This is a genomic window from Stenotrophomonas sp. 05N37, from assembly GCF_056397365.1.
Window position 1 is genome coordinate 279,979 of sequence record NZ_JBFTNG010000003.1, and the last position, 57,164, is coordinate 337,142.

The following is a 57,164-nucleotide window of genomic DNA, read 5'->3' on the forward strand; positions in this document are numbered from 1 at the left end:
GGCGGCGACGCCGATCGGGACCGGTATCGTCGACGCCAAGGCCGCGCTGGCCAAGGCGCTGGAAGAAGAATGCACCGAGAACTGCGGCCCGACCGCGATTCCGCTGACCAACAAGGTGGCGGTGGGCGGACTGAGCGGGGCCGGCGGCAGCGAAGTGCTGTACAGCTTCGAGGCGCAGGCGGGCAAGGTGTTGAGCCTGCTGACCTACGGCGGCAGCGGCAATGTGTCGGTGTACGTGAGCCAGGGCAAGGAACCGACGGCGACGGTGTTCGACGCCAAGTCGGCCCGTCCGGGCAACAGTGAAACCGTGCGCTTCACCGCGCCGGTGGCGGGCACGTACTACATCAAGCTGGTCGGCGAGTCCGCATTCAGCGGTGTGAGCCTGATCGCGAACCAGTAACAGCGTGTGTGGTTTGCGGGCGTCCGTCTTTGTGACGGGCGCCCGCTTTTTGTTTGGGGGTTTCGTTTCAGCGAGACCCGGACCTGACTCGGGCGCTGCATCCCGGATGCCGGCGCTGCCCATCCGGCGCCCGCGCGTCGAACACGGCGTGCAGCGGCCAGGCAAAGGGCTGCGCCTGTTGTGGGTCGCGGTGTAGCCGCCCACGCCCGTGGCAGGTCGAATATTCGCGGCCGTTGATTGCTCCTTGTCCCCGCATACGGGATCAATCGTTGTCGCCAGGTGAGCATTCCATCCTTTTCATCCAGGCGCCTCCAAAGCGGTGCAGGGCGGCGATGAACTGCTAAAGTCGCGGGGTCGCCAGGAGAGCTTCTGTGAACGCGGTTGCCCACGATCCCATTGCAGATTCCAGCGCGGAAAGCCGCATCGTCGAGGCGTTGCTGCGCAGCGGGCGCCTGAAGGACGGCGACCTGGCGCGGGCGCGGCCGCTGCACCGCGAAGCCGGTGGCAGCCTGTTGCAGTTGCTGGTGCGATTGGGGCTGGTGTCCGAGCGTGACCACGCGCAGACCAGTGCCGACGTGCTGGGGCTGCCCTTGCTGGAGGCGCGTGCGGTGCCCGAGGTGGCGCCGGAGTCGCTGCTCGACGCGCTGCCGCTGTCGCTGCGCTTCCTCAAGCAGTTCCATGTCTGCCCGCTGGCCTTGCGCGACGGCGTCATGGAGCTGTGGTTGAGCGATCCGCAGGATCCCTATGCGGCCGATGCGGTGCAGTTGGCGATGGGCGTGCCAGTGCGGCTGCAGGTGGGCCTGCGCTCGGAGATCGATGACCTCATCGAGCGTTGGTACGGGCAGGGCCGCAGCGCGATGGGCGCGATCGTGGAGACCGCCGACGGCGAGGGCGCGGTGGTCGATGATATCGAGCACCTGCGCGACCTGGCGTCCGAAGCACCGGTGATCCGGCTGGTCAATCTGGTCATCCAGCGCGCCTTCGAACTGCGGGCATCGGATATCCATATCGAGCCCTTCGAGAATCGCCTGAAGGTGCGCTATCGGGTGGACGGCGTGTTGATCGAAGGCGAGAGCCCGCCGGCCAACCTGACCGCCGCGGTGATCAGCCGCATCAAGATCATGGCCCGGCTCAACATCGCCGAGCGTCGCCTGCCGCAGGACGGGCGCATCATGCTGCGCGTGCAGGGCAAGGAGCTGGACCTGCGCGTGAGCACGGTGCCGACCGCGCACGGTGAGAGCGTGGTGATGCGCCTGCTCGATCGCGACACGGTGGTGTTCGATTTCCATCGGCTCGGGTTCACCGATGCGTTCCTGCCGCAGTTCCGCAAGGTGTTGGAACAGCCGCACGGGATCCTGCTGGTGACCGGACCCACCGGGTCGGGCAAGACCACCACGCTGTATACCGCGCTGAGCCAGCTCAACACCGCCGACGTGAAGATCATCACCGTCGAGGACCCCATCGAGTACCAGATCGAGGGCATCAACCAGATCCAGGCCAAGCCGCAGATCGGGCTGGACTTCGCGCATGCGTTGCGCAGCATCGTGCGCCAGGACCCGGACATCATCATGATCGGCGAAATGCGCGACCTGGAAACCGCGCGCATCGCGATCCAGTCCGCGCTCACCGGCCATCTGGTGCTGTCCACGCTGCATACCAACAACGCGGCCGGCGGCATCACCCGCCTGCTCGACATGGGCGTGGAGGACTACCTGCTTACCTCCACCATCAACGGCATCCTCGCCCAGCGCCTGGTGCGCCGGCTGGAGCCGCAGCACGCGCAGCGCTACGCCGCCTCGCCCGAGCAGATCGAGAAGTTCGACCTGCGCCGGCTGCAGCCGGAGGGCGATATCTTCCTGTATCGGGCGCAGCCCTCGGCGATCGCGCCCACCGGCTACCTGGGCCGCACCACCATCATGGAATTCCTGGTGATGAACGACGCGCTGCGCGGGGCGGTGATGCGCCGCGCCGGGATGGGCGAGATCGAGCGGATCGCGCGCGAGGCCGGCATGCGCACCATGTACGAGGACGGCCTGTCCAAGGCGTTGCTTGGCCACACCACCATCGAGGAAGTGCTGCGCGTGACGGAGGAATCCTGATGCACGCACGCGTCCGCCGGCCGGCAGGCCACTGAGCATGGCGCAGTACCGCTACAAGGCGCTCAATGCCCATGGCGAGCTGTTCGACGGCCAGATGGAGGCCGCCAGCGAAGCCGAGGTGGCCGCGCGCCTGCAGGACCAGGGCCACCTGCCGATGGAAGCGCGGCTGGCCAGCGAGGGCGTGGCCACCACCACCTCCTGGGCCTCGCTGCTGCGGCGCAAGCCGTTCGACGGCGCCGCGCTGGTCCAGTTCACCCAGCAGCTGGCGACCCTGCTCGGTGCCGGGCAGCCGCTGGACCGCGCGCTGACCATCCTGCTGGAACTGCCGGAAGACGAGCGCAGCCGCCGGGTGATCACCGAGATCCGCGACGTGGTGCGGGGTGGCGCGTCGCTGTCGACCGCGCTGGAACGCCAGCACGGCCTGTTCTCGCGGCTGTACATCAACATGGTGCGTGCCGGTGAAGCCGGTGGCAGCCTGCACGACACGCTGCAGCGCCTGTCTGATTACCTGGAACGCAGCGCCGAGCTGAAGGGCCGGGTGATCAATGCGCTGATCTACCCGGCGATCCTGCTGGCGGTGGTCGGCGGGGCGCTGTTGTTCCTGCTGGGCTACGTGGTGCCGCAGTTCGCGCTGATGTACGAAAGCCTGGACGTGGCGCTGCCGTGGTTCACCCAATGGGTGCTGGCGGCCGGCCTGGTGGTGCGCGAAGGCTGGCTGGCGATGATCGTGGTGCCCGCGCTGGCGCTGCTGGTGATCGAGCGCAAGCTGCGGCAACCCGCGTTCCGGCTGGCGATGGATGGCTGGCTGCTGCAGCGCAAGGGCATCGGCCCGCTGCTGGCCAAGCTGGAAACCGCGCGCCTGGCGCGCACGCTGGGCACGTTGCTGCGCAATGGCGTGCCGCTGCTGGCCGGGCTGGGCATCGCGCGCAACGTGCTGGGCAACCGCGCGCTGGCCGACGACGTGGACGCCGCCAGCGACGAGGTCAAGAACGGCAGTGGCCTGTCGCTGGCGCTGGCCCGCGGCAAGCGCTTCCCGCGGCTGGCGCTGCAGATGATCCAGGTCGGCGAGGAATCCGGCGCGCTGGATACGATGCTGCTCAAGACCGCCGACACGTTTGAACAGGAAAGCGCACGCGCGATCGACCGGCTGCTGTCGGCGATGGTGCCGGTGATCACCCTGGTGCTGGCCTCGGTGGTCGGCCTGGTGATCGTGGCCGTGCTGGTGCCGCTGTACGACCTCACCAACGCCATCGGCTGACGATGGCGCTGCCCCTGACATCCCGCAAGGAGCCTGCCGCATGCAACGCCGCCTGACCCGTTTTTCCTCGCCTCGCCACCAGTCGGGCATGAGCCTGCTGGAAATCATCATCGTCATCGTGCTGATCGGTGCGGTGCTCACCCTGGTCGGCAGCCGCGTGCTCGGCGGTGCCGATCGCGGCAAGGCCAACATCGCCAAGGCCCAGGTGCAGACCGTGGCCGGCAAGGTCGAAAACTTCCAGCTGGATACCGGCAAGCTGCCCACCAAGCTGGATGACCTGGTCACCCAGCCCGGGGGCAGCACTGGCTGGCTGGGGCCGTACGCCAAGCCGGCCGACCTCAACGATCCGTGGGGCCACCCGCTGGAGTACCGCGCGCCGGGCGAGGGCCAGCCGTTCGACCTGATCAGCCTGGGCAAGGATGGCAAGGTGGGTGGCAGCAGCTACGACGCCGACATCCGTTACGAGTAAGCCTGCTTGCCGGTCGCCGCCCTGCATCGCTGCGCGTTGCCCCGTTGCCTGCCGCGCCCCGCGCGTGGCGCAGCCGGGCTGTCGTTGCTGGAGATGCTGCTGGTGGTGGCGCTGATCGCCATCGTCGGGGTGGTCACCGCCACGGCGATGAACGGCGGCATCGACGGCATGCGCCTGCGCAACGCGGGCAAGGAGCTGGCCACGCAGTTGCGTTACACGCGCACCCAGGCCATCGCCAGCGGCGAACGGCAGCGCTTCGTGATCAATCCGCAGGCGCGCACCTGGCAGGGGGCCAGCGGTCGCCACGGCACGCTGCCCGAGTCGCTGGAGGTGCGCTTCCGCGGTGCGCGTGAAGTGGCTGCCGCCGCCGGCCAGGGCGCCATCGCGTTCTATCCCGATGGGGCCTCCAGTGGCGGCAGCATCGAGTTGCAGGTGCGCGAGGCGGTGTGGCGGATCGACGTGGGCTGGATCACCGGTGAAGTGCGCTCGGGCCAGCCACGGGAGCGCCGATGAAGCGTCAACGCGGTTACTCGCTGCTGGAGGTGATCGTTGCCTTCGCGCTGCTGGCGCTGGCGCTGACCCTGCTGCTGGGCGGTCTGTCCGGTGCCTCGCGGCAGGTCAGGCAAGCCGACCTGCGCAGCCGCGCGGTGCTGCACGCACAGTCGCTGCTGGCCGTGACCGGTGTCGAGGCGCCGCTGCAGACCGGCGAGCGCAGCGGGCAATGGGACGCGGGCCGCTACCGCTGGCACCTGCAGGTGGCGCCCTACGTGGATCCGCGTGGCGGCGCGTTGAACGCCGCCGAGCCGGTCTCCGGCCCGGTGCTGGCGCAGCTCAGCCTGGACGTGCGTTGGGGCGACGGCGCGGGTGAACAGCTGCAGTGGCGCAGCCTGCGCCTGCTGCCGGCCACGCCCGGGGCCCCGCGATGACGCGCATCGGCCTGCGCGGCGCGCGTGGTTTCACCCTGATCGAGGTGCTGCTGGCCACCGCGTTGCTGGTTGGCGGCCTGGCCCTGGCGTTCGCCACGGTGCGCTCGGCGATGGCGATCAGCCAGCGCGGCGAACGCATGGTGGCGCAGAACGAGCGCATGCGCGCGGTCGAAGGCTTCCTGCGCCGGCGCCTGTCGATGGCCATGCTCACCGCCACCACGCCGCCCGATCCCACCCGTGAGCCGGTGTACTTCCAGGGGCAGGCGCAGAGCATGCTGTTCGTGTCCGACCTGCCCGGTTATCTGGGCCGTGGCGGCCCGTACGTGCACGACCTGCAGGTGCGCGGCAGCGACGGGGCGCAGCGCCTGGAGCTGGCATTGACCCTGGTACAGAACGGCGAACGCATCGAGGAAAACCCGGTGCGTCCGCCGGAAGTGCTGGCCGATGGACTGCGCGAGGTCCGCTTCCGCTATCGCGGTATCGACCCACGCAACGGCGAACTTGGCGATTGGCAGGACACCTGGGAGGACACCCGTCGCCTGCCCAGCCTGGTCTCGATCACCGTCACCCCGCAGCAGGGGCAGGCATGGCCGCCGATGGTGGCCGCGTTGCCGCAACAACGCGGGGCGCGCCCATGACCCGGGCCCGTGGTGCGGCGCTGGTGCTGGTGCTGTGGCTGATCGCGCTGCTGACCGCCGTGGTGGGCGCGTTCGCGCTCAGTGCGCGCGTGGAGCACCTGCAGGAACGGGTGGTCGGCGACGATGCGATCGGCCAGGAGCATGCGCGCGCCGGGTTGGAATACGCGCTCTACCGCCTGCAGCCCACCGCCACCCGGCCGGCGTGGGTGGCCGACGGGCGCCGTTATCGCTGGCAGTTCGACCAGCGCCGGATCGACCTGCGCATCGTCGACGAGAACGGCAAGATCAACCTCAACCTGGCCGATGCCGCCCTGCTGGAGGCCTTCCTGCGGGCGATGGGCGTGGAAACCGGGCGTGCGCGGCAACTGGCCGGTGCGATCGTGGACTGGCGCGACGCCGACAGCCTCAAGCAGCCGGTCGGGGGCGCGGAATTGCCGGAGTATGTCGCGGCCGGCCTGCCCTACGGGCCCCGCAACAACCGTTTCGAGACCCTGGGCGAGCTGCAGCGCGTGCTGGGCATGGATGCCGCGTTGTATGAACAACTCGCGCCGATGCTGACCCTGTACAGTCGGCAGTCGCGTCCGGATCCGCGCTTCGCCGCCGGCCCGGTGCTCACCGCGCTGGGCCTGGATGCGAACCAGCTGCTGGCCCAGCGTGAGCAGTCCCAAGGCGACGAAGAGCAGAAAGTGGGCGGTGCGACGCTTGCCAGTGGCAGCGGCACCTATAGTATCGAGAGCCGCGCAATGGATGACCGCGGCCGGGTGTCGGTCCTGCAGGGCGTGGTGCGCATGGGGGCGTCGGGCACGCCGGGAACGACTTACACAGTACTTCGTTGGGAACAGGGAATGGCAGCACGATGACGGCATGGCGGGACAGTCTGGTGCGGGCGCAGGGGCAGGTGGCGCCGGGCGTGGGCAAAGGCCTGCGCTGGTGGCGGCGTTCGCTGCTGGCGTGGCTGCCCGAGCGCTGGCAATGGGCGCTGGGCTGGTCGCGCGCGCGGTTGCTGCTGCAACGGCAGGGCGAGCAGTTGGTCGTGCAGCGCGATATCGGGCTGCACCGCGACACCCTGCTGGAACTGCCCTGGCCGCAGACGCCGGCCACGCTGGAACAACGCCTGGACGCCCGCCTGCGCACGCTGCCGCGGCATTGGCTGTTGCCGGCCACCGCGGCGTTGCGCCGGCCGATGCGCCTGCCTGCCGCCGCCGCCGCGCGCCTGCGTGACGTGGTCGGCTTCGAGATCGATCGACAGACCCCGTTCGAACCGGCGCAGGTGAGTTTCGATGTGCGTGAGCTCGGAACACGCGATGATGGCCAGCTGCAGGTCGAGCTGGTGGTCATCCCGCGCCTGGCGCTGGAGCAGTGGGCCGGGCAGGTGGGGCCGTGGGCGCAGGCACTGGCCGGGATCGACGTCGCCGATGCGGAGGGCCAGCCGCTGGGCGTGAACCTGCTGCCGCTCGAGCAGCGCCAGACCCTGCGCGATCCGATGCGGCGCTGGAACCTTCTCATGGCCGCAGCCACCCTGGTGGTGCTGGCGCTGGCCGGGCAGCAGATCCTCGACAACCGCCAGGCCGCGGCCGATGTGCTGCGCGAGCAGGTCAATGCGGCCGCGCGCGATGCGCGCCAGGTCGCGGCCGAACGCCAGCAGTTGCAGACCCTGGTCGAAGGCGCGGCATTCCTGGAACAGAAGCGCACGGCGCATGCCAGCACCGTGGAACTGTGGAATGAACTGACCCGGCTGCTGCCCGATGGCACCTACCTGGAGAAGTTGTCGGTGGAGGGGGACTCGCTGCAGCTGATCGGGCTCAGCCGCGAAGCCTCGCAACTGGTGCCGCTGCTGCAGGATTCGCCGCTGTGGCGCAAGGTCAACCTGACCGGCGTACTGCAGGCCGATGGCGGCGCCGCCGGACGCGATCGCTTCACTCTCACCGCCGAACTGCAGCCCTTGCCCGGCGCGGTTGCCGCCAGCGCGCCTGCCGCCACTACCACTGCGGAGGGTGCCGATGGCCATGCCAACGACACGCCGTGACCGCTGGCTGGCGCTGGCACTGCTGGTGGCGGTGATCGCGCTGGCGTACCTGCTGCTGGTGCACCCGTGGTTCACCCGTCCGCTGCTGGCGATCAATGCCGAGATCAGCGAACTGCAGGAGCGCGGCCAGCGCGTGCAGGCGCAGTTGCAGCAGCGGGTGCCGGTGGCACGCGGCCTGCAGCAGGCCCAGGCCGCCCTGGCCGGGCGCCCGGGCTTCCTGCGCGAGGCCACGGCCGAGTCGGCCGCCGCCGCGTTGTCGTCGCGCCTGCAGGATGCGGTCGCCTCGGCCAGCCCCGGCAACCGCAGCTGCACGATCAGCAACCGCTCGCCGTTGCAGGACACCGGCGGCGGCGACAACGCCTTCCCCAGGATCGCCCTGCAGGTGCGCCTGCGTTGTGGGATTCCGGAGATGGCCGCGGTGCTGCACACGCTGGAGACCGGCAGCCCGCGCTTGTTCATCAACAACCTCAACCTGCTCGCGCAGCGCTTCCAGCAGTCGCCCAATGAAACCGGGACCGGGCTGGATGTGTCCTTCGAGCTGGTGGGCTACCTGAAACCCGATGCGTTGGCCGACGCGCCAGCAGGCGCGTCAGCCGCCGGCGCGCCGCTCGCCCCGCCGCCCGTGGGCCTGTCCGGCGGTGCCGGGTTGAGTCCCGCGCCGGCGATGGCGGTGCCGACCGGCCCGCAGGCCGCCGCCGACGTGCCCTCGGACGGGGCCGACGCGGCGGCCGCAGCCGCTGCCGACGCCACCGACCGCGCATCCGACGGCCCGGAGGAGGACGCCCATGAAGATTGAGCTGGCCTCCCTGCGCAGCTGGTGGCTGGCCACGGCACTGCTGTGGGCCGCGGCGATCTGGGTGGCCGGCCTGTTCGGCCTGGGCGGCCGCATCCCCGCCGCCGCCGAGGGCGATCGCACGGCGTCGCCGCTGCCGGTCCTGCCGGCGGCCGCGCCCGAGCGCCTTGCCTCGGCCGAGGCTTACGCGCAGATCGGCGCGCGCCCGTTGTTCGCCGAAGACCGCAAGCCGCGCCCCTACCTGCTCGGTGGCAGCGAACCGGGCGCCTCCAGCGCGGTCAGCCTGACCGGCGTGCTGCTCACCAGCGAGTTCAGCATGGCCATCCTCACCACCGACCAGAAGCAGTCGCTGCGCCTGCGCCTCAATGGCGAGCCGGTCAACGGCTGGCAGCTGCTCGCACTGGAGCCACGCAGCGCCACGGTCAGTGGCCCCGGCGGGACCCAGACGCTGGAACTGAGCGTGTTCAACGGGCAGGGCGGGGAGCCCCCGACGGTGCTCGGCAATCCGGTCAATGGTGCGGTGCCGCCGGCCGGCGCCGGGGTCACGGCGCCGCCGCCCATGGCACCCTCTGCGCGCCCGGTCCAGGCCGCCAATCCCTCCGTGCCGGCGCCAGCGCCGGCCACTCCACCGGCCACGCAGACGCAGACGCCGTCGGCACAAGGCCCCAGCGATGCGCAGATGCAAGCCATCCGTGCGCGTATCCAGGCGCGCCGCCAGCAGCTGCAGCAACAACAACAACAGTCGCAGCGGCCGCCCACGGGCGGCTCCGGCCAGAACAACTAGAGTGCAAAGCATGACACTGCGTCTTTTCTCCCCGCGTCATTTCTGCCTGTCTCTCGCCCTGGTCCTGCTCGCCGGGTGTGCCTCGGTGCCCGCACCGGACGTCCGTCGCAACGCCGTGCTCGACGGCAGCCACCAGGTGGTGGCCGGCGACGGCTCGCGCGACGGCATCGACGCCCAGCCGCTGGACACCGACGGCGCGCCGCAGGCGGTCATCCGTCGCGGTACCGGCACCATGATCAACCGCAGCGCCGCGGCCGCCGCCGCACCTGCGCTGTCCCAGGCCGGCAACGGCACCGCCACCTTCAATTTCGAAGGCGAATCGGTGCACGCGGTGGTCAAGGCGATCCTCGGCGACATGCTGGGCCAGAACTACGTCATCGCCCCGGGCGTGCAGGGCACGGTGACCCTGGCCACGCCCAAGCCGGTCTCCTCGGCGCAGGCCCTGAACCTGCTGGAGATGGTGCTGGGCTGGAACAACGCCCGCATGGTCTACAGCGGCGGCCGCTACAACATCGTGGCCGCCGACCAGGCGCTGGCCGGTACCGTTGCACCGAGCACCGCGCCGGCCGCCAGTGCGCGCGGCTTCGAAGTGCGGGTCGTGCCGCTGCAGTACATCTCGGCCACCGAGATGAAGAAGGTGCTGGAGCCGTATGCGCGCCCCAACGCGATCGTCAATGTCGACAGCGGCCGCAACGTGATCACCCTGGGCGGCACCCGCAGCGAGCTGGAAAACTACCTGCGCACGGTCGAGATCTTCGATGTGGACTGGTTGTCGGGCATGTCGGTGGGGGTGTTCCCGATCCAGTCCGGCAAGGCCGAGCAGGTCGCCGCCGACCTGGAGAAAGTGTTCGGCGAGGAGAGCAAGACCCCCAGTGCCGGGATGTTCCGCTTCCTGCCGCTGGAAAACGCCAACGCCGTGCTGGTGATCACGCCGCAGGCGCGCTACCTGGACCAGATCCAGCAGTGGCTGGAACGCATCGACAGCGCCGGCGGCAGTGCGCGCCTGTTCTCCTATGAGCTGCGCTACGTCAAGGCCAAGGACCTGGCCGAGCGCCTGGCCGAGGCCTTCGCCAACGAAAACGGCCGCAGCGGGCGGGGCAGCAGCAGTTCGCTGGCCCCGGGCGCGACCCAGATGGAGCTGGGCAGCAACCGCGACAACGGCACCACCACCAACCTCAACAACAGCACCTCTGGCGCCGGCAGCAGTCGTGGTGGGCTGGGCGATGGCAGCTTGAGCCTGCCGCAGCGGCAGAATGGCAATGCCAGCTTCAACCTGGAAGTGCAGGGCGACAGCGTCGGCGTGTCGGCCGTGGAAGAAACCAACACCCTGCTGGTGCGCTCCACGCCGCAGGCATGGCGCTCGATCCGCGAGGTCATCGAAAAGCTCGATGTGATGCCGATGCAGGTGCACATCGAAGCGCAGGTGGCGGAAGTGGCGCTTACCGGCGACCTCAGCTACGGCGTCAACTGGTTCTTCGAGCAGGCGGTGACCACCGGCAAGACCGAGAGCGGCCTCGACCTGCCCAGCGCGCTGGGCCGTTCCATCTGGGGCAGCATCTCCGGTACCGTCGGCGACGGCGGGGTGGGCTGGACCTTCCTGGGCAAGAATGCCGCCGCGGTCGTCAGTGCGCTGGACAAGGTGACCAACCTGCGCTTGCTGCAGACCCCATCGATCTTCGTGCGCAACAACGCCGAGGCCACGCTCAACGTGGGAACCCAGATTCCGATCAACTCGGTCTCGGTCAACACCGGCATCAGCGACAGTACCTACAGCCAGGTGCAGTACCTGGACACCGGCGTGATCCTCAAGGTGCGCCCGCGCATCACCCGCGATGGCGTGGTGTTCCTGGACATCGTGCAGGAAGTCAGCTCGGCCGGCGCGGTCCCGGCCGGGTGCGATCCGACCAAGAGCACCTGCAATCCGCCGATCAACACCCGCAAGATCTCCACCGAGGCCGCCGTGCAGAGCGGTGACACCATCATGCTGGCCGGGCTGATCACCAACTCCGACGAAGACGGTTCAAACGGGGTGCCGGGCCTGAGCAAGATCCCGGTGATCGGCGCGCTGTTCGGCAAGAAGAGCCAGAAGAACGAACGCTCGGAAGTGATCGTGCTGCTCACCCCGACGATCGTGCGCAACGCGCAGGAATCGCGCAACCTGACCGACGAGTACAGCAGCCGCTTCCGCGCGATGGAGCCGTTCCCCAACCCCCCGAAGAAGAACTGAGCCGGCGCGGCGCTGTCATCGCAGCCGCCGCGCCTGCTACGCTGCGGCCAAGCGGCGGCCGGCATCCCCGGTCGCCAACCGCACGCCGCGCACAGGGGGACCGATGGGGACGATCGTGTTGCTGCCGATCGGGGTCGATGACACCGCCCTCGACCGTTGCCTGGCGGCGCTGGACGCCGGCACCCCGGCCGGCACCGCCGCGTGGCTGGCCGATGATGGCCAGGCCGGCCCCCGCGCACAGGCGGTGATCGCGCACTGGTTGCTGCACACCCCGTTGCAGGCCGAGTACACCCGGCGTGCCAGCAGCATCGGCGAGGTGGCCCACCTGGATGAAATGCTGCGCGCCTGCGCCGGCGCCGACGTGGTGGTGCTGGCGCCCGACGCCATCCCCGCGCCGGGCTGGTTGCAGCAGATGGATGCGTGCTTCGCGCGCGATCCCTCAATCGGGTCGGCTACCCCATGGTGCAACGCCGGCGAAACCGCCGCCTGGCCGCGGCTGGGCGAGATCGATCCGGTGCCGGCCGATCTGCCCGCGATGGCGCAGGCCTGCGCGGCGCTGCCGCCGATGCATCCGGAACTGCCCTCGGCGGTGACCCACGCGGTACTGCTGCGCGCCAACGCGCGGCGCAAGGCCGGCGGCCTGGACATGCACAGCTACGGTTCGTGGAATGCCGCGCTGATCGACCTGAGCCTGCGCATGGCCGGGCTGGGCTGGCGCAACGCATTGTGCGAAACCGCCTTCGTCGCCCGTGCCAGCGAAGCGCAGGCGTTCGACGGCGACATGGACGCACTGGGCACACGCTGGCCGGGCTGGCAGCCGCGGCTGGCGGCGTTCCTGATGGGCGACCCGCTGCTCGGCACGCGCCAGGCGCTGCAGCAACTGCATCGGCAGGCGATAATGCCGCGGTCCCAGGGCGATCTCTTCGCCGCGCCCGCCGCCCCACCGGAGTCACCTGTTTGAGCCTTGCCATCGCCGCGATCATCGTCAGCTACCAGAGTGCCAGCACCCTGGATGGCTGCCTGGCCCGGCTGCGCGCCGCCCGTGGCGTGGTCGAGATCCGGGTGGTCGACAACGGCTCCAGCGACGGCACGCTGGAGATCATGCAGCGCCACGCCAGCGCCGATCCGCGCGTGCGCTTCATCGCCAACCCGGACAACCCCGGCTTCGCCGCCGCCAACAACCAAGGCGCAGCCGACAGCCAGGCGCCGTGGCTGGCCTTCATCAACCCCGACCTGATGGTGGATACCGAGACCCTGGCGTTGCTCTGCGAGCGCGCGATAGGCATCGGCGACTGCCTGCTGGGGGTCGAACAGGTGGACGAGCACGGCCAGCCCGATGCGGCGGTGCGCCGGCGCGACCCGGATTTCGGCGCCATGCTGCGCTCGCCGGGGCAGGGCGCGAAGCTGGCCATCCCGCCCGACCCCGCGCAGGCGCTGCAGCCGGTGCCGGCCCTGTCCGGCGCGCTGCTGCTGATGCCGCGGGCGCTGTTCGAGCGGATCGGCGGCTGGGATGCCGGCTACCGCCTGCACGCCGAAGACCTGGACCTGTGCCGCCGCGTGCGCCAGGCTGGCGCGCTGGTGGCCATCGCCAACGACCTGCAGGTGGTGCATGTGCGCGGCGTATCCAGCCGCTCGCGGCCGTTCTTCGTCGAATGGCACAAGCACCGCGGGCTGTGGCGGTACTTCCGCAAGTTCGAGGCGCGCCAGCGCAGCCTGCCGGTGCAGGGCGCGGTGTTCGCCGCGATCTGGGCGCACGCCCTCATCCAGGTCCCGCGCCTGCTCCGCCGGCGCTGAGTGCCGGGCGTTGGTCGGTGCATCCGGGCAGGCGCATAATCGCGGCCATGATCATCCAGTCCCTGCTCGACACCGACCTGTATAAATTCACCATGATGCAGGCGGTGCTGCACCAGCACCCCGGCGCCCAGGTCCAGTACCGGTTCAAGTGCCGCACCCCCGGCATCGACCTGGCCAGCTACATCGATCAGATCAACGACGAGATCGACCACCTGTGCCGGCTGCGCTTCAGCGCCGACGAGCTCGAGTACATGCGCGGCCTGCGCTTCGTCAAACCCGACTTCGCCGATTTCCTCGGGTTGTTCCACCTGGACCGCAAGTACATCGACCTGCGCCCGTCGGCCACCGTGCCCGGCGAGATCGACCTGGACATCACCGGCCCCTGGCTGCACACGATCCTGTTCGAAGTGCCGCTGCTGGCGATCATCAACGAGGTCTGGTTCCGCAACACCACCACGCCGGACTTCACCGAGGGCGAGCGCCGCCTCCAGGCCAAGACCGCGCTGCTGCGCGATACCCCCGGTTTCGAGCTGTGCCGCATCGCCGACTACGGCAGCCGCCGCCGCTACTCGCGGGAGTGGCACGCCCGCATGCTGCCGATGATGCGCGACGCGCTCGGCGCGCAGTTCGTCGGCACAAGCAACGTGCACTTTGCCCGGCTGTACGGCATGACCCCGCACGGCACCATGGCCCATGAGTACCTGCAGGCGTTCCAGGCGCTGGGCCCGCGCCTGCGCGATTCGCAGGTTGCAGCGCTGGAATCGTGGGCGCGCGAATACCGTGGCGACCTGGGCATCGCGCTGTCGGACGTGGTCGGGCTGGATGCGTTCCTGCGCGATTTCGACATGTATTTCTGCAAGCTGTTCGACGGCGTGCGGCATGACTCCGGTGATCCGTTCGCCTGGGGCGACCGCATGCTGGCGCACTTCAAGGACCGCCGCGTCGATCCGCGCAGCAAGGTGCTGGTGTTCAGCGATGGCTTGAACATCGAGAAGGTGATGCAGCTGTTCGACTACTTCCGCGGGCGCTGCCAGGTCGCGTTCGGGGTGGGCACGCACCTCACCAACGACCTTGGCCCCACGCCGCTCAACATCGTCATCAAGATGGTCCGCTGCAACGGCCAGCCCGTGGCCAAGCTGAGCGATTCGCCCGGCAAGAGCATGTGCGACGACCCCGGTTACCTGGCCTACCTGCGGCAGGTATTCGAACTTTCACCCGGGTGACACGCGCATAAACGCCACAATGGGGTGTAACCCGGGGCACTAAGTGACGCTGAGCGTCACTTGTACGGGGAAATGTGATCCACATCACGTTGCACTGGCTAGCTCTCGCCACTTGGCCTACGATTTGCGTGATGGAAGTCACACTCGTTGGTCGTCACAGGGAGCTGTCCGGTGAAGGTTCTATCTGTTTTTGGTACCCGTCCTGAAGCGATCAAGATGGGACCACTGGTCCGCGCGCTGCACGCGGCGCCCGATATCGACTCCATCGTCTGCATCACCGGGCAACACCGGGCGATGCTCGACCAGGTGATGTCGCTGTTCGACATCCACCCCGACCACGACCTTGACGTGATGGTGGCCGACCAGACCCTCAACGGGCTGTGTTCGCGCCTGTTCGCCAAGCTCGATGCGCTCTACGAGCAGGTGCAGCCCGATCGCGTGCTGGTGCACGGCGATACCAGCACGGCGATGACCGCCGCACTGGCCGCCTTCCACCGCCGCATTCCGGTGGCGCACGTGGAAGCCGGGCTGCGTACCGGTGACCTCCAACAGCCCTGGCCGGAAGAAATGAACCGACGCGTCATCGACGTGGTCGCCGACCATCTGTTCGCGCCCACCGACAGCTCGCGCTACAACCTGGAACAGGAAAACCTGGCCGGGCGCATCAGCGTCACCGGCAACACCGTCATCGACGCGCTCAAGCAGACCGTCGAGCGCATCGACCGCGACGCGCATCTGCGCGCGGAGATCGATGCCCACTTCCCGTTCCTGGAGCCCGAACGCAAGCTGCTGCTGGTCACCGGCCACCGCCGCGAGAACTTCGGTGGCGGCTTCGAGAACATCTGCCGCGCGCTGGCCGAGCTGGCCCAGCGCGAGGACCTGCAGATCGTCTACCCGGTGCACCTGAACCCGAACGTGCAGGGCCCGGTGCATGCGCATCTGGGCGGGCTGGACAACGTGCACCTGATCGCGCCGCAGGACTACCTCAACTTCGTCCGCCTGATGCAGCGTGCGCACGTGGTGCTGACCGACTCCGGCGGCGTGCAGGAAGAAGCGCCGGCGCTGGGCCGGCCGGTGCTGGTGATGCGCGACGTCACCGAACGCCCCGAGGCCGTGCAGGCCGGCGTGGTACGCCTGGTCGGCACCGATCCGGCACGGATCGTCGCCGCGGTGCATGCCGCCTGCGACGGGCCGCGGGTGGCGGCGCACTTCATCGCCGACGCCAGCCCCTATGGCGATGGCCGTGCCTCGGCACGGATCGTGGCCGCGCTGCGCGGCGAGCCGTTCGACGAGTTCGTGGCGGCCCACCCGGCGCCGATGTCCCATACCTCCCTTTCCGAACTGACGCCATGACCCAGACCAACCGGATTACCGCTCGTTTCCCCAAGGTAGTACCGCTGGCCTTGGTCCTGGCCCTCCCACTCAGTCCTGCCCACGCCGCCGACACCGCGGCCGGGCAGTTCAGCGAGTGGGCCGCCGATGCCACCGTGACCCGCAGCATGACCCTGCGCGAGCTTGGCTTCCGCCAGGCGCTGACCCTCAGCGGGCAGGAGAGCCAGCGCGAAATCTACCTGCCGGTCCCGGCGGGCGTGCCCACCCGCGATGCGCAGCTGCAGCTCGATGGCCGCTACGTGCGCGGCCATACCGGGCGCAGCTCGGGCCTGTGGTCGGTGGATGGCGACCCGGTCGCCGCGCGCTCGATCACCGATCCGCAGGGCGATGCCAGCCAGTTGCTGGCCATCGACGGGCTGCCGCGCGACAACGGCTTCGTGCGGGTCAACGTCGGCTGGTGGTCGGTGGTATCCGACTATCGCTGCGCCGACCAGAGCGCCCCGGCCAACGTGCTGCGGCTGTCGCCGGACTCGCGCTTCAGCTATCGCTTCGACGGCCGCGCGGTGAACACCGTGGCCAAGGCCTGGGGCGCCCTGCCGGCGCGGGTGCGCCTGCTGGTGGATGGCAAGGCGCTGCAGGCACCGGCCTACGACGCGGCGTGGCGAGTGGGTGCGGCGCTGCGCAACGGTGGCAAGCAGGTGGACGTGGTGGCGCTGCCGGTGGTGGGCGGTACCGTCGACCTGACCGGCATCAGCATTCCGGCCAGCCTGCAGGGCGTGCCGGCCTACGCGGCATTGGCCGCTGGCGGCAGCCAGCACCGGATCGCCTCGCTGGCCGAGGTGGGCGCGCTGCTGTCACTGCGCGACAGCGGCCCGCTGGCGGTGGACGTGGCGATCAGTACCGATCCGCTGCGCGCCGCCGTGCGCGCTGCGCTGGACGCCCTGGCAACGGAAGTCGGTGCGAGCGGTGGCGACGCCGCGGCTGCATTCACCGCGTGGCGCGGCAGCGACATGGCCGCATTGGAGAAGGGCACCGGCACCGCGTCGGTGAGCGTGGCCGCGGTCGCCGGGCGTCCCACGCTGGTGGTCGCCGCCGACGCCGGGGCCAAGGTGGCCGGGCTGCTCAGCGAGCAGTGGCGTGCCTATGCACTGGGCCGCACCCTGCAGGTTGCGCAGGCCAGCGCAGCGCCGGTCGGCGAAGACGCCGTGCTGCTCAGCCGCCTGGGCAACATCGCCGGCACCCTGGACATCGTCACCCGCGGCGACCGGACCGCCAGCTTCGAGCTCGGCGCCCTCTCGGCCGACGGCCGTCTGCCCGACCAGGTGGTGGTCGATGTCTCGGCCGCGCCCAACGCGGCCGGGCAGGGCGCGGTAGCCAGCATCTACTTCAACGACTATCTGCTGGGCGCCAAGGTGCTGGCCAGCGACGGCAAGCCGCAGCGACTGGTCGCCAAGGTGCCGGCCTATGCGCTGGCGGCACGCAACGAAGTGCGGATCAGCTTCCTGCGCCAGCCGGCACGCCCGTACTGCCACGACCCGGCCACCGCCTTCCCGGTGTCCGTGCTGCCCAGCAGCCACCTGACCCTGGCCAAGCGGACCCTCGATGCCGACTTCATCGGCGCGGCCAGCCAGCTGGCGCACGCCAATGAAGTGTTCGTGCCGACCACCTGGCTGCAGGATGCCCCGGCATCGCTGGCCAAGGTGATCGCCATCGCCAGTGCGGTGGGCGTGTCGCCGCAGGCGGCCGAGCTGAAGGTGGTGGCCGCCGGTACCGCGATCAGCCCCGGCCATCCATACCTGGCCTTCGCGCTGGCCCCGTCCGGGATCAGCCCGGCCGGGCTCAAGGACGGTCGCCTGGTGGTCAACGGCGGCAACCAGCCGCTCCTCGACGTGACCGGGTTGGACCGCGCCGCCGCCGTGCAGGTGGTGGACGGCGGTGGCCACACCGGCGTGCTCTATACCGACCTCGGTGCGCAGGGCCCGCTGCTGGAGCAGCCGTTCCGGCTGCTGCGCGGCGACCTCGCCGTGCTCGATGGCAGTGGCGTGGTGAGCGACTTCAACAGCCAGGATCCGTATGGCGCACGGCTGGCCGATGTCGGCAACCCGCAGCCGTGGTGGCAGCAGCACATGGTGTGGCTGCTGGTGCTGGTCGGCCTGGTGGTGTTTGCCCTGCTGGCCGCACGCGTCGCCCAGATCCGTCGTCGCCGCGCGTCCGGCAGCAGCGGGCACTGATCGACCGTGAACGGTCTCCCCTGGGATATCCACCTGGCCAACTACTACGCCGCCCTGGAAACAGTGGCGGCGGCGGTGGCCGTGTTGATCCTGATTTCCAGCCTCGATGACCTGTTCATCGACATCTGGTACTGGGTCCGCGAAAGCTGGCGCACGCTGACCGTCAAGAAGCGGCGCGAGTATCGCCCGCTGACCCAGCAGGACCTGCTGCAGCGCCCGGAGCAACCGTTGGCGATCATGGTGCCGGCCTGGGCCGAGTACGACGTGATCGCGCAGATGGTGGAGAACATGATCGATGTACTCGACTACCGCGAGTACATCGTCTTCGTCGGCACCTATCCCAACGATGCCGAGACCATCGCCGAGGTGGAGCGCATGCGCCGGCGCTACAAGCGCCTGCGCCGGGTGGAGGTGCCGCATGCCGGCCCGACCAGCAAGGCCGACTGCCTGAACTGGCTGATCCTGTCGATCTTCGATTACGAGAAGCGCCACGACATCGAGTTTGCCGGGGTGATCCTGCACGACAGCGAGGACGTGCTGCACCCGATGGAGCTGCGCTTCTTCAACTACCTGCTGCCGCGCAAGGACATGATCCAGTTGCCGGTGACCTCGCTGGATCGCGAGTGGTACGAGTTGATCGCCGGCGTCTACATGGACGAGTTCGCCGAATGGCACGCCAAGGACCTGGTGGTGCGCGAAAGCGTGTCCGGCATGGTGCCCTCGGCGGGCGTCGGCACCTGCTTCTCGCGCAAGGCGCTGCTGGCATTGAGCGCGGCCACCAACAACCAGCCGTTCAACACCGACAGCCTCACCGAGGACTACGACGTGGGCGCGCGCCTGGCGGCGATGGGCATGCATTCGATCTTCGCCCGGTTCCCGGTGCAGTTCCGCGTGCGCCGCCCCTCGTGGTTCGGCTGGGGACCGGTGCGCGAAAGCACCCAGTCGATGGCGCTGTGCGTGCGCGAGTATTTCCCCGACAACTTCCGCGCCTCCTACCGGCAGAAGGCGCGCTGGGTCCTCGGCATCGGCCTGCAGAGCTGGGAAACGCTGGGCTGGCGCGGCTCGCTGGCCACCAAGTACCTGCTGGCGCGCGACCGCAAGGGCATCGTCACCTCGTTCGTCAGCATCATCGCCTACATCATCTTCCTGCAGCTGCTGCTGTTCTGGGTATTGAAGATGACCGGGCTGTGGCAGACCCAGTTCCCGACCATCTTCCAGGCCGGCACCTGGCAGATGAACATCGCCCTGATCACCACCGCTGCCCTGGCCAGTCGCGTGGTGCAGCGCTTCTACTTCGTCAACAAGCTGTACGGATGGGAACACGCGTTGATGTCGATCCCGCGCATGGTGGTCGGCAACATGATCAACTTCATGGCCACCGCGCGCGCGTGGCGCATGTTCCTGCTGTACCTGCTGTTCGGCAAGCGCATGGTGTGGGACAAGACCATGCACGATTTCCCCAGTGCCTCGCAGCTGGTGCAGACCCGCAAGCGCCTCGGCGAGCTGCTCACCACCTGGCAGGCGGTCGAGCCCGAACGCCTGGAAGAAGCGCTGCAGCAACAGCAGGGCGGGCGCCAGCAGCCGCTGGGCCGGATCCTGGTCTCGCAGGGCTGGCTGGATGATGAAACCCTGGCCGAGGCCATCGCGTTCCAAGGCGACCTGGCGCGTGCCGTCATCGACGTGGACTACCTGCAGGCCGGGGTGTTCCCGCTGTCGGTGGAAGCGTGCGTGCAGTGGCGCCTGTTGCCGCTGCCGCGCAGCACGGCCGATACCTTGTCGGTCGCGGTGGCCAACCCGCTCAGCGAGGCCGAGCAGGCCCAGCTGCTGCACGACGTGCACGCCAGTGCCGTGGAGCAGTCGATCGCGCGCGAAAGCGAAATCAATGCCGGCCTGCGTCTGATCAGCGGTGAAACCTACCGCATCGACGCGGTGCCGTTGCTCGGCGACCTGCTGGTGGAGATGCGCCTGATCGCCCGCGACCAGTTCGAGCGCGTGCTGGACGAATACAAGCCGCAGCGCGACGGGCGCATCGGCGACTACCTGGTCAAGCACGGCGTGGCCACCGAAGCGGCGATCGCCGAAGCGGTGCGCGAGCAGCATCGCCGGTCCGGGCAACCCCAATACAGCGCCGACGGAGAGCTGAAGGCATGAGGACCACCCTGCTTTCCAGCGTGATCGCGCTGAGTCTGATCGGCCTGGGCAGTGCCTGTGCGCACGCGCAGGAATCATTGCCGCTCTCGGGCAACGCCTACCGCATCGCCGAGCAGGCATTCGGCGCCTATGAGCGCGGCGATTTCCCCCAGGCCTACCGCAGCGCCAGCGAGGCGGTGCGGTTGCGCCCGGACGTGGCGCGGCTGCGGCTGCTGCAGATCTACGCGGCGCAGAAGCTGGGCCGCAACGACGAGGCGCGCGCCCTGGCACAGCGTGCCATCGCCGCGGGCATCACCGATCCGGCGTTGCCGGCGCTGGCGGCCGCCCCGGCACGCGGCAATGCCGCCGCCGGCCCCCGGGCTGCCGCCGCCGCGAAACCCACGGCGGCCGAGCTGGCCTACCAGCGCGCGTTCGCGCTGGCCACCCAGGCCTACGAGGCCTACAACAACGACCGCATGGCAGAGGCTGCCAGCAAGGCCGAGCAGGCGTTCCGCCAGCAACCGCAGCAGGGCGCGTGGGCGACCCTGTGGGTGGCCTCGCTGGAGGCCCAGCAGCAGTTGGAACAGGCTGACGCCGCGGCGGCCACGGCGATCCAGCTCGGCGCGCCCAACGTCGGCGACCTGCAGGCAAAGCGGGTCGCGCTGGGCCGGCAGCGGGCGGTCAAGCCGGCGCAGGAAGGCTATCAGGCACTGATCGCGCAGGACTTCGGCGCGGCCACCCGATCCGCGCAGCAGGCCGTCGAGCACGCGCCCGATGTCGCCTCGCACCGCCTGCTGCTGATGACCGCGCAGATGCTCGATGAACAACTGCCGGCGGCCGAGACCACCGCCGACCAGGCCCTGGCCAATGACAGCGACGACACCGTCGCCCTGGTGATGCGCGCCTACCTGCGCCAGCGCCAGATGAAGACCGCGCAAGCCAACGCGGACTTCGACGCTGCGCTCAAGCAGGATTGGCTGGATGGCCAGCAATTGCGCAACGTGCGCCTGCTCGCCACCGATGCGGCGATCGCCGCCGGCGACCGCGCCCGCGCGACCCAGCTGCTGCAGCCGCTGCAGCAGGAGACCTATGCAGACCTGGACGCCGACGCACGCAAGGCCGTGCAGGATGCGGTGGCCGAACGCAGCAAGGCGCTGGCACAGGCCCGGCCCGGCCAGGCGCTCACCCTGGCCGACTACCCGGCACCGTTCCAGCAGTGTCGCGATACACCTTACGGCACGCAGTGCGAAGTGATGCCGGCCGACCTGCAGGGCGAGGGCGGGGCGTCGCAGCGCGCCTACGCGGCATTCGGCCGGCAGGACTACCAGGAAGCCATCCGCCAGGCCCAGCAGGCCGTCAGCGATGACCCCGACAACCGCACCCTGCAGGCGCTGCTGACCACCACCCTGTCGGCCGGCGACCGTGCCCAGGCGGCGCAGGCGCGGCAGCGCCTGGACACCGCGTTGGCGGCCACGCCCGATGACGCCGCCCTGCTCATGCAGCGCGGCTACCTCCACCAGCGCGTCGGCGAGCCGGAGCAGGCGCTGGCCGACTTCCGCGCGGCCCAGGCCACCGGCAAGGCGCCGCCCACCGTGATCCTGGACCAGGCCTATGCCAGCGCGGCCAGCGGCGCCAACCGCGACGCGGTGACCCTGCTGCGCGGCGCGATCGACAGTGCCGACGCAGGCACGCTGAAACTGGACACGGCGCAGCGCTACAACACCCGCAGCTCCATCGCCAACCTCTCGCGCGAGTGGGGCGTGATCGCCTCGGCCGGCTACCGCGGCGCGCGCCAGGCAGCCACCAACCTCGGCGGCGCGGCGATCAGCACGCCGGGCGATTCGGTGTTCGGCACGCTCGAAGCATTCTGGCGGCCGCCCGCGTTGAACACCCGCCACGGCACGCTCGAAGCCTACGCACGCATCGCCAACACGCTGTACGACGAGGGCGGCACGTTCGAGTCGATCCTGGCCGTGGACCCCTGCACCGGTGAAGCCACCGAGGACGCCCGCGCCCGGGCCGAACGCCTGAGCCGCTCGCGCTCGATCGCCGGCTGGCCGTCCACCATCGCCTCCTTCGGCGTGCGCTATGCGTTTGGCCAGACCGGTCTGAGCGCGGGCATCGAGCGCCGCCAGTTCGCCGGTACCGCCACCCGCAACGGCGGCATCTATCCCGATTCCACCGCGATCCAGTGCCGCATCCAGCTCGACTCCAATCGTCCGCTGCAGATCAACACGCTGGCCCGGTATCGCCTGGACAGCAACGCCGGCGGTTGGATGTCCTACCTGACCTACGGCTTCTACAAGGGCACCGGTGTGCGTACCGACGTCAACCAGTGGTGGACGCTCAGCGGTTACGCGCAGGCCGGCCTGAGCTGGGACGACAACCGCGCCCACTTCACCATCGATGGGCTGGACGCCAATGGCGATCCGTCGCAGCGCATCCTGCAGTCCGATGGCCGCCTGCGTCGCCAGCAATGGTTTGGTGCGGCCGAAGTCCGCGCCGGGCGCAGCTACCGCTTCGGCGCCGCGCAGACCCGCTGGGTGGTCAACCCGTACCTGGTGGTCGGCGCGGACTGGATCGACCAGACCTCGAAGGTGCGTGGCATCGAGTACCCGCTGATCGGCGCGCAGTCCTTCACCCTGTCCGACACCGCCAGCAGCTGGTCGCTGGGGGCCGGTCCCGGCGTTGGCGTGCGTTACTGGTTCCGCGAAGACCATTACAACGCCGCACGCTCGTATCTCGACGTGGCGGTGCAGTACCGCTTCGCCATCGGCGGCGGCGATACGCAGCGGGCCAAGGGCCTGTTCGCCACTGCCACGCTCTATTACTGATCCAGGAAAAGGACCCGACGATGACCCACGCCCGATCCTCCGCCCGCCCCTCCCGCCTGCGGCCGCTGTTGCTGGCCGCGCTGTGCGGCGCGCTGTGCGCCACGGCACCGGCGATCGCACAGACGCCGCCGGCGGCGGCCGGCGCGGCCAACCAGGACTCCTCGATCGTGCTGATCGGCAAGGATGGCTGGCTGTTCCCGGCGTGGGGCAGCCTCACCGACGTCGATGCGCCGGCGATTGCCCGCAACACCCAGCTGATCGCCCAGGCGCGCACCGCGCTGGCCGCGGCCGGGGTCAAGCTGGAGGTGCTGGTGCTGCCGGACAAGGCCCTGTTCTACGAAGACAAGCTGCCCGACGGCAAGCGCCTGGGCGAGGCCGTACGCGGCCGCTATGCGCTGGTCCATGACGGGCTGGAAACCTCCGGCGTGTCCTCGGTCGATGCGTTGCAGGTGTTGCGCCAGGTCAAACAGGGCGGGCAGGAGGTGTTCTACCGCAGCGACCAGCACTGGACCCAGCCGGCGGCCGACGCCGTGGCCTCGGCCGTGGCGGCACAGATCCGCCAGCAGGTGCCCAGCCTGGCGGGCGAGGCCGGCACCGGGATGGCGCTGGGCAGCGAGATCAAGGAACGCCGCTTCGGCGACCTGGCCGAACTCTTCCTCACCGAAGAGCAGCGCAGGTCCATTGGCCGTGACACCTTCACCGTGCGCCGCCAGGCCGAGCAGCAGTCGCTGCTGGACGATGCGCCGGCGCCGGTCCATGTCACCGGCCACAGCATGGTGCAGCCGTACTTCGGCTTCCCGCAGAAGCTCTCCAACGTGCTCGACCGCCCGGTCTCGGTGAACTGGAAGCCGGGCAACGTCGGCCACTGGGTGATGCTGCTGGAGTACCTGGAGTCGCCCGAGTTCCGCGCGCACAAGCCGCAGGTGCTGGTCTGGCAGATGTTCGAGCCGTCCTACGTGCAGGGCCCGGATGCACGTGGCCAGTGGGACAACGCCTCGATCATGACCCCGCAGCAATGGACCGCACGCTTGAACAAGGCACTGGGGCAGTAACCCGATGAGTGCTCGTCCCGGCGCGCCCGCGCCCCTGCCCCCCGCCGCGCCGGCGCGTGCCCACCTGCCCACGACGGTGGTGGTGATCGCGCTGCTGGTGGTCGGCCTGCTCGCTGGCGGCTGGATGCTGGGCAGGGCGAAGATTCCGGCGGCGTCGCTGGCACCGGCGCGCTGGGCCGATGGCGAGGCGGGCCGCGCGATCAACGAAGCGCTCAAGCTGCCGGTGCAGGCCCAGGCCGACCTGGCCACGGCGGCGGTGCGCTATCGCCTGCTGGGCGACCTCGGCCCGCAGGTCGCACTGGGGTGCCCGGACTGGCTGTTCTATCGCGACGGCCTGCGCCCGCAGCCGGGTGCCGGCGACCAGGTCGTCCAGCAGCGGGTACGCCTGATGCGGCACTGGTCGGCCCAGCTCAAGGCGCAGGGCGTGCAGTTGCTGGTGGTGGTGGTGCCGGACAAGTCGCGGATCGAACAGGCGCACACCTGCGGGCTGCGGCATTCGGCGAACATGCGCGCGCGGCTCGGCCATTGGCAGCAGGCACTGCAGGCCGCCCAGGTGCCGTCGGCCGACCTGCTCCCGGTGCTGCAGGGCGCCGACGCGCCCATGTTCTTCCGTACCGACGTGCACATGAACCGGCTCGGCGCGCAGCGCGCCGCCGACGCGGTGGCCGCCGCTGCGCTGCCCTTGCTGGGGGGCCCGGGCGGGCAGGCCTTCGAGGTCGGCGCGCCGGGCGCAGCCAAACCGCGCATGGGCGACCTGATCGTGCTGGCCGGATTGGAGAAGGCACCGCCGGCCTGGCGCCCGGCGCTCGACCGCGAGCCGGAGCAGGTGATCACCCCGCTGCGCAGCGGCGGCCTGCTCGATGACACCCCGCCGGTGGAGGTACTGCTGCTGGGCAGCTCCAATGGCCGCCGCAGCCTGTTTGCCGAGCGCCTGGGCCATGCGCTGGGGCGCGAAGTGTGGAACCAGAGCCTGGATGGTGGGCAGTTCTCGGGCGCGTTGCTGGCCGCCTGGCCGCAGCGTGCGCAGTGGCCATCGACAGTGAAGCTGGTGGTCTGGGAATTCTCTGAAATGGCCCTGTCCTTGCCGTTGACCGACGGTGAGCAGGCAACGCTGGCCGAGATCCACTGAGCGCTACGGACGATGCTTTTCAACTCTTTCCTGTTCCTGCTGGTGTTCCTGCCGATCGCACTGGGCGTGCATTACGCGCTGGGTGCGGTGCGACCGCGGCTGGCCGCGTTGTGGCTGTGCGTGGCCTCGATCGTGTTCTACGGCTGGTGGAACCCGCAGTTCGTGATCCTGCTGTCCGGCTCGATCGTGTTCAATTACCTGGTCAGCCTGGTGATCCTGTCGCTGACCAGGCGGCCCAGGCTGCAGCTGCTGGCCACCGCGCTGGGCGTGGCCGCCGACCTGCTGCTGCTGGTGCACTACAAGTACTTCGCGGCGATGGTGAATTTCGTCGGCGAGATGGGTTTCAACGTCGGCCCGATGGACGCGCTGATCCTGCCGCTGGGCATTTCCTTCTTCACCTTCACCCAGATCGGCTACCTGCTCGACTGCCGTGCCGGCGTGGTCAACGACCGCAGCCCGCTCAGCTACGTGCTGTTCGTGACCTTCTTCCCGCACCTGATCGCCGGCCCCATCCTCCACCACAAGGAGATGATGCCGCAGTTCAGCAAGCGCGAAACCTACCGTTTCCAGGCCGACAACCTCTCGGTGGGCGGCATGCTGTTCGTGATCGGTCTGGCCAAGAAAGTGCTGCTGGCCGACACCATCGCCCCGTATGCCGATGCCGGCTTCGCGTCCACGGGCGAGGTCCAGTTCTGGGGGGCCTGGGCCACCGCGCTCAGCTATGCGTTGCAGCTCTACTTCGATTTTTCCGGTTACTCGGACATGGCGCTGGGCCTGGCGCGGATGTTCGGCATCCGCTTCCCGCTCAACTTCAACTCGCCGTACAAGGCGACCAGCGTGATCGACTTCTGGGCGCGCTGGCACATGACCCTCACCCGCTACATCACCGCCTACCTGTACTACCCGGTGGCGATGGCGGTGACCCGCTGGCGCACCCGCCACGGCCGCGCCACCGGCCCGGCCGCGGTGGCCTCGGCCGGCGGCTTCCTGTCGATGATCGTGCTGCCCACGGTGTGGGCGATGGGCCTGGCCGGCATCTGGCATGGCGCCGGCCTGCAGTTCCTGATCTTCGGCCTGCTGCATGCCGGCTACCTCTCCATCAACCATGCCTGGCGCGTGTTCGTCGGTGGCCGCAAGCCGGCCGCGCTGCGCCAGCTGCGCTGGTACCAGCATGCCGGCTACGTGCTGCTCACCTTTGCCGCGGTGCTGGTGGCACAGGCGTTCTTCCGCGCCGACGGCGTGCACGATGCCTGGGAGCTGGTCCAGGCCATGTTCGGCGTGCGTGGTTGGGAAAGCCTGGAGAACCTGGGCTACCTTGGCGGCATGGGGCTGGGCGACAGCTGGCGCCTGCTGGCCGGGCACCACGTGCAGCTGCTCTACATCCTGGTGCTGCTGGCCATCGTCTGGCTGGCACCCAATGCGCAGCAGATCATGGGCGTGTACGGCCCGTCGCTGGCCAAGCCGAGCCCGGCCCCGCGCGCGTGGATGCGCTGGCAGCCCAACTGGCAATGGCTGCTGGTGATGCTGCTGATGCTGGGCCTGTCGCTGCTGAGCCTGCACAAAGAATCCCGTTTCCTCTACTTCCAGTTCTGACAAGGTGAACCCGATGGATATCCAGACCCTCCAGGCCCAGTTGATCGACATCGTCGAAGCGGTGATCGGCACCCGCGTGCAGCCGGACGAATACATGGAGTCGCTGTTCGACTCGATGTCCAAGGTGCAGCTGATGGTCGAGGTCAAGGACCGCCTCGGCGTGACCCTGCCGGTCGACGAGATCGATGCGCTGGTCGATTCGGTGCAGGTGCTGGCCGACTACGTGGCCGCGCACCAGCGCTGAGCCTTCCCCCCCCTGCAGGAGCCGCCCGCATGCGCTTCGATTTCGACCACTGCCGCTTCGTCGAGCTGGACCGCGCGCCGCACGCGCCGGCGCTGCACGATGCCGATGGCACCCTGGACTGGGCCGCGCTGCACGCGGCGACCCAGGCCTGGATCGTGCGCGCGCAGGCGGCCGGCGTGCAGCCGGGGCATGCGCTGGTGATCTCCGGGCACAAGCAGTCCGCGTTCGTGGTGGCCATGCTGGGCTGCCTGCAACTGGGCGTCACCTACGTACCGGTGGACACCATCAACCCGGCGGCGCGGCTGCAGCGCATCACCCAGCTCACCCATGCCGGGGCGATCTACGATGCGGCCACCGACACCTTCGGCCCTGGCGCCGATGCGCCGCGCGCGCTGCGCGTGCCGGAGCTGGCCTACATCATGTTCACCTCGGGCAGCACCGGCGACCCCAAGGGCGTGCAGATCGGCCGCGACAGCGTGGCGCTGTTCACCGGCTGGATCCGCGACTGCCTGCAGCTGGGTGAAGCACCGGCGTTCCTCAACCAGATGCTCTTCAGCTTCGACTTCTCGCTGTTCGACCTGTGCGGTGCGCTCGGCCTGGGCGGCAGCTGCGTGCTGTGCCCGCGCGAGGTGATCGCCGACAGCGAGCGTTTCGTCGAGCACCTGCGGCATTCGGCGGTGGCGGTGTGGGCCTCCACGCCCTCGTTCGTGCGCCAGCAGATGCTCAACCCACGCTTCAACGCCGAGCACCTGCCGTCGTTGAAGGTCTTCGTGTTCGGCGCCGAATCGCTCACCCCGCGCGTGGCCGAGGAACTGTGGGCGCGTTTCCCGCAGGCGCGCATCATCAACTCCTACGGCCCCACCGAAGCCACCTGCTCGACCACCTGGGTGGAGATCGACCCGGCGCTGCGTGCGGCCGCCCCGAACCCGTTCCCGATCGGCGTGGCCAAGCCGTATGCCGAGGTCTTCATCGACGATGGCGAAATCTGCATGGCCGGCGACCACGTCATGCGCGGCTATCTGGACCGCCCGGACCTGGACGAAGGCGTGTTGTTCGACCACCACGGCAAGCGCGCCTACCGCAGTGGCGACCTCGGCGATCTCGACGACCAGGGCCGCGTGTACTTCCGCGGCCGCAAGGACGACCAGATCAAGCTCAACGGCTACCGCATCGAGCTGGCCGAAGTGGATGCCTCGCTGTCCACGCTGGACGGCGTGGTGGCGGGTGCAGCGGTGGTGCTGCGCCGGCCCGACGGCAGCCTGGTGCGGATGATCGGCTTCGTCGAACTGGCCCAGCCCGGCGAAGGCCTGGTGCAGCCGCTGCCCGCCGCGTTGCACGACTGGAAGGAACAGCTCGGCCGCCGCGTCCCGCCCTACATGATTCCCTCCGAACTGATCGCCGTGGATGCGTTGCCCACCGGCAACAGCAACAAGGTCGACCGCAGACAACTGGAGCAGCGCTATGCATTGGCGCGCACGCTCCGCAGCCAGGAACCCAGACCATGAAGCGCACCCTGATCCCGCTCACCGCCGCCCTGTTGGTGCTTTCCCCGCTGGCCGCTTACGCGCAGCAGGGGGGCCAGGAAGGCCGCCTCGCGCAGCTGTACGCGCCGCGGCCGCCGGCCGGCTCGGCCTTCGTACGCGTGTTGAATCCCGGTAGCGCCGCGCTCAAGGTCGCCGTCGGCAACGGTGCCGAGCAGAGCATCGGCCCGGCCACCCGCGCCACCCGCTACGCCATCGTCGAAGGCGGCAAGCCGTTCAACCTGCGCGTGGCCGGCAAGCCGCGCAGCCAGGCGCAGGTCGCCGCTGGCAGCTTCACGACGCTGGTGCTGGATGCCGCCACCCCGACCAGGCCGCTGGCGGTGTTGGCCGATGGCGGCGGCACCAGCGACGCGCTCAAGGCCGAGATCCGTTTCTACAATCTTGCCAGCGGCTGCACGCAGGGCCGCCTGGCCATGGCTGACAAGGGGCCGGTGGTGTTCCCGGCGGTGCCCGCCGGCAGCAGCAGTGCGCGCGGCATCAACCCGGTCAAGGCGCGCCTGGTGGCCGGCTGCGGCAGCAAGGACAGCGCCCCGCTGGCGCTGCCGGCGCTACAGCCCGGCGATCACTACAGCCTGTTCCTGACCGGCACGGCGGCCGCCCCGGTGCTGCAGGGCCAGCTCAGTGGCACCGACGCGGTGGGCCGCTGATCCCATGTCCGAGCGTTCCGTTTTCCGCGACGACCACGCCCTGTTCCGCGCGCAGGTGCGTCGCTTCATCGACAGCGACATCGCGCCGCATTACGCGCAGTGGGAGCGCGACGGCATCACGCCGCGGTCGCTGTGGCGCGCAGCGGGCGAGGCCGGCCTGCTCAACTGCCAGCTGCCCGAGCCTTATGGCCTCGGCGGTGATTACGGGCATGCCGCGTGCGTGACCGAAGAACTGGCGCGCGCGAACTACCTGGGCATCGGATTCTCGATCCACTCGGACATGGTGGCGCCGTACCTGATGCAGTACGGCAGCGATGTCGTGCGCGATGCGTGGTTGCCGGCGATGGCCCGCGGTGAGGCCATCGGTGCCATTGCCATGACCGAACCCGGCGCCGGCAGCGACCTCAAGGCGATCCGCACCCGCGCCGAGCGCCAGGGCGAGCATTACCTGCTGAACGGCCAGAAGACCTGGATCACCAACGGCAGCAATGCCGACGTGGTGGTGATGGTGGCGACCGTCGCGCCGGAGCTGGGTGCGCGCGGGTTGACCCTGTTCTGCGTGGATACCGCGTGGCCCGGCGTCACCCGTGGCGCGCCGATGCCCAAGATCGGACAGCATGCGCAGGACACCAGCGAACTGTTCTTCGACAACGTCGTGGTGCCGGCCTCGCACCTGCTGGGCGAAGAACAGCGCGGCTTCGATTACCTGGGTGAACAACTGGCCGCCGAGCGCCTGGCCATCGCGCTGCGTGCGGCGGCCTCGGCCGAAGGCATGCTCGCCGAGACCGTGGCCTACGTGCGCCAGCGCAAGGCATTCGGGCGCTTCCTGATCGACCACCAGAACACCCGTTTCGTGCTCGCCGATGCGGCTGCCAAACTGGCGATGCTGCGCAGTTTCCTCGACCAGTGCCTGGGCGAGCAGATGCAGGGCCGGCTGGATGCGACGGTGGCGGCGATGGCCAAGCTCAATGCCACCGAACTGCAGGGCACGGTGCTTGATGACCTGCTGCAGCTGCACGGCGGCTACGGCTACAGCAGCGAGTACGGCATCGGCCGCGCCTGGACCGATGCACGCGCGCTGCGCATCTTCGGCGGCAGCAGCGAGATCCTGCGCGAGATCATCGGCCGCACGCTGTAACGCGCGTACGGCACGAACCTGTCGCTACCGACCGTCGGTCGGTAGGGGAGGCAGGCCTTACAGGCCCCAGTGACGCCGCAATGCCTTGGCCTGCGGCGTGTCCTGCGACAGCCAGGGGTCCAGCGCGTACACCAGCACGTGCTCGGCCCCGCTGTCGCGCGCCCAGGCCAGTTGCCGTTCAATACGCGCCGGGTCGGCGGTTTCACCCTTGAACTGGGTACCGTCGGCGTTTCCGCCCGGCAGTTCGCGGAACAACTCGACGATCGCATCGAAGGCCACGCCGCGTTGCTTGAGCAGCGCCAGCAGCGGCCGCAGTTCCTGCACGTTGCCAGCGCCGGCGACGCCCACGCCGTCCTGCACCATCGGCCGCAGCGGGACCTGGTCGAGCACGCTGGCCCACACCGTCTCCAGCCGGCCTTCGGTCTGCAGCCGGCTGAAATAGGTGGACATCGCGCAGTCGCCACCGCGCGCCTGCGCGGCCTGCTGCAGGCCGTGCAGCCACTGCACCAGCCATTGCACGCGGGCCGGGTCGGCCCAGTGGTACTGCTCGATCTCGTAGGGCAGGTACCAGCCACCGAACGCCTGCAGGCGTGCCCATGGGGCCTGCGCCAGCCACTGCTGCGCGCGCGCCAGGCTGTCGGCGAAGAACGCTTGCAGCGCGGCATCATCGCCGCCGATGGCCGTCCACCACGACTGCTCGAACGGCAGGCCCACCCGCACCGTGATGCCGGCTTCGCCCGCGGCGGTGAACAGCATCCGCAGGCCCGCGTCCGGCAGCAGCCAATCGCCTTCCGGCGCGCCGTGGATGCCGGCCCACTGCAGCACCAGCCTCTTGCATCCCAGGCGACCGGCCAGCTGCATCGAACGCTGCCAGTCGGCCATCGTCCAGTCCAGGTGGCTGCGCCAGGGTTGCAGGAAGGTGCCATCCACCTGGACCGGCATCGAGCAGCCGGGCAGGGCCGCCAACGCGCCCACCGCAGGCGCCAGCAGCGCCGCACGCAACAGGCGGCGACGCAATGGCGAGGAAAGATCGGCTGGCAGGGAAGCATCGCTCATGCCGCCATCATCCCAGAGCCGCGTTGCGGAGGGGTGAACCGTGGCGCTTACTCCAGCGCGTAGCGCAGCACGAACAAGCCGGCCACCAGCCACACCGCCGGATGCACGTCGCGCCAGCGGCCGGTGCCGGCCTTGAGCACCGCATAGGCAATGAAGCCGAAGGCCAGGCCATTGGCGATGGAATAGGTGAAGGGCATCGCCAATGCGCACAGCGCCGCCGGCACCGACTCGGTCAGGTCGGCCCAGTCCACGTCCACCAGCTCGCGCAGCATCAGCCCGGCCACGAACAGCAGGGCAGGGGCGGTGGCATAGCCGGGCACCATCGCCGCCAGCGGTGAGAACAGCAGCGCGGCCAGGAACAGCGCGGCGACCACCAGCGCGGTCAACCCGGTGCGGCCACCGGCCTGTACGCCCGAGGCGCTCTCGGCGAAGGCGGTGGTGCTGCTGGTGCCCAGCAGCGAGCCGGCCACGATCGCGGTACTGTCGGCCAGCAACGCGCGCCCGAACCGCTTCTGCGCGCCCGGCAGTTTCAACAGGCCCGCCCGCCCGACCACGCCGTACAGCGTGCCGGTGGCATCGAACACCTCCACCAGGACGAACACCAGCACCACCTGCAGCAGCACGGCGATCGGCGCGCCACCGTTGTGGTGCAGCAGGCCGGGCAGGTCCAGCTGCAGGAACGTGGGGGCCAGGCTCGGCGGCAGCGACACCAGCCCATGGAACTGCACATCGCCCAGCAGCCAGGCGGCGCCGGTGACGGCCAGGATGCCGATCAGGATCGCGCCGCGCACCTTGCGCGCTTCCAGGATCGCGATCAGCAGGAAGCCGCCCAGGGCCAGCAGCGGCGGGGCGGTGTTGAGCGGCCCGAGCGCGACCAGGGTATCGGTGTTGGCGATGATCACGCCGGATTTCTGCAGCGCGATGATCGCCAGGAACAGGCCGATGCCGGCCACGATCGCCGCACGCAGCGAGCTGGGGATGCCGGCCACCAGCCAGGCGCGCACGCCGGTCAGCGACAGCGCCAGGAACACCAGCCCGGAAATGAAGACGGCGGCCAACGCCTGCTGCCAGGGCAGCCCGGCTGCGCCGACCACGGTGAAGGCGAAGAACGCGTTCAAGCCCATGCCCGGGGCCATGCCGACCGGGAAGTTGGCCGCAAACGCCATGACCAGCGAGCCCAGTGCCGCGGCCAGGCAGGTGGCGACGAACACCGCGCCCGGGTCCATGCCGGTGGTGGACAGGATGTCCGGGTTGACGAAGACGATGTAGGACATCGTCAGGAAGGTGGTCAGGCCGGCCAGCACTTCGGTGCGCACGGAGGTGCCGTGCTGCTGCAGCTGGAACAGGCGCTCGGGGAGGGACATGGTGGAATCTCGTGACGATAAGGCGTCACGACCCACGGTCGTGACCTGCCAGAATGCAAACGGCCGCGCAGTGCGCGGCTGTGTCATGACCAACGGTCATGACCTACCCAAATGCAAACGGCCGCGCAGTGCGCGGCCGTTTCTCGTTCCGTTACTTCAGCGCCTTGAAGCGCAGGCGCTTCGGCGCGGCGTCGTCGCCCATGCGGCGGCGCTTGTCTTCCTCGTACTCGCGGTAGTTGCCCTGGAAGAACTCCACGTGCGAGTCGCCTTCGAACGCCAGGATGTGGGTCGCGATGCGATCCAGGAACCAGCGGTCATGCGAAATCACGAAGGTGTTGCCGGGGAACTCCAGCAGCGCATCTTCCAGCGCACGCAGGGTTTCGATGTCCAGGTCGTTGGACGGTTCATCGAGCAGCAGCACGTTGCCACCCTGCAGCAGGGTCTTGGCCATGTGCAGGCGGCCACGCTCACCACCGGACAGCGAACCGACCAGCTTCTGCTGGTCCTGGCCCTTGAAGTTGAAGCGGCCGATGTAGGCGCGCGACTGGATCTCGATGCCGTTGATGTTGAGGATGTCCAGGCCGCCGGCGATTTCCTGGAAGACGTTGTGGTTGCCCTCCAGCGCATCGCGGCTCTGGTCCACGTAGGACAGCTTGACGGTCGGGCCGACGGTGATTTCGCCCGAATCCGGCTTTTCCTGGCCGGTGATCATCTTGAACAGGGTCGACTTACCGGCACCGTTGGGGCCGATGATGCCCACGATCGCGCCGGCCGGGACCAGGAAGCTCAGTTCGTCGAACAGCAGGCGATCGCCGAACTTCTTGGACACGTTCTTGAACTCCATCACCGAGTTGCCCAGGCGCTCGCCCGGCGGGATGAAGATTTCGTTGGTTTCGTTGCGCTTCTGGTAGTCCACCGACTGCAGCTCTTCCAGGCGGGCCAGACGGGCCTTGCCCTTGGTGCGGCCGCCCTTGGCATTCTGGCGCGACCATTCCAGTTCCTTCTGGATCGCCTTCTGGCGCGACTTCTCCTGGTTGTCTTCCTGCTTCAGGCGCTCGTCCTTCTGCATCAGCCAGTCGGTGTAGTTGCCCTTCCACGGAATACCGCGGCCGCGATCCAGTTCCAGGATCCACTCGGCGGCGTTGTCCAGGAAGTAGCGATCATGGGTGACCGCCACGACGGTGCCGGTGTAGCGCGCCAGGAACTGTTCCAGCCATTCCACGGACTCGGCGTCGAGGTGGTTGGTCGGTTCGTCGAGCAGCAGCATGTCCGGCTTCTGCAGCAGCAGGCGGCACAGCGCCACGCGGCGCTTTTCACCACCGGAGAGCTTGCCGATGACGGCATCCCACGGCGGCAGGCGCAGCGCATCGGCGGCCACGTCCAGCTGGTTTTCCAGGGTGTGCGCGTCGCCGGCGGCGAGGATCGCCTCCAGGCGCTCCTGTTCCTTGGCCAGCTTGTCGAAGTCGGCGCCTTCCTCGGCGTAGGCCAGGTAGACGGCGTCGAGCTGGGCCTGGGCCTGCAGCACTTCGCCCACGCCTTCCTCGACCGCTTCACGCACGGTCTTGGTCGGGTCCAGCTCGGGTTCCTGGGCCAGGTAGCCGACCTTGATGCCGGCCTGCGGGCGGGCTTCGCCCTCGAAGTCGGTATCCACGCCGGCCATGATCTTGAGCACCGTGGACTTGCCGGCGCCGTTCAGGCCCAGCAGGCCGATCTTGGCACCCGGGAAGAACGACAGCGAGATGTCCTTGATGATCTGCCGCTTGGGCGGGACCACCTTGCTGACGCGGTTCATGGTGTAGATGTATTGCGAGGACATGAGGTCTCCGAAGGCGCGACCCTGCCCCCGTTCCATGCGGAACGGGAACAGATGAATAAAAGGGGTACTCCCGATTATAGCCGGAAGCGATGACAGTCGCCGGTCGGCCCATGGGGCGGGGCTTGCCGGGGCCTGAATGGGCCGTCAAGGCCCTTGAAGTGGAAACCGTTTCCAGCCGGAAACCGTTCAGATGGCGTGCGCATGATGGAGCCATCAATCCACCAAGCGAGGCCAATCATGCGCATGAATCGATTTGTCGTCGGGGCCGTTGCCTCGCTGCTTGCCCTCGGCGCGGTGGCACCGGCCTTCGCCGATGACGACCACCGTGGTCGTGGGCACGACCGCCACGACCGCCACGATGACCGCCATGATCGCCGGCATGACCGCCGCGACTGGCGCGATGACCGCCGCGAGGCGCACCACGATCGTCGCTACTACGACAACCGTGGCCATTACCGCCCGGCACCGCCGCCGCCGCGCGTGGTCTATCGCCCGGGCCCGGGTCGCGGCTACGGGTGGGCGCGGGGTCACCGCTACAACGAGTACTACCGGGGCCCGGTCTACGTGGTCAACGACTACAACCGCTACTCGGTGCGTCGTCCGCCGTATGGCCACCACTGGATCCGCGACGACCGCGGCAACCTGCTGCTGGTCGCCATCGCCACCGGCATCATCGCCGACTACGTGATCAACAGCCGGTAAGCCCACCGTTTCTTTCCAACCCATGCGGCGCCCTCGAGGGCGCCGCATTTCGTTGTGGAGCCGCGTAGCCTGCTTTAGAAAGATTCGCATTTCATGCGCCAGGCGCGCGTTGGGGCTCTCCAGACGCGGTCGTCGGTGGGTCGGGCGCTGGGCCCCCATGCCCTTGGAGGCGAAATAAAGGAGGAGGCCGCGCAGCGGCCGGGGGACATTCGCCGGAAAGGGCATGGGGGCTCAGCGCCCGACCCACCGACGGACGTCAGAAAAGCCTGGCTTCCTCCTGCCTGGCGCAGCCGAGCCCCTTAGCGGCCGGTAGGCTCCTGCAAAATAAAGGAGGAGGCCGCTCCGCGGCCGGGGGACACTACACCAGGGGCCTACCGGCCGCTGAGGGGCCCTCGGGCTCGCGACCCTCCCCAGCGGAGACACCCTCCGATCCCCACGGCGCCTGGACTGCGCGACCCCACGTAACGCGGTGCGCCATGTGTTGCGGACCTTGGAACGCGACGCTCCCCTCCAGTGAGAGAAAAGAAAAAAGGGCGCGCCCGGAGGCGCGCCCTTTCCTGGGTGTGCCGGCCATTGGCCGGCACACCCGCGTCCCCCTCACATCAGAAGCCGACCGACCAGTCCAGCTGGGCACCCATGTCGCGCTGGCCATCGCCATCGCGCCCCTGCACCTGCAGCGACACGCGGCTGTTGGCGCTCGGGCTCACGGCGACACCGAGCTGGGCCAGCACACTGCTGCGTGCCAGCGGCGCGCCGGCGATACCGAACTCCTGCGCGCCCTCCACGAAGCGAGCCGTGGTCGTCGGCAGACGGTCGCCGTCGGCGTACTGCCAGCCCACGCGTGCGGTCACCACCGCCTTGTCCTGCAGGCCACCGCTGATATCCCAGTCGGCCTTCAACGCCGCCAGACCGGTGCGGTAACGGCTATCGGCCGAGGCGATCTGCAGCGCGCTATGGCCACCGTGTTCCTGGCTGCCATCGCTCTCCAGACGCACCTGGGCCAGCTCGATTTCCGGCGTCAGCTGCAAACGCGGTCCGCCGAACGTCCAACCGGCACGCACGAAAGCAGTGGTGGCGGTGGCATCTTCGCGGGCCGACAGCGACTCGGCGAACGTCGTGCCGATCTGGGCCGTGCGCATGCTGTCGGTGCGGTAATCGGCGCGGGTCACGCCGCCACGCAGGCGCAGGCCCTGCCAGCCATAGTCGGCGTAGACGCCGTACTCGGTCGCATCGGTCTCGGCGCGTGCGTCGCGCTCGCGCAGGCGGGTGTCCAGCTGCTGCTGGCCGGCGGCCACGCCGAACTGCAGCGACTCACCCACCTGCCAGCCGGCACCGGCCATCAGCCCGTGCTGCTGCGTGCGCGTGCCGACATTGGCCGCAGTGGCGTCCGTGTGCAGCTGGCCGCCGCTGCCGGCCAGCCACACGCGCACGCCGGGGGCGATGCCGCCGCTGATCGCGCGACCATCCAGGTGGCGGTCGATGCCGTCGTGCAGGAACCGGTTCTGCAGCAGCGCGCCGCGGGTGGCCGAATGCACTTCACCGCTGAGGCTGTCGAAGGCCGGCACCACCTGCGGAATCTCCAGGCGCACCACTGCGTCATACACCGCATTGCCCTCGCCGAGGGCTTCCACCGCACCGGCCACCGCCTTCTGGTTGTCGTTGACCACCACGTCCGGGAACGCCAGCTGGACGTCCGGCATCGACACGTCGTTGCGTGCCATCGTCAGGTAGACGTTGTTGGCGTCGTAGGCCAGGCTCGGGTCGAGGAAGGCGAAGTTGCTGGTGACGCCGCCGAACGTGCCGGCAACGCCGTCGCCAGCGCTCAGCACGGTGTAGCGGGTGGACACCTTCCAGTCACCGTCCGCCGCCACCGCCACGGTGCCGGCACCGCCCAGGGTGGCCACGCCCGCCACGTCCACGTGGTCGCTGCTGCCATCGGCGGCGACGTGGACGCGGTAGGTCGCGCTCGGATCGAACACCAGGTCACCGGTGATGGTCAGCCGGCCCACGGCGCTGTTCGGGCCCGGGTCCAGCACGCTGCCCGAACGCAGGTGCACGCTGCCCACGCGGCCGCTGCCGGCCAGGTAGGCACCGTTGTCCAGGTTCACCTGCCCGCCGAGTGCGCCGTCCACCATCAACCGGCCCTGGTCGACCACGGTGGTGCCGGCAAAGGCGCTGCTGTCGCCGCTCAGGGTCAGCCAGTGGCGTCCCTGGGCGAAGGTGCCGGTGCCGCTGAGCTGCCCGGCGTACTGCAGCACGCGGGTGGTGTCGATCTGGAACGTGCCGGTACTGCCGATCGCGATGTTGCCGGTGGGCAGGGCATTGCCGGTGGCCAGCACGCGGCCATCGTCCACGCGGGTGGCGCCGCTGTAGGCGCTGCCCGCCAGCACCAGCTGGCCGCCATCGGTCTTGACCAGCACGCCGCCGCTGCCGGCACTGAGCCCGCCGGCCAGCGTGGCGCTGCTGCCGGTACCGACGGACACGGCCACCTCGCCGCGCAGCTGCACGCTGTTGTCCAGCACCACCGCATCCCCCAGTTCCAGGCGCGTCGCGTCGGCCAGGGCCACCAGGCCGGTGCCCAGCGCCTTGCTGCCATACACCGCCAGGGTGCCGGCATCGACCAGCGTGCCGCCGCTCCAGCCACTGCTGTCGGCGCTCACCGTGAGGCTGCCGGCGCCGGTCTTGCGCAGCTGGCCGGTGCCACTGATGGCGCGCTGCATGAGCACGTTGTTGACCGTCTCCACGGTCGAATCGGCCGCCAGCAGCACGTTGCTGTCCACGCGCAGCACGCTGTTGGCACGCAGGGTGCCGCCGCCCAGTTCGAGGGTGCCGGTGCCGTTGCCGGTGGTGATGCTGGCCGGCAGCGCGCCGCCGACCGCCAGCACCGCCTGCGGGCCGACCACCAGGGTGCCGACGCCCGAGGCGTTGCTGCCCAGCAGGATGTTGCCGCGCACGGTTGCCGTGGCACTGTCGGCGATATCCACGCGCCCCCAGCCATCCACGCCGATGCGCAGCGACGCCACCTCCAGGCGCGAGCCCGTGCCGGTCACCCAGGCGGTGCCGACGCCGCTGCCGGCCAGGCCGAACGTGGTGGCGCCCAGGCTGACCGCGCCGCCGTCGGAGACCTCGATCGCGCCAACGCCCGCGTTGCCGATCACCGCGACGCTGCCCGTCTGGACAAAACGCGCGTCGGTGCCGGAGACCAGCAGGTCGCCGCGCGAGCGGTTGCTCGCCGAGAGTGCCTGGTTGCCGATGTACAGCGCGCCGCCCACCTCCACGCTGGCGCCATCCTCGACCCTGACCGTGCCCTTGCCGAGCTGGCCGATGTTGAGCACGTCGGTGTTCACCCACCGGCTGCCGGTGCCGGAGATCTCGGCCAGGCCCACGCCGGTGTCGGTGTTGCCGACGAAGCCGGCGAGGCTGGTCATCTGCGCCCCATCGAGGATGCGCACCGTGCCGTTGCCCTGGTTGCCCAGCAGCAGGTTGCGATCGGTGCGGAACAGCGACTGCGCGCCGCTGACGTTGATCGCGCCCACGCCGCTGATGCCGGCGCCGATGTAGGAATCCAGGCCGATCGACAGCGTGCCGCCGTTGTCGATGTCGACCAGGCCCCGGCCGAGGTGGCCGACACCGAGGGTGGTGAGCGAGGTCCAGGTCGACCCGGCGCCGGAGATCAGCACCCGCCCGTCGGCGGTGGCAGCGGTACCGCCGTCACCGGTGCCAACGAAGATGGTCCCCGAGGTCAGCGTGCCGCCGCCCAGGACCGACAGGTCGCCCCGGCTGGCATAGCCGACGTGGAGGTGGTCGGTCTGCTCGCCAGGCTGGGAGACCACCGCCGTGCGGCTGCCGTCGATGTAGGCGGCCACCGAGCCGGCGGTGGGCTCGCCGAATTCCCAGTTGCCGCCCGTGCCCCAATTGTTGTCGATCGAGGCGCGCCACTCGTTCCAGCCGTTGACGCCGGCCATCGCGGCCGGGGCCGCGCAGGCCAGCGCGATGCCGCTGAACAGCGGCGCCAGGCGCGGCGCGCGGCGCGCGCCGGCACGGGCCGGCGCACGGCCGCCGCGGGCGAATTCGGATACCACCTGGACGCACTTGAGCGCGTGGTTGAAGACCACGCGGTAAACATGATTCACAGCCAACCCCTGTTTTGATCTGAGTCGGCGGTATCGGCTGTTGGCTGAACGACTTTAGCGTTTGAAATGAATTAATCTGAACAATTCAAGGAACGCCATCTCAGATCGTGCATCTGGGCGCGCCGGTTCGATGATCGCGCCCGTGCCTGCCGGCAGGGGCCAGTCCCGGTCGTCGGGCTTACAATGAACCGCTTATCGCTTCTCTCACCTGCCTGGAGTAACCGATGTTCCCGCGTGACGTCCGCATCGAAACCTACGATCCCGAACTGGCCAAGGCCATCGCCGCCGAAACCCAGCGCCAGGAAGACCACGTCGAGCTGATCGCCAGCGAGAACTACACCAGCCCGGCGGTGATGGAAGCGCAGGGCAGCCAGCTCACCAACAAGTACGCCGAAGGCTATCCGGGCAAGCGCTACTACGGTGGCTGCGAGTACGTGGACATCGCCGAGCAGCTGGCCATCGACCGCCTCAAGCAGCTGTTCGATGCCGACTACGCCAACGTGCAGCCGCACAGCGGTTCGCAGGCCAACCAGGCGGTGTACTTCGCGCTGCTGCAGCCGGGCGACACCATCCTGGGCATGTCGCTGGCCCACGGCGGGCACCTCACCCACGGCGCCAAGGTCAATGCGTCGGGCAAGCTGTTCAACGCCGTGCAGTACGGCGTGGACGAGGCCGGCCTGATCGACTATGACGAGGTCGAGCGCCTGGCCGTCGAGCACAAGCCGAAGATGGTCGTCGCCGGCTTCTCGGCCTACTCGCAGGTGGTGGACTGGGCGCGCTTCCGCGCCATCGCCGACAAGGTCGGTGCCTACCTGTTCGTGGACATGGCCCACGTCGCCGGCCTGGTCGCGGCCGGCGTCTACCCGAGCCCGCTGCCGCACGCCCACGTGGTCACCTCGACCACCCACAAGACCCTGCGCGGCCCGCGCGGCGGCATCATCATCGCCAAGGGCGCCAGCGAAGAACTGCAGAAGAAGCTGCAGTCCATCGTGTTCCCGGGCATCCAGGGCGGCCCGCTGATGCACGTCATCGCCGGCAAGGCCGTGGCGTTCAAGGAAGCGCTGGAGCCGGGCTTCAAGGCTTACCAGCAGCAGGTGGTCAAGAATGCCCAGGCGATGGCCGACACCCTGATCGCGCGCGGCTACAAGATCGTCTCCGGCGGCACCCGCAACCACCTGATGCTGGTCGACATGATCGGCAAGGACGTGTCCGGCAAGGACGCGGAAGCCGCGCTCGGCCAGGCCCACATCACCGTCAACAAGAACTCGGTGCCCAACGACCCGCGCTCGCCGTTCGTGACCTCGGGCCTGCGCTTGGGCACCCCGGCGGTGACCACCCGTGGCTACCTCGAGCAGGACTGCGTGGACCTGGCCAACTGGATCGCCGACGTGCTCGACGCCCCGGCCGACGAGGCCGTGATTGCCCGCGTCCGCGAGGCGGTCAGCGCGCAGTGCCGCAAGTACCCGGTTTACGGCTGACATGGACGAGGGCCGGCAACGGCGTACCTACGCCGTGCTGGCCCTGGTCACCGGCATCCTCGGGATGGCCGGGGGCGGCACCCTGGCGGTAATCGGGGTGTGGGTCGCCTTCGTTGAGCCGGCCTACCTGGACCGCGCCTCCCGGTTGTTGCTGGGCGGCTGGGGGGCGGCCGGCCTGATCGGGATCGCGGGCTGGCTGTGGTTGAGTGGCTGTTATCTGCGTCACGGCCGCGACGGGCTGCGCGCGAGTGGCCGCTGGGCGTGGGCCGCGCTGTGGCTGGGGATGCTGGCATCGGTGCCGGTGGTGGGGATGGCGGTCTGGCACGCCACCGAGAGCCCGCTGGGGCTGGTCCTGCTGCTGGCCGGGCCGCCGATGGCGTTTCCTGCCGTCCGGCTGGTGCAACTGCGGCGGACCCGGGGCAGCTGAGCGGATGGTGCCGCCACACCGGCAGCAGCGCGCGCTGCTGCTGCACCTGGGGTTGGTTGCCGTCCCGCATGCCGTGGCGGTCGCGGTGGGGGTCGGGCTGTGTCTGCGCGACGTGCTGCATCAGTATGGTGGGCCGGGCGATGTGCCTGGCTGGGCGATGGCCTGGTTCGCCAGCGTCGGCCTCATCGTTGTTGCGTGGTCCGCGCTGGCCCTGCGCTGGTGGCGCGGGGGTGCCGAGGCGCTGCGGGCGTGCCCGGCGGGATGGGCCGGCCTGCGGGTCGGCATCGTGGCGACAGCCGCGACCTGGCTGGGCCTGTTGCAGGCGCTGTTCCCCGTGGAGGTCGCCGGGGCGCCCCAGCGGGCGGTTGCCCTGATCCTGCTGCTGCCCGGCATTCCGCTGCTCTCCTGCGCGGCGCACCTGGTCTGGCTGCGTCGGCGGGCCGCCTAGGCGGGGCTGGCCTCTGGCCCTGCCATTTGCTGTAGCCGGTCCCTCTCAGGTACCGTTGCGACGCTGCCGTGACCACGGCATGACGTTTTCCTGATGCAAGGCGTTCCATGTACTGTCCGTTCTGCCAGCATGCCGATACCCGTGTGATCGATTCGCGCGTCTCTGAAGACGGGGCGACGATCCGGCGTCGGCGCGAGTGCGAGGCCTGCAACGAACGCTTCAGCACGCTGGAAACGATCGAACTCAAGCTGCCCGCCATCGTCAAGAGCGACGGCAGTCGTGAAGCATTCGATTCGCGCAAGGTCCGCAGCGGCTTCGACCGCGCGCTGCAGAAGCGCCCGGTGCCCGAAGACAAGATCGAGCTGGCGGTGCGCGCGGTGATGCAGCAGGCGCGGATCTGCGGCGAACGTGAAATCCCCTCGATCAAGGTCGGCGAGTTCGTGATGAACGAGCTGCGCAAGCTCGACCATGTCGGCTACGTGCGCTTCGCCTCGGTCTATCGCAGCTTCGAAGACGTGGCCGATTTCCGCGAAGAGATCGAAAAGCTGGAGCGCGAACTGCCCTCCAGCACCGAACAGCTGCAACTGCTGGGCGACGTGATCGCGCTGACCAAGAAGAAAAAGGGCTGAACCCGGCCGCGTCGCGGCCACCCTTGCCGGGCTACCATCTGCGCTGCATGCCTGCCGCCGGATTCCCGTTGCCATGACCGACTTCTCCGCCCTCGACCACCTGCACATGGCGCACGCGCTGCGCCTGGCCGAACGCGCGGCGTACACCGCACGGCCCAATCCGATGGTCGGTTGCGTGATCGCCCAGGGCCAGGAAGTGGTGGGCGAGGGCTGGCACCAGCGCACCGGCGGGCCGCATGCGGAGGTGTTCGCGTTGCGCCAGGCCGGCGCGCGCGCGCGCGGCGCCACCGCCTACGTCACCCTGGAACCCTGCGCGCACCATGGCCGCACCCCGCCGTGCGCGCTGGCGCTGATCGAGGCCGGCGTGGGTCGCGTGGTCGCGGCGATGCGCGATCCGTTCCCGAAGGTGGATGGCGGCGGCTTCGTGCTGCTGCGCGAGGCCGGCATCGCGGTGGGGGAAGGACTGATGGGCGCGCTGGCGCGCGAACTCAACCGCGGCTTCCTGTCGCGCATCGAGCGCGGCCGGCCGTGGCTGCGGGTCAAGCTCGCCGCCAGCCTGGACGGCCGCACCGCGATGGCCGATGGCCGCTCCAAATGGATCACCGGCGCGGCCGCGCGCGAGGACGTGCAGCACTGGCGTGCGCGTGCCGGCGCGATCCTGACCGGCGCCGACACGGTGCTGGCCGACGACCCGATGCTGACCGTGCGTTTGCCCGACACCGAGGTGCTGCCGCCGCTGCGCGTGGTGCTCGATACGCGGTTGCGCTCGCTGGAGTGCGCGCGCGTGCGCGAAGGCGGGGCCCCGACGTTGTACGTGCACGATGCGTCGGTGAGCCCGCCGGACGCGGCCGACGCCGAGTTTGCCAGCGTGCCCAGCCAGGACGGCCGCCTGGACCTGGGCGCGGTGCTGCGCCTGCTCGCCGAGCGTGGCATCAATGAGGTGCACACGGAAACCGGCGCTACCCTGGCCGGCGCGCTGCTGGCCGGTGGCTGGGTCGATGAGCTGCTGCTCTACCAGGCGCCCACGGTGCTCGGCGAGCATGGCCTGCCGCTGCTGTCCGGGCTGGGCATCCATGCGATGGACCAGCAGCGCCGTCTGCGCGTGGTCGACCAGCGTCAGGTCGGCGAGGACCTGCGGCTGCTGCTGCGGCCCTAGGCCGCGCCATTCATAAGCACTGAAATCCCCCGTCTCGGCGATCACGAGCCGTTGGACCTCGTTGTTGCAGTAGTCCAGCGTTTGCTGTTCGTTCACATCCCGGACCAGCTCCTGGACCCTCTTTTCCGTGCCCCATCAACGTCCCGGTGATGTTACTCGCCCGGCCCTTCGTGGCCGTCCCGGCCCGCGTCCGACGCGATCCGTCGATCCCACTCGGCGAACGGCAGCAGGCCGAACAGTACGGTGCGGTAGAGGTGTTCGGCACGCGCGGCATGGACGTCGCCATGACGGAACGACGACCAGCCGACGGCCGTGGAGAGATGGGCCACCGCGGTGTCGCCGCGCAGGCGTGCGGCGAACGTCGCAAAAAAAGCATCGCTCAGGGCGTCGCGGTCTGCATCATCCCCACTGCGCATCGCGCGGTAGGCGGCGAAGGCCGGTTCGACATCCGGAACCATGCACGCAAGCGTGTACTGCGCGATCTCGGGACTGCCCAACGGCACGACGTCGCGTGCCGTACAGGTGACCCGTGGCAGCCGGATCCGGAGCGCCTCGGACACCTCCTGCATCACTGCCCGGGACGGTGGCTGGATGCCCTCGCGGGTCAGCCATGCGGGAAGATCATCGATGACATCGTCCCAATCGAGGGTGCCCTCGGGCACGGCATCCTGGCTGACCGCCAACAGCGTCGCCCGTGCGTCGTTGTCGTCCTGGAGCAGTACCCGGGCCTGCAGGGTGTACTCGGCCTCGGGTGATACCGCAGGGCCGGCGACCGCCGTTGACGCATGCAACAGGACAGGGAACAGAGAGCGATACATGCGAGCAGGCCCGAACATGAGTGATCGGACATTCTCCCGTTCCCGGGGTGGCGTTGAAATGCAATCGGTTGCAGATCGCGCAGCCGGTGCGCGCCCTTCACCGGCAGTCGTCGTCCCACATCGCTTCGGCCATCGAGCGCAGTGCCTTGCATTCCTGTGTCATCGCCGCCGGCGTCGAGGTCGCGGCCTTGGCCTTCAGCTCGTCGGCCATCGCCTCCACGCCCGGCAGCTGGTCCGGCGCGGTATTGGCGATGCACTGGCGGTGCTGCAGCAGCAGGAGATCGCAGGCCGGCACGCCGGTGACCTTGGGCGCCGCGTCGGCCAGGGCGTCCTGGCGCCACGCGTTGAACGGCAACACTGCGTCCACGACCGGCGACACCAGTGCGTCCAGGTTGCCGCTGTACCAGTAGCCGTTGTCCTTGGCCGGATGCAGGTCCAGGCGCCCGCTCAATTCACGGCGTGGCGCATCGCGCAGGGCGAGCAGGTAGGCGTCGGTGAAGCGCTTGAGGTTCTCGGCCGAATCATCCCGCAGCCCTGCGCTGAACAAGGGACGCAGCGCGTCCAGCACCGTGACCTGGCAGGTGAAGCTGACGCTGGCGATCTTTGCATCGTCCACGTACGCATTGTCACGGACCTGGGCATGGGTGGCGCGACAGCGGGTCTGGCGCAGGTTGGCCGCCATCAGCGCTGGTACTGCGGCGCTGTCCCTGGCGCCGCCCGCGTGTTTCGCCAACAGTGATTGCAACGGCGCGGCCATCGCGGCGGCCAGTTCGCCGTGGGCCGGCGTGACCGCATCCTTGCCGTCGAACGCGGGGCGCAGCGCATCATTGAGCGTGCGCGCCGCGCCGGCGTCGTCTTCGAGCAGAACGCGCGCGTAGAGGTCGAAGGTCTGTTCGGGAGTGAGCCCCGCCGCCGGCGCGGCGGTGGCGAGCAGCGGCGCGCACAGCAGGAGAGGGAGGGCGAGCAGCCGGGAGGTCGTCATCATGTTCAGCGTCCACTGCGAAGGGGGCGAAGCCTAACGCGTTTCCCGGCAGCCGCGCCTGGCGCAGGGCAGTCAGGTGCGCGGCCCGCACGACGCTCCCCTCCATTGGGAGAGCAACCCAAAAAAAACGGGCCCCTTTCGGGGCCCGTTCGATCATGGCGCGGCGGAAGCCGTCGCTGCCCGATCAGAAACTCGCGCGCACGCCCACCGAGAACTGGGTGACGTCGTCGTACGCCTGCACTTCACCGACCAGGCCCCAGGCCTGGGTGAAGTTGACCTGGCCGCCGAGGGTGCCGACCCAGGTGCCGTCCATGTCGCTGCCGTCGATGTAGCCGGCCTTCAGCCAGGCTTCGGTGCGGGCCGAGGGCTTGCCACGAATGCCCAGGGTGGCGCGACCGGCGTTGGTGTGGTCCTTCAGGCGATCCACTTCCTCGCCGTCGTAGGACAGCTTGGCTTCGTTGTTGATGCGCAGCCACGCGATGTCGGTGGTGAAGTCCAGGCGGTCGGTCAGCGGCATGTGGTAGCCGATGCCCAGCTCCGGCTGGCGCAGCTCCTGCTTCAGTCGGCCGTTGTAGCCGTAGTAGTCCCAGGTGTAGGTCTTGGAGACCATGCTGTAGCCACCGAAGACGTACACCTGTTCGGCGATGGCGAACGAGCCGCGCAGGTAGCCGCCGTCCAGCTTCGGCTTGGAGTCGGCGCCGTTGCGGTCCAGCTGCAGCTGGGTCCAGCCGCCTTCCACGAAGGTGTAGCTCATGGTTTCAGCGGCGGAGGCCGCGAACGGAGTGGTCGCCAGCAGGGCGGCGGCCAGGAGAATCTTGCGCATGCAGGTTCCTTTGATGACGTTGAGGTCCATTTCAGCCAGCCCTTCGTGGGCGGCAGGGGCGGCGATCACTGCCGCGCGGGCAGATTTTAACCATATCTTCACAAAAAGCGAGCAGTCAGCTTCGCTTGCTACAATGGCCAGGCCGGTTCGCCGGTACACAAACGTCTTCAGGGCGGGGTGCGATTCCCCACCGGCGGTAGGTGCGCAAGCACGAGCCCGCGAGCGCTTCCGGTTCCGCCGGAAGGTCAGCAGATCCGGTCCGATGCCGGAGCCGACGGTATAGTCCGGATGAAAGAAGACGGTGCGACCAGGCCTTCGGCCTGGTGCGCGCCTATATGCCTTGCGGCGTTTTTCGCTCACTTTCCGCGGAGAACGTTCCTTGTTTACTGGAATCATCGAAGGCGTCGGCCACCTGGCCGCACGCGAGACCCTGGGCGGCGATGTCCGCTTCACCTTCCATGTCGGGAGCCTGCCGTTCGAGAACGTGCAGATGGGCGAGAGCATCGCCATCAACGGGGTCTGCCTGACCGTCATCGCCCACGACGCCACCACCTTCCAGGCCGACGCCTCCACCGAGACGCTCGGGCTGACCACGCTCGGCCAGCTGACCGATGGCGCAGTGATCAACCTGGAGCGCGCGATGCGCCCGACCGACCGCCTCGGCGGCCACCTGGTCAGCGGCCATGTCGATGGCCTCGGCCAGGTCCTGTCCATCCATGACGACGCCCGCGCCCAGCGCTGGCGCTTCGCCGCGCCGGCCGCGCTGCTGCGCTACATCGCCAGGAAGGGCTCGATCTGCGTGGACGGGGTCAGCCTGACCGTGAACGAGGTCGACGACCAGGGCTTCGAGGTCGCGCTGATTCCGCACACCGTCGCCCACACCGCCTTCGCCGCCACCGGCGTGGGCAGTGCGGTCAACCTGGAAATCGATCTGGTCGCCCGCTACGTCGAACGGCTGATCGCCGTGCCGGCGCATGGTCCGCAGCAGGGAGCCACCGCATGAACTTCGCCTCCATCCCCGAGATCCTCGAGGACATCCGCCTCGGCCGCATGGTCGTCATCGTCGATGACGAAGACCGCGAGAACGAAGGCGACCTGATCATGGCCGCCGAGCTGGTCAAGCCGTCGGACATCAACTTCATGGTCACCCACGGCCGTGGCCTGGTGTGCCTGCCGCTGACCCGCGAGCGCGCCGCCGACCTGGGCCTGGCGCCGATGGTCCAGGCCAACACGGCGCAGTTCCAGACCAACTTCACCGTCAGCATCGAGGCCGCCGAGGGCGTCACCACCGGCATCTCGGCCTACGACCGCGCGCACACCATCCGCACTGCGGTGAAGCCGGACGCCAGGCCGGCCGACCTGCACCAGCCGGGCCACATCTTCCCGCTGATCGCCCAGCCGGGCGGGGTGCTGACCCGTGCCGGGCATACCGAGGCCGGGGTCGACCTGGCGATGCTGGCCGGGCTGGAGCCGGCCGGCGTGCTGGTGGAGATCCTCAACCCGGACGGCAGCATGGCGCGCCGCCCCGAGCTGGAAGTCTTCGCCCGCGAGCACGGCCTGAAGATCGGTTCGATCGCCGACCTGATCGCGTATCGCCTGGCCACCGAGAAGACCGTCGAACGCGTGGACGAACGCGACATCGACACCGAGTTCGGCCCGTTCAAGCTGGTCACCTATCGCGACCGGATCGCCCACGACCTGCATTTCGCCCTGGTCCGCGGCACCCCGGATGCCGAGCCGACCCTGGTCCGGGTGCAGGTGGAAAACCCGCTGGCCGACCTGCTGCACTGGCGCCGCGATGATTTTGGCGTGGCCTCCACCGATGCCCTGCGCGCGATCGCCGCCGCCGGGCGTGGCGTGATGGTGGTGCTGTCGGCCCCGCGCGACAGCAACAGCCTGCTGGCCCGCCTGCGCCAGCAGCCGGCGCCGGTCACCCCCGGCAAGGACAAGGACGTGAGCCAGTGGCGCCGCAACGGTGCCGGGGCGCAGATCCTGTCCGACCTGGGCCTGGGCAAGCTGCGCGTGCTGGGCACCCCGCGCCGGCAGGTCGGCCTGGCCGGCTATGGCCTGGAAGTGGTCGAGACGGTCACGCCCTGAGCCGGGTGGACCCGGGCCCGTTCCGCCGGCCGTGCCCGGCTGGACGGCCCGGCATGACGCGCCCCTGCCCGGGCGCACGGCGATGCGGTGGCCGAATTGGCGACCGCTGAGCCTCTGGCGCGCCCGTGCGCGGTAAACTAATCAACCTTTTGGACCCCACGCCGAACATGAGCCACTACGAAGGCGACCTCCGTACCCCGGAAAAGGGCCGTTTCGCCATCCTCGCCAGCCGCTGGAACGCCCGCATCACCGATGTCCTGGTGGCCGGGGCGCGCGCCAGCCTGGCCGGCAACGGCATCGATGAAGCGTCCATCGACGTGATCCGCGTGCCCGGCGCGTGGGAACTGCCACTGGTGGCCGCCCGCCTGGCCGCCGCGCACGAGCATGCGGCGATCATCGCCCTGGGCTGCGTGATCCGTGGCGATACCCGCCATTACGAACACGTGGCCGATGGCTGCGCCGAGGGCCTGATGCGCGTGCAGCTGGACTTCGGCGTGCCGGTGCTCAACGGCGTGCTGGCGGTGGAAAACGCCGAGGATGCCGAGGCACGCGCCGGTGGCAGCCATGGCAACAAGGGTGAGGAAGCCGCACTGACGGCGTTGGAAATGGTCAATCTTCTGGAGCAGTTGCCGTGAACAAGTCAAACCCGGGCAAGCCGTCCGGCAAGCCGGTCCGCCGTGATGGCATCGACCCGGTGCTGCGCTCGCGTGCGCGCCGTCGTGCCCTGCAGGCGATCTATGCCTGGCAGATCTCCGGTGGCAACGCGCAGTCGGTGATCGCCCAGTTCGCCCACGAACAGGCCCGCGAAATCGCCGACCTGGCCTACTTCGAAGCGCTGGTGCATGGCGTGCTGGACAACCGCAAGGACCTGGACGAGGCACTGACCCCGTACCTGGACCGCGGCATCGAAGAGGTGGATGCGATCGAACGTGCCGCGCTGCGCGTGGCCGCCTACGAAATGCGCTACCGCATGGACGTGCCGTACCGCGTGGTGATCAACGAAGCCATCGAATCGGCCAAGCGCTTCGGCTCCGAACACGGCCACACCTACGTCAACGGCGTGCTCGATCGCGCGGCCGTGGAATGGCGCAAGGTCGAAAGCGGCCACTGAGCCGGTCGAGTGTCCGCCGGCGGCGGATCCCGCCGCTGCGCGTCCCTGGCGCCGACCGCTGGTGGGCTGAGCGCGCAAAGCGCGGTCCGTCGCAGCCGGGATGATCTCCGGTTTCATGGCAGCCGACCCACGGTCGGCGCTACACCCCAACGGTCTTGCCGGATCCGACCCACGGTCGGGCCCCACTCGGCGGATGTTCCGCTGCCGGAGTTGCCGATGTCCCTCGCCGAATTCGCCTTGATCGACCGCATCCGCGCCCGTACCGCCGAACGCGAGGACGTGCTGCTCGGCATCGGTGACGACGCCGCATTGCTGCAGCCGCGTCCCAATGAACACCTGGTGGTCACCGCCGATACGCTCAACGGCGGCGTGCATTTTCCGGACGACACCGCGCCGTTCGATATCGGCTGGAAGACCCTGGCGGTCAACCTGTCCGACCTGGCGGCGATGGGCGCGCGCCCGGCCTGGTGCACGCTGGCGATGTCCCTGCCCGATGCCTCCCCGGACTGGATCGAATCCTTCGCCGACGGCTTCTTCGCGCTGGCCGACGAACACGCCATCGCGCTGGTCGGCGGCGACACCACGCGTGGCCCACTGTCGCTCTCGGTCACCGCGATGGGGCAGGTCGCGCGTGGCCAGGCGCTGCGCCGCGACCGTGCCCAGGTGGGTGACGACATCTGGGTCAGCGGCACGCTGGGCGATGCCGCCGGCGCGCTGCAGTTGTGGCAACGCGGTGAGTTGAACGTCGCCACCGCGACGCTGCTGGCCGACTACGAAGCGCTGCGCCTGCGCCTGCTGCGCCCGATCCCCCGGGTCACGCTGGGCCTGCGCCTGCGCGCCTTCGCGCACGCGGCCGTGGATATCTCCGATGGCCTGTTGGCCGATCTTGGCCACATCGCCGCGCGCAGTGGCGTCGGCGCCGAGGTGGACGCCGACGCGTTGCCGCTGTCGGCCGCGCTGCGTGGCGTGCTCGGCCGCGATGCCGCGCGCGACTGTGCGCTGCGCGGCGGCGATGACTACGAGCTGTGTTTCACCGCTGCCGCCGACCAGCGCGACGCGCTGCACGCGCTGGCCGAATCGCTGCGCCTGCCACTCACCCGCATCGGCCGCATCGTGGACGGGCAGGGCGTGCAGTGCGAGGGCGAGCGCGGCCCGGGCGGCTACCAGCATTTCGCCGACTGAGCATCGCCGGGCGCGGCGAGGCCCGCGGCATCAGGCGGCCGGCGGCAGCACCTTGCCCGGGTTGAGGATGCCGTCCGGGTCCAGCGCCCGCTTGATTGCATGCATCGCCGCCAGCGTGGCCGGGTTGAAGGCCTGCCCCATGAAGTCGCGCTTGGCCAGGCCGATCCCATGCTCGCCCGACAGCGTGCCGCCCAGCGCCAGGGTCAAGGCGAAGATCTTCGGCAGCGCCGCATGCGCGCGTGCGTTCTCGGCGGCATCGTCGGGGTGGTAGAGGATGTTGACGTGCAGGTTGCCGTTGCCGGCATGGCCGAAGGTGACGATGACCAGGTCATGCTCGCGCGCCAGCGCCTGCACCCCCGCCACCAGTGCGGGGATGCGTGAGACCGGGACCACCACGTCTTCGTTGATCTTGCCCGGGGCGATGCTGCGCAGCGCCGGCGACAGCGCCTTGCGCGCGGCCCAGAGCTTCTCGCGTGCGGCACCCTCCATGGCCACGTCCAGTGCGAGCATGCCATCGCCCTCGGCCGCGTTGGCCAGCGCCTGCAGCAGGTAGGGCAGGGTGTCGTGGTCGCCGTCGGCCTCCACCAGCAGCATCGCGCCGGCCTCGGGCACCTCGGCGCCATTGCGGCGCAGCAGCTGCAGGCTGCGCGCATCCATGAATTCCAGCCGCGTGGGCACCACCGGTTGCGCCATCAGCCGCGATACCGCCGCGGCGGCCGCATCGGCGTCGCGGTACAGCACACGCAGGCCAGCCTGCGCCACCGGCAGCGGGGTGAGTTTGAGCGTGGCTTCCACGATCAGGGCCAGGGTGCCTTCACTGCCCACCAGCAGGTGGGTGAGGTCGTAGCCGGTGGCATCCTTGGTATAGGCGCCGCCGCACTGGATCAGCTCACCGGCGCCGGTCACCGCGACCAGGCCGAGCACGTTGTCGCGGCTGGTGCCGTACTTCACCGCGCGCGGGCCGCCGGCATTGCAGGCCAGGTTGCCGCCGATGCTGCAGATGTCCGCGCTGGACGGGTCCGGTGCCCAGAACAGGCCATGCGGTGCCAGGGCATGCTGCAGGTCGCCGTTGAGCACGCCCGGCTCGACCACCGCGCAGCGGTTGCCGGGCTGGATGTCGAGGATGCGCGCCATCCGCGCGAAGGACAGCACGATGCTGCCGTTGACCGGCACCGCCGCGCCGGTGGTGCCGGTGCCGGCGCCACGTGCCACCAGGGCGACGCGATGGTCGCGGCAGGCCCGCACCAACGCCACCACCTGGTCGCGGTCACGCGGGAACGCCACGCCCAGCGGCACCTGCCGGCGCCACGAGTTGTCCTGCGCGGCGGCGGCGAGGGCGCTGTCATCGGTGCGCCAGCCGTCCTCGCCCAGCAGTGCGTGCACGGTGGACAGGAAGGCGGCGGGCAGGTCGGTATGCATCAGGGCGTCCGGGGAGTGGCAGGGGCGCGTTGGATCAACTTCCAGCCGACCACGGCGGCGGCCAGTGGCAGCCATACCCAACGCAGCTCGGAGAAAACGGTGGCCAGGCCGCGCGCGCTGAAGAACTGGCCGGCAAACGGCGAGACGCGGATCGGGCGCCACGGGGCGAACAGGCGCTCGCCGCTCCACGGCCACCACAACGCCACGCCGAGGCCGCCGGAGGTGAAGGCATCCAGCAGCGGATGCGACAGCGCACTGAGGCCTACGAAGGCGGCCGCCTGCACCGCGCCGGCACGCAGGCGTGCATGCAGCAGCGCGGCGAGCAGGGCCAGCAAGGCGGCGAACAGCAGCGAGTGGCTGGCGCCGCGATGGCCGAAGCTGTCGGCATAGGGAATGTGCAGGGCGAAGGCCAGCACGTCGGCATCGGGCAGCATCGCCGCGACGACGCCGGCGGCCAGCAGCGGCGTGGAGACGCGCCCGCGATCGGACGCGCACCACAGCGCCAGCGGGATCGCGGCGTGGGTGAACACACTGGGCATCAGGAAACGCTCGCCATCAACAATCCTCCAGCCGGAAGGCATCGCGCAGCCAGTTCAGCCGCGGCGGCTCGCCGCTGGCCTCGATCACGTCGAACCGGCACGGTCGGTCGGCCAGCGCCGGGTGCGCCATCAGGAACAGCTGCGCGGCCAGCAACAGTTTGCGCCGCTTGCGCAGGTCCACCGAGGCGGCGCCGCCGCCGAAGCCGGCACTGGCGCGGTAGCGCACTTCGACAAAGACAGTGGTGTCGCCGTCGCGCATGACCAGGTCCAGCTCGCCGCCGCGATACCGGGCATTGCGGGTGACCGGCGTCAGCCCGGCGCTGCACAGGTAGGCCTGCGCGGCGGCTTCCACCGCCGCGCCACGCTGCGCCCGCGCGGTTGGCACCGGCTTAGTTGGCGATCGGCATCGGCCGGCCGCCGCTGAAGGTCGACCAGGCCGGGACGCGCAGCACGTTGCCATTGCTGTCCAGGAACAGGGTGCCGGTGGCGCCGTCGAGGCCGCCCTCATTGGCCATCTTGTCCAGGTAGGCGCTGATCTTCCACGCATCGAAACCGAACGCGAACAGGCGCCCGGCCGCGCCGCGCGCGTTGGGCAGGATCTGCCCGGCGGTGCTGGCCGACGGCAGGCCGGCGACGCTGCGCACGTTCCATGCTTCGTTGGGATAGACGATGCCGTCCAGCGCCATGTCGTCCTCGACCTTGCCCGCTCCGATGGTCAGCTGCGAGGTGCCCACGCGGGTGGCGCCACCGGCGCCGGCCAGCGCCAACTGCGGCGCCAGCGCGCGTGCCTGCGGGGCCTTCACCGCCAGCAGCACGCCCTCCACGGTACCGGCAGCGCGGACCTGCGCGCCGATGTCGCCGACCGCTTCGTTCACGCCGATGGTGGCCACCACCTGGCCGCCGCGCTGGGTGAAGCGTTCGCGGAAGGCGGCGGCGGCACGGCGGCCGTTGTCGTCATTGCTGTGCACCACCAGCACCTTGGTGCGCTCGCGGCCACGCAGGTATTCGGCGGCGATGATGCCGTCGTCTTCCGGAGCCAGCGAGAAACCGGCGCTGCCGGCGGGCGGGCTGCTCTTGCCCCGGTTGAGGGCCAACACCGGCACCGGCAGCTGGGCACGGCCGAACACCGCATCCACTTCGTCGCGGCCGAGCGGGCCGACGATGAAGTCCACCCCGGCGCCCACGGCCTTGTCATAGGCGGCCACCGCACCGGCGGCGGTGCCGGCGGTGTCGATGAACTGGATGTCCGGGCGCTGGCGGCTTTCACCGTAGTAGCCGCTGAGCAGGCCGTCGCGGACCGGCTGCGCGGCCGTGGCCAGGCGACCGCTCAGCGGCAGCAGCACGGCCATCTTGACCGGCGGGCGGTAGCCGTCGCGGGCGGCCGGCGGGCGCTTGCTGGTATCGAACTGGGTGGCCTGTTCGCGATCGAACGGGCGCGGCAGCGGCAGGCCGCGGGCGATCAGCGCACGCCCGGCGAAGTTGTACAGCGGCTCGTTGGCCGGCAACGCGGCGGCGCGGCTGCGCAGGGTGGCGTCGTCGAGGCTGCCCAGCAGGCTGGCGATGGTCTGCTGGTTGTCGCTGCGCGCCTTGCCGGTCAGCGCGGCGTGCGCGCGCGCGCGCTCCTGCGCGGCGCCGACGATGTCGCCGTTGGCGGCCAGCGCATCGGCGCGGGCGAGCTGCCAGCGCGTGCGCAGCTGCGGCGCGACGGTGTCGGCCGACTCCTTCAGCGCGGCCAGCGCCTGTGCCGGCTGCTTGTCGGCCAGTGCCAGTTCGGCGGTGGTCAGGTGGAAGCGCTGCTGGCTGGCGCCGCTGAGCTGGCGTGCGGTGACCTGCGCCAGCAGGCTGCGGGCGCGGGCGTTGTCGCCTGCTTCATGCCAGGCGAAGGCCGCATCGGCCAGCGCGGCGGCACGCGCGCTGCCCTTGAGCGTGTTGGCCACCGCTTCCAGCTGCACGGCGGCATCGCGTGGCTTGCCTTGATCGATCAATGCCAGCGCCTGGGCCTGGGCCGGCGATTCGGGCGCGCTGGTCAGGCTCGTCGTGGCGCAGCCGGCCATCAGCAGCAGCGACAACGACAGGGCGGAGATCCGTGCGGCGGGCTTGTTCATGATCAGGTCCATTCGATGGGGGCAGCGGCCAGGGCCGGGGAACGGTACGATTCTACCCTTGACCCACGAGTGCCGTTGCGATGAGTGCTGTCCCCACGCTGTATGTCGTTGCCACCCCGATCGGCAACCTGGCCGACCTGACGCCGCGGGCGCAGGACGTGCTGCGCTCGGTGGCCGCGATCTGCGCCGAAGACACCCGCCGCAGCGGCCAGTTGCTGGCCCACTTCGGCATCCAGCAGCCGTTGGTGGCGCTGCACGACCACAATGAAGACGCGTTGTCCCAGCGCATCGTCGCGCGCCTGCTGGCCGGGGAATCACTGGCCCTGGTGAGCGATGCGGGCACGCCGCTGGTCAGCGATCCGGGCTACCGGTTGGTACGCGCCGCGCGCGAGGCGGGCATCCGGGTGAGCCCGGTGCCGGGAGCCTGCGCGGCGATTGCCGCGCTGAGCGTGGCCGGCCTGCCCAGCGACCGCTTCACCTTCGAGGGCTTCCTGCCGGCCAAAGGCTCGGGCCGCCGCGAACGCCTGCAGGGCCTGGCCGGGGAAACCCGCACGCTGGTGTTCTACGAATCCTCGCACCGCATCACCGAATCGCTGGCCGACATGGTGGCCGCCTTTGGCGCCGAGCGCCCGGCGGTGCTCGCGCGCGAACTGACCAAGCTGTTCGAAACCGTCCTGGATGGGACCCTGGCCTCGCTGTTGCAGCAGGTGGAAGCGGACGACAACCAGCGCAAGGGCGAGTTCGTGGTGATGGTGCAGGGCGCCGCCGACGACGCGCAGGCGCAACTGGCCGCCGGCCGCCGCATGTACGCCAAGCTCAGCGAGCACCTCCCGCCGTCCACCGCGGCCAAGCTGGCCGCAGAACTCACCGGCGCCCCAAGAAAGGCCCTCTACGGCAGCTGATCGCGAGCTGGGCGCAGGCAGAGCCCCCCCAAGGCTGGCCGCACGCGACGCCGAAAAGGTAGAGCCACCCCATGGGTGGCTGCACGCGACGCCGGAACGAACACCAGCCACCCATGCGGTGGCTCTACGAGACCCGCAGCAAACACCGCATTTGAATAAAGCCCACGCAACCCCTCTGGCGGCACAGCCCCCTTTAGTAAAGAGGGCGCGGCGACAGCCGCGGGGAATGGGACGCTGGTGGCCCGGGGCCCAAGGTTTGCGCTGCAAACCTTGGGGCTTTTTTCATCACGACGAAAAAAGCGGCGGAGCCGGCCGATAAGCCGGGTTTTGTCGTGGACAGTCATTCCTCTAGGCGCTACGTCACCGCAGCGCTCAAGCAACCTACCCGGACCCGACGCGGGCCACGCCATTAGGTCCCTATTTGGTCTTGCTCCAGGTGGGGTTTGCCGTGCCGGTCTGTTGCCAGACTCGCGGTGCGCTCTTACCGCACCATTTCACCCTTACCGGCTTCCCGAAGGAAACGTAGGCGGTATCTTTCTGTTGCACTTTCCGTCGGCTTGCGCCGCCCAGGCGTTACCTGGCACCTTGCCCTATGGAGCCCGGACTTTCCTCGGCATCCGCAAGGGATGACGCGACTGTCTGGCCGACTCCGCCGCGTGCATTTTCGCACATCCGCCCGGTCACAGGGGCGACGGATGCGAGAGCGCATCCGCCACCAGCCGGGGCGACGCATGCCCGACCGCCAGCCGCGTCTCGCCGATGCAGGCACCGTCCGGGCCGAAGCGACGCTCATGGATGAAGCCCTGTCCGCCCGCATCCAGCGCGATGACCGTGCTGGCGCGGGTGCCGTACTCGGGGCTGCGGATGAAGGCCGCACTCAGCCAGCGCTCGCGCTCCAGGCCGACGCCGGTGTCGGGCAGGGTGCTGTCGTCGGCCCGGGTTTCATCGGCCAGGGCCTGCCACAGACCGCTCAGGTCGTCTTCGCCATGATCGATCCAGGCCCGCAGTGCCGCGTTCAGCCGCAACGTTTTCGGCCAGGGCGCATCCAGCGGCCCGTTGGACATGCCATGGATGCCGGGCGCCAGCGCCTGCCTGCCCAGCGGGTGGTTGCCAAGGAACTGGCAGCTTTCCTGGTCGGCCAGCAGCAGGTTGAATGGCGCGAAGGTGGTGGCGCGGGAGGCCAGCTCGTCGGCGAAGGCCACGGCGGACGCGCCCGCCCGCAGGTAATCGGCCACCAGCGCCCCGCGTGAGGGGCCGGTCTGGCGCGCAAGCGGATCGCGGACATTGGTGACCACGGCCATCCGGCCACCCGCGGCAACCCCGGCCCAGGTGCCACCCGAACGCAGGTCACGTCCGGCCAGCAGCCCGCTGTCCGGCGCTGGCCAGGCCGCCAGGGGCGCGGTGGGGCGGCCGTGGAACTCGTCACGGTTGCCCGCCATGACCAGTTGCCAGCGGGGATGGGTTTTCCA

Annotated in this window: 50 protein-coding genes, 1 other RNA gene and 1 riboswitch (2 of these 52 only partly in view); of the genes, 38 read left to right on the forward strand and 13 right to left on the reverse strand. The window is 69.6% G+C overall.

Annotated elements, in window-relative coordinates:
* The 26 genes from AC1DGC_RS11830 to AC1DGC_RS11955 all read left to right on the forward strand — a co-directional run.
* Positions 1–400, forward strand: partial view of a S8 family peptidase gene (locus AC1DGC_RS11830; RefSeq protein WP_478047927.1) — the final stretch only. The gene continues 1,454 nt to the left of window position 1, outside the view; the window shows 400 of its 1,854 coding nt (coding positions 1,455–1,854); its start codon lies off the left edge, out of view; the stop codon is at positions 398–400.
* A gap of 371 nt (positions 401–771) precedes the next feature.
* Positions 772–2,499, forward strand: a complete 1,728-nt coding sequence (gspE, locus tag AC1DGC_RS11835; RefSeq protein ID WP_259207015.1) for a type II secretion system ATPase GspE — start codon at positions 772–774, stop codon at positions 2,497–2,499.
* 37 nt (positions 2,500–2,536) lie between these two features.
* A complete protein-coding gene (gene xpsF, locus AC1DGC_RS11840; protein ID WP_259207014.1) occupies positions 2,537–3,757 on the forward strand; it encodes a type II secretion system protein XpsF in 1,221 nt (406 codons plus the stop codon).
* Positions 3,758–3,797: 40 nt separating this feature from the next.
* Entirely contained in the window at positions 3,798–4,226 is a 429-nt protein-coding gene (gene gspG / locus AC1DGC_RS11845; RefSeq protein ID WP_259207012.1) for a type II secretion system major pseudopilin GspG, read from the forward strand.
* A gap of 93 nt (positions 4,227–4,319) precedes the next feature.
* Positions 4,320–4,739 carry a type II secretion system protein XpsH gene (xpsH, locus tag AC1DGC_RS11850; RefSeq protein WP_478048003.1) on the forward strand — a complete coding sequence of 140 codons (420 nt, stop codon included), beginning with the start codon at positions 4,320–4,322 and terminating at the stop codon, positions 4,737–4,739.
* On the forward strand, positions 4,736–5,152 hold the full coding sequence (gene xpsI, locus AC1DGC_RS11855; protein ID WP_478047928.1) for a type II secretion system protein XpsI: 417 nt from the start codon (positions 4,736–4,738) through the stop codon (positions 5,150–5,152). The genes xpsH and xpsI overlap by 4 nt, the downstream gene beginning before the upstream one ends.
* Positions 5,149–5,790, forward strand: a complete 642-nt coding sequence (locus AC1DGC_RS11860; protein ID WP_259207008.1) for a prepilin-type N-terminal cleavage/methylation domain-containing protein — start codon at positions 5,149–5,151, stop codon at positions 5,788–5,790. Before xpsI ends, AC1DGC_RS11860 begins: the two co-directional genes overlap by 4 nt.
* Positions 5,787–6,650, forward strand: coding sequence for a type II secretion system minor pseudopilin (locus tag AC1DGC_RS11865; RefSeq protein ID WP_394163826.1), 864 nt, complete (start codon positions 5,787–5,789; stop codon positions 6,648–6,650). Before AC1DGC_RS11860 ends, AC1DGC_RS11865 begins: the two co-directional genes overlap by 4 nt.
* Positions 6,647–7,816 carry a PilN domain-containing protein gene (locus AC1DGC_RS11870; RefSeq protein WP_394163827.1) on the forward strand — a complete coding sequence of 390 codons (1,170 nt, stop codon included), beginning with the start codon at positions 6,647–6,649 and terminating at the stop codon, positions 7,814–7,816. Before AC1DGC_RS11865 ends, AC1DGC_RS11870 begins: the two co-directional genes overlap by 4 nt.
* The gene (gene gspM, locus AC1DGC_RS11875) at positions 7,791–8,612 is read left to right on the forward strand and encodes a type II secretion system protein GspM (protein WP_259207003.1); all 822 of its coding nucleotides are present in this window, start codon (positions 7,791–7,793) and stop codon (positions 8,610–8,612) included. Before AC1DGC_RS11870 ends, gspM begins: the two co-directional genes overlap by 26 nt.
* Entirely contained in the window at positions 8,602–9,393 is a 792-nt protein-coding gene (locus AC1DGC_RS11880) for a hypothetical protein (protein WP_478047929.1), read from the forward strand. Before gspM ends, AC1DGC_RS11880 begins: the two co-directional genes overlap by 11 nt.
* A 10-nt stretch (positions 9,394–9,403) precedes the next feature.
* A complete protein-coding gene (gspD, locus tag AC1DGC_RS11885) occupies positions 9,404–11,620 on the forward strand; it encodes a type II secretion system secretin GspD (protein ID WP_394163830.1) in 2,217 nt (738 codons plus the stop codon).
* Positions 11,621–11,723: 103 nt separating this feature from the next.
* Positions 11,724–12,581: a glycosyltransferase family 2 protein gene (locus AC1DGC_RS11890; protein WP_394163831.1), complete on the forward strand. Its 858-nt coding sequence runs from the start codon at positions 11,724–11,726 to the stop codon at positions 12,579–12,581.
* Positions 12,578–13,414: a glycosyltransferase family 2 protein gene (locus AC1DGC_RS11895; RefSeq protein WP_394163832.1), complete on the forward strand. Its 837-nt coding sequence runs from the start codon at positions 12,578–12,580 to the stop codon at positions 13,412–13,414. The genes AC1DGC_RS11890 and AC1DGC_RS11895 overlap by 4 nt, the downstream gene beginning before the upstream one ends.
* A gap of 47 nt (positions 13,415–13,461) precedes the next feature.
* Positions 13,462–14,637, forward strand: coding sequence for a nicotinate phosphoribosyltransferase (gene pncB, locus AC1DGC_RS11900; protein ID WP_259206991.1), 1,176 nt, complete (start codon positions 13,462–13,464; stop codon positions 14,635–14,637).
* 171 nt (positions 14,638–14,808) lie between these two features.
* Entirely contained in the window at positions 14,809–15,990 is a 1,182-nt protein-coding gene (wecB, locus tag AC1DGC_RS11905) for a non-hydrolyzing UDP-N-acetylglucosamine 2-epimerase (RefSeq protein WP_394163833.1), read from the forward strand.
* Positions 15,987–18,200 carry a hypothetical protein gene (locus AC1DGC_RS11910; RefSeq protein WP_449335583.1) on the forward strand — a complete coding sequence of 738 codons (2,214 nt, stop codon included), beginning with the start codon at positions 15,987–15,989 and terminating at the stop codon, positions 18,198–18,200. The genes wecB and AC1DGC_RS11910 overlap by 4 nt, the downstream gene beginning before the upstream one ends.
* 6 nt (positions 18,201–18,206) lie before the next feature.
* On the forward strand, positions 18,207–20,351 hold the full coding sequence (locus AC1DGC_RS11915) for a glycosyl transferase family protein (protein WP_259206982.1): 2,145 nt from the start codon (positions 18,207–18,209) through the stop codon (positions 20,349–20,351).
* Positions 20,348–23,164, forward strand: coding sequence for an NfrA family protein (locus tag AC1DGC_RS11920; protein WP_478047930.1), 2,817 nt, complete (start codon positions 20,348–20,350; stop codon positions 23,162–23,164). Before AC1DGC_RS11915 ends, AC1DGC_RS11920 begins: the two co-directional genes overlap by 4 nt.
* A gap of 20 nt (positions 23,165–23,184) precedes the next feature.
* Positions 23,185–24,216: an alginate O-acetyltransferase AlgX-related protein gene (locus AC1DGC_RS11925; protein ID WP_478047931.1), complete on the forward strand. Its 1,032-nt coding sequence runs from the start codon at positions 23,185–23,187 to the stop codon at positions 24,214–24,216.
* Between the two features lie 4 nt (positions 24,217–24,220).
* Positions 24,221–25,345 carry an alginate O-acetyltransferase AlgX-related protein gene (locus tag AC1DGC_RS11930; RefSeq protein ID WP_478047932.1) on the forward strand — a complete coding sequence of 375 codons (1,125 nt, stop codon included), beginning with the start codon at positions 24,221–24,223 and terminating at the stop codon, positions 25,343–25,345.
* Between the two features lie 12 nt (positions 25,346–25,357).
* A complete protein-coding gene (locus AC1DGC_RS11935) occupies positions 25,358–26,938 on the forward strand; it encodes an MBOAT family O-acyltransferase (protein WP_478047933.1) in 1,581 nt (526 codons plus the stop codon).
* A 13-nt stretch (positions 26,939–26,951) separates the two neighbouring features.
* Positions 26,952–27,182 carry an acyl carrier protein gene (locus AC1DGC_RS11940; RefSeq protein ID WP_038690541.1) on the forward strand — a complete coding sequence of 77 codons (231 nt, stop codon included), beginning with the start codon at positions 26,952–26,954 and terminating at the stop codon, positions 27,180–27,182.
* Between the two features lie 29 nt (positions 27,183–27,211).
* Positions 27,212–28,687, forward strand: coding sequence for an AMP-binding protein (locus AC1DGC_RS11945; protein ID WP_394163838.1), 1,476 nt, complete (start codon positions 27,212–27,214; stop codon positions 28,685–28,687).
* The gene (locus tag AC1DGC_RS11950) at positions 28,684–29,370 is read left to right on the forward strand and encodes an alginate O-acetyltransferase AlgF (protein WP_259206965.1); all 687 of its coding nucleotides are present in this window, start codon (positions 28,684–28,686) and stop codon (positions 29,368–29,370) included. Before AC1DGC_RS11945 ends, AC1DGC_RS11950 begins: the two co-directional genes overlap by 4 nt.
* Before the next feature lie 4 nt (positions 29,371–29,374).
* Positions 29,375–30,508 (forward strand): acyl-CoA dehydrogenase family protein, encoded by a 1,134-nt coding sequence (locus tag AC1DGC_RS11955; RefSeq protein WP_478047934.1) that lies wholly within the window; start codon positions 29,375–29,377, stop codon positions 30,506–30,508.
* A 57-nt stretch (positions 30,509–30,565) separates the two neighbouring features.
* Here AC1DGC_RS11955 and AC1DGC_RS11960 read toward each other — a convergent pair whose 3' ends face one another.
* The 3 genes from AC1DGC_RS11960 to ettA all read right to left on the reverse strand — a co-directional run bounded on the left by AC1DGC_RS11960 (position 30,566) and on the right by ettA (position 34,744).
* Positions 30,566–31,564 carry a DUF4434 domain-containing protein gene (locus tag AC1DGC_RS11960; protein WP_259206961.1) on the reverse strand — a complete coding sequence of 333 codons (999 nt, stop codon included), beginning with the start codon at positions 31,562–31,564 and terminating at the stop codon, positions 30,566–30,568.
* A gap of 47 nt (positions 31,565–31,611) precedes the next feature.
* Positions 31,612–32,928 (reverse strand): NCS2 family permease, encoded by a 1,317-nt coding sequence (locus AC1DGC_RS11965; RefSeq protein WP_478047935.1) that lies wholly within the window; start codon positions 32,926–32,928, stop codon positions 31,612–31,614.
* A gap of 151 nt (positions 32,929–33,079) precedes the next feature.
* Complete coding sequence (ettA, locus tag AC1DGC_RS11970; RefSeq protein WP_259206955.1) at positions 33,080–34,744, reverse strand: energy-dependent translational throttle protein EttA; 1,665 nt, start codon at positions 34,742–34,744, stop codon at positions 33,080–33,082.
* Between the two features lie 237 nt (positions 34,745–34,981).
* Between ettA and AC1DGC_RS11975 the strand changes: the two genes are divergently transcribed.
* The gene (locus AC1DGC_RS11975) at positions 34,982–35,446 is read left to right on the forward strand and encodes an RcnB family protein (protein ID WP_259206952.1); all 465 of its coding nucleotides are present in this window, start codon (positions 34,982–34,984) and stop codon (positions 35,444–35,446) included.
* A gap of 602 nt (positions 35,447–36,048) precedes the next feature.
* Here the strand turns inward: AC1DGC_RS11975 and AC1DGC_RS11980 are convergent.
* Positions 36,049–39,579, reverse strand: coding sequence for an autotransporter outer membrane beta-barrel domain-containing protein (locus AC1DGC_RS11980; protein ID WP_478047936.1), 3,531 nt, complete (start codon positions 39,577–39,579; stop codon positions 36,049–36,051).
* A 224-nt stretch (positions 39,580–39,803) separates the two neighbouring features.
* Between AC1DGC_RS11980 and glyA the strand changes: the two genes are divergently transcribed.
* The 5 genes from glyA to ribD all read left to right on the forward strand — a co-directional run bounded on the left by glyA (position 39,804) and on the right by ribD (position 43,717).
* Positions 39,804–41,057 carry a serine hydroxymethyltransferase gene (gene glyA, locus AC1DGC_RS11985; RefSeq protein ID WP_259209298.1) on the forward strand — a complete coding sequence of 418 codons (1,254 nt, stop codon included), beginning with the start codon at positions 39,804–39,806 and terminating at the stop codon, positions 41,055–41,057.
* Between the two features lies 1 nt (position 41,058).
* Positions 41,059–41,484, forward strand: a complete 426-nt coding sequence (locus AC1DGC_RS11990) for a hypothetical protein (protein ID WP_394163845.1) — start codon at positions 41,059–41,061, stop codon at positions 41,482–41,484.
* Between the two features lie 4 nt (positions 41,485–41,488).
* Positions 41,489–41,932 (forward strand): hypothetical protein, encoded by a 444-nt coding sequence (locus tag AC1DGC_RS11995; RefSeq protein ID WP_478047937.1) that lies wholly within the window; start codon positions 41,489–41,491, stop codon positions 41,930–41,932.
* 107 nt (positions 41,933–42,039) lie between these two features.
* Positions 42,040–42,561, forward strand: a complete 522-nt coding sequence (gene nrdR / locus AC1DGC_RS12000) for a transcriptional regulator NrdR (RefSeq protein WP_259209293.1) — start codon at positions 42,040–42,042, stop codon at positions 42,559–42,561.
* A 73-nt stretch (positions 42,562–42,634) separates the two neighbouring features.
* On the forward strand, positions 42,635–43,717 hold the full coding sequence (gene ribD / locus AC1DGC_RS12005) for a bifunctional diaminohydroxyphosphoribosylaminopyrimidine deaminase/5-amino-6-(5-phosphoribosylamino)uracil reductase RibD (RefSeq protein ID WP_478047938.1): 1,083 nt from the start codon (positions 42,635–42,637) through the stop codon (positions 43,715–43,717).
* Positions 43,718–43,869: 152 nt separating this feature from the next.
* Here ribD and AC1DGC_RS12010 read toward each other — a convergent pair whose 3' ends face one another.
* The 3 genes from AC1DGC_RS12010 to AC1DGC_RS12020 form a co-directional block, all read right to left on the reverse strand.
* Entirely contained in the window at positions 43,870–44,535 is a 666-nt protein-coding gene (locus AC1DGC_RS12010) for a hypothetical protein (protein WP_478047939.1), read from the reverse strand.
* Between the two features lie 97 nt (positions 44,536–44,632).
* A complete protein-coding gene (locus tag AC1DGC_RS12015; protein WP_478047940.1) occupies positions 44,633–45,520 on the reverse strand; it encodes a hypothetical protein in 888 nt (295 codons plus the stop codon).
* 181 nt (positions 45,521–45,701) lie between these two features.
* Positions 45,702–46,340 carry a hypothetical protein gene (locus AC1DGC_RS12020; protein WP_394163850.1) on the reverse strand — a complete coding sequence of 213 codons (639 nt, stop codon included), beginning with the start codon at positions 46,338–46,340 and terminating at the stop codon, positions 45,702–45,704.
* 159 nt (positions 46,341–46,499) lie between these two features.
* A riboswitch (FMN riboswitch) is annotated at positions 46,500–46,644 on the forward strand.
* Positions 46,645–46,719: 75 nt separating this feature from the next.
* Here AC1DGC_RS12020 and AC1DGC_RS12025 point away from each other — a divergent pair.
* The 5 genes from AC1DGC_RS12025 (at position 46,720) to thiL (ending at position 50,730) form a co-directional block, all read left to right on the forward strand.
* Entirely contained in the window at positions 46,720–47,343 is a 624-nt protein-coding gene (locus AC1DGC_RS12025; protein WP_259209282.1) for a riboflavin synthase, read from the forward strand.
* Positions 47,340–48,437, forward strand: coding sequence for a 3,4-dihydroxy-2-butanone-4-phosphate synthase (gene ribB / locus AC1DGC_RS12030; protein WP_478047941.1), 1,098 nt, complete (start codon positions 47,340–47,342; stop codon positions 48,435–48,437). The genes AC1DGC_RS12025 and ribB overlap by 4 nt, the downstream gene beginning before the upstream one ends.
* A gap of 167 nt (positions 48,438–48,604) precedes the next feature.
* Complete coding sequence (ribH, locus tag AC1DGC_RS12035; RefSeq protein WP_259209279.1) at positions 48,605–49,072, forward strand: 6,7-dimethyl-8-ribityllumazine synthase; 468 nt, start codon at positions 48,605–48,607, stop codon at positions 49,070–49,072.
* Positions 49,069–49,548 (forward strand): transcription antitermination factor NusB, encoded by a 480-nt coding sequence (gene nusB / locus AC1DGC_RS12040; protein ID WP_259209277.1) that lies wholly within the window; start codon positions 49,069–49,071, stop codon positions 49,546–49,548. Before ribH ends, nusB begins: the two co-directional genes overlap by 4 nt.
* A gap of 216 nt (positions 49,549–49,764) precedes the next feature.
* The gene (gene thiL / locus AC1DGC_RS12045) at positions 49,765–50,730 is read left to right on the forward strand and encodes a thiamine-phosphate kinase (RefSeq protein WP_259209275.1); all 966 of its coding nucleotides are present in this window, start codon (positions 49,765–49,767) and stop codon (positions 50,728–50,730) included.
* 30 nt (positions 50,731–50,760) lie between these two features.
* Here thiL and AC1DGC_RS12050 read toward each other — a convergent pair whose 3' ends face one another.
* The 4 genes from AC1DGC_RS12050 to AC1DGC_RS12065 are packed head-to-tail and all read right to left on the reverse strand — an operon-like array spanning position 50,761 to position 54,793.
* Positions 50,761–52,149, reverse strand: a complete 1,389-nt coding sequence (locus AC1DGC_RS12050; protein WP_478047942.1) for an FAD-binding oxidoreductase — start codon at positions 52,147–52,149, stop codon at positions 50,761–50,763.
* A complete protein-coding gene (locus tag AC1DGC_RS12055) occupies positions 52,149–52,688 on the reverse strand; it encodes a metal-dependent hydrolase (RefSeq protein ID WP_259209270.1) in 540 nt (179 codons plus the stop codon). The genes AC1DGC_RS12050 and AC1DGC_RS12055 overlap by 1 nt, the downstream gene beginning before the upstream one ends.
* A gap of 16 nt (positions 52,689–52,704) precedes the next feature.
* Entirely contained in the window at positions 52,705–53,073 is a 369-nt protein-coding gene (locus AC1DGC_RS12060) for a YraN family protein (RefSeq protein ID WP_259209269.1), read from the reverse strand.
* A gap of 4 nt (positions 53,074–53,077) precedes the next feature.
* Positions 53,078–54,793, reverse strand: coding sequence for a penicillin-binding protein activator (locus tag AC1DGC_RS12065; protein WP_449335784.1), 1,716 nt, complete (start codon positions 54,791–54,793; stop codon positions 53,078–53,080).
* 80 nt (positions 54,794–54,873) lie between these two features.
* Here AC1DGC_RS12065 and rsmI point away from each other — a divergent pair, with 80 nt between their 5' ends.
* Complete coding sequence (gene rsmI / locus AC1DGC_RS12070; protein WP_259209262.1) at positions 54,874–55,695, forward strand: 16S rRNA (cytidine(1402)-2'-O)-methyltransferase; 822 nt, start codon at positions 54,874–54,876, stop codon at positions 55,693–55,695.
* 300 nt (positions 55,696–55,995) lie between these two features.
* Here rsmI and rnpB read toward each other — a convergent pair.
* Both rnpB and AC1DGC_RS12080 read right to left on the reverse strand, forming a co-directional pair.
* Positions 55,996–56,346, reverse strand: an RNA gene (gene rnpB, locus AC1DGC_RS12075) — RNase P RNA component class A.
* 29 nt (positions 56,347–56,375) lie between these two features.
* A protein-coding gene (locus tag AC1DGC_RS12080; protein WP_478047943.1) for an NRDE family protein crosses the window boundary here: on the reverse strand, positions 56,376–57,164 show its 3' portion. 21 nt of this gene lie beyond the right edge of the window; only the last 789 of its 810 coding nucleotides appear in the window; its start codon lies beyond the right edge, outside the window; the stop codon is at positions 56,376–56,378.

Excerpts from the sequence above, each read along its gene's own strand:
- xpsF (WP_259207014.1), top strand. The coding sequence starts at position 2,537 with ATGGCGCAGTACCGCTACAAGGCGCTCAATGCCCATGGCGAGCTGTTC.
- gspG (WP_259207012.1), top strand. The coding sequence starts at position 3,798 with ATGCAACGCCGCCTGACCCGTTTTTCCTCGCCTCGCCACCAGTCGGGC.
- xpsH (WP_478048003.1), top strand. The coding sequence starts at position 4,320 with ATGCTGCTGGTGGTGGCGCTGATCGCCATCGTCGGGGTGGTCACCGCC.
- xpsI (WP_478047928.1), top strand. The coding sequence starts at position 4,736 with ATGAAGCGTCAACGCGGTTACTCGCTGCTGGAGGTGATCGTTGCCTTC.
- AC1DGC_RS11860 (WP_259207008.1), top strand. The coding sequence starts at position 5,149 with ATGACGCGCATCGGCCTGCGCGGCGCGCGTGGTTTCACCCTGATCGAG.
- AC1DGC_RS11865 (WP_394163826.1), top strand. The coding sequence starts at position 5,787 with ATGACCCGGGCCCGTGGTGCGGCGCTGGTGCTGGTGCTGTGGCTGATC.
- AC1DGC_RS11870 (WP_394163827.1), top strand. The coding sequence starts at position 6,647 with ATGACGGCATGGCGGGACAGTCTGGTGCGGGCGCAGGGGCAGGTGGCG.
- gspM (WP_259207003.1), top strand. The coding sequence starts at position 7,791 with ATGGCCATGCCAACGACACGCCGTGACCGCTGGCTGGCGCTGGCACTG.
- AC1DGC_RS11880 (WP_478047929.1), top strand. The coding sequence starts at position 8,602 with ATGAAGATTGAGCTGGCCTCCCTGCGCAGCTGGTGGCTGGCCACGGCA.
- gspD (WP_394163830.1), top strand. The coding sequence starts at position 9,404 with ATGACACTGCGTCTTTTCTCCCCGCGTCATTTCTGCCTGTCTCTCGCC.
- AC1DGC_RS11890 (WP_394163831.1), top strand. The coding sequence starts at position 11,724 with ATGGGGACGATCGTGTTGCTGCCGATCGGGGTCGATGACACCGCCCTC.
- pncB (WP_259206991.1), top strand. The coding sequence starts at position 13,462 with ATGATCATCCAGTCCCTGCTCGACACCGACCTGTATAAATTCACCATG.
- AC1DGC_RS11910 (WP_449335583.1), top strand. The coding sequence starts at position 15,987 with ATGACCCAGACCAACCGGATTACCGCTCGTTTCCCCAAGGTAGTACCG.
- AC1DGC_RS11920 (WP_478047930.1), top strand. The coding sequence starts at position 20,348 with ATGAGGACCACCCTGCTTTCCAGCGTGATCGCGCTGAGTCTGATCGGC.
- AC1DGC_RS11925 (WP_478047931.1), top strand. The coding sequence starts at position 23,185 with ATGACCCACGCCCGATCCTCCGCCCGCCCCTCCCGCCTGCGGCCGCTG.
- AC1DGC_RS11930 (WP_478047932.1), top strand. The coding sequence starts at position 24,221 with ATGAGTGCTCGTCCCGGCGCGCCCGCGCCCCTGCCCCCCGCCGCGCCG.
- AC1DGC_RS11935 (WP_478047933.1), top strand. The coding sequence starts at position 25,358 with ATGCTTTTCAACTCTTTCCTGTTCCTGCTGGTGTTCCTGCCGATCGCA.
- AC1DGC_RS11940 (WP_038690541.1), top strand. The coding sequence starts at position 26,952 with ATGGATATCCAGACCCTCCAGGCCCAGTTGATCGACATCGTCGAAGCG.
- AC1DGC_RS11945 (WP_394163838.1), top strand. The coding sequence starts at position 27,212 with ATGCGCTTCGATTTCGACCACTGCCGCTTCGTCGAGCTGGACCGCGCG.
- AC1DGC_RS11950 (WP_259206965.1), top strand. The coding sequence starts at position 28,684 with ATGAAGCGCACCCTGATCCCGCTCACCGCCGCCCTGTTGGTGCTTTCC.
- AC1DGC_RS11955 (WP_478047934.1), top strand. The coding sequence starts at position 29,375 with ATGTCCGAGCGTTCCGTTTTCCGCGACGACCACGCCCTGTTCCGCGCG.
- AC1DGC_RS11960 (WP_259206961.1), bottom strand. The coding sequence starts at position 31,564 with ATGAGCGATGCTTCCCTGCCAGCCGATCTTTCCTCGCCATTGCGTCGC.
- AC1DGC_RS11965 (WP_478047935.1), bottom strand. The coding sequence starts at position 32,928 with ATGTCCCTCCCCGAGCGCCTGTTCCAGCTGCAGCAGCACGGCACCTCC.
- ettA (WP_259206955.1), bottom strand. The coding sequence starts at position 34,744 with ATGTCCTCGCAATACATCTACACCATGAACCGCGTCAGCAAGGTGGTC.
- AC1DGC_RS11975 (WP_259206952.1), top strand. The coding sequence starts at position 34,982 with ATGCGCATGAATCGATTTGTCGTCGGGGCCGTTGCCTCGCTGCTTGCC.
- glyA (WP_259209298.1), top strand. The coding sequence starts at position 39,804 with ATGTTCCCGCGTGACGTCCGCATCGAAACCTACGATCCCGAACTGGCC.
- AC1DGC_RS11990 (WP_394163845.1), top strand. The coding sequence starts at position 41,059 with ATGGACGAGGGCCGGCAACGGCGTACCTACGCCGTGCTGGCCCTGGTC.
- AC1DGC_RS11995 (WP_478047937.1), top strand. The coding sequence starts at position 41,489 with ATGGTGCCGCCACACCGGCAGCAGCGCGCGCTGCTGCTGCACCTGGGG.
- nrdR (WP_259209293.1), top strand. The coding sequence starts at position 42,040 with ATGTACTGTCCGTTCTGCCAGCATGCCGATACCCGTGTGATCGATTCG.
- ribD (WP_478047938.1), top strand. The coding sequence starts at position 42,635 with ATGACCGACTTCTCCGCCCTCGACCACCTGCACATGGCGCACGCGCTG.
- AC1DGC_RS12010 (WP_478047939.1), bottom strand. The coding sequence starts at position 44,535 with ATGTATCGCTCTCTGTTCCCTGTCCTGTTGCATGCGTCAACGGCGGTC.
- AC1DGC_RS12015 (WP_478047940.1), bottom strand. The coding sequence starts at position 45,520 with ATGATGACGACCTCCCGGCTGCTCGCCCTCCCTCTCCTGCTGTGCGCG.
- AC1DGC_RS12020 (WP_394163850.1), bottom strand. The coding sequence starts at position 46,340 with ATGCGCAAGATTCTCCTGGCCGCCGCCCTGCTGGCGACCACTCCGTTC.
- ribB (WP_478047941.1), top strand. The coding sequence starts at position 47,340 with ATGAACTTCGCCTCCATCCCCGAGATCCTCGAGGACATCCGCCTCGGC.
- ribH (WP_259209279.1), top strand. The coding sequence starts at position 48,605 with ATGAGCCACTACGAAGGCGACCTCCGTACCCCGGAAAAGGGCCGTTTC.
- thiL (WP_259209275.1), top strand. The coding sequence starts at position 49,765 with ATGTCCCTCGCCGAATTCGCCTTGATCGACCGCATCCGCGCCCGTACC.
- AC1DGC_RS12050 (WP_478047942.1), bottom strand. The coding sequence starts at position 52,149 with ATGCATACCGACCTGCCCGCCGCCTTCCTGTCCACCGTGCACGCACTG.
- AC1DGC_RS12055 (WP_259209270.1), bottom strand. The coding sequence starts at position 52,688 with ATGCCCAGTGTGTTCACCCACGCCGCGATCCCGCTGGCGCTGTGGTGC.
- AC1DGC_RS12065 (WP_449335784.1), bottom strand. The coding sequence starts at position 54,793 with ATGAACAAGCCCGCCGCACGGATCTCCGCCCTGTCGTTGTCGCTGCTG.
- rsmI (WP_259209262.1), top strand. The coding sequence starts at position 54,874 with ATGAGTGCTGTCCCCACGCTGTATGTCGTTGCCACCCCGATCGGCAAC.